At 68.0% G+C, this 57,671-nt stretch carries 22 protein-coding genes (1 of these 22 running past the window's edge); 13 read left to right on the forward strand and 9 right to left on the reverse strand.

The genetic code is table 11. From position 1 onward, the window contains the following. Together RU01_RS15195 and RU01_RS15200 are read left to right on the forward strand one after the other, a co-directional pair. The coding region (locus RU01_RS15195; RefSeq protein WP_156148941.1) for a non-ribosomal peptide synthetase at positions 1-4,690 on the forward strand (4,690 nt) is incomplete at its 5' end. 187 nt (positions 4,691-4,877) lie between these two features. Further along, positions 4,878-31,367 carry a non-ribosomal peptide synthetase gene (locus RU01_RS15200; protein ID WP_052493303.1) on the forward strand — a complete coding sequence of 8,830 codons (26,490 nt, stop codon included), beginning with the start codon at positions 4,878-4,880 and terminating at the stop codon, positions 31,365-31,367. Positions 31,368-31,405: 38 nt separating this feature from the next. Here the strand turns inward: RU01_RS15200 and RU01_RS15205 are convergent, their stop codons facing one another. Next, positions 31,406-32,770 carry a wax ester/triacylglycerol synthase domain-containing protein gene (locus tag RU01_RS15205; protein WP_042575421.1) on the reverse strand — a complete coding sequence of 455 codons (1,365 nt, stop codon included), beginning with the start codon at positions 32,768-32,770 and terminating at the stop codon, positions 31,406-31,408. A 425-nt stretch (positions 32,771-33,195) separates the two neighbouring features. Between RU01_RS15205 and RU01_RS15210 the strand changes: the two genes are divergently transcribed. Then, a complete protein-coding gene (locus RU01_RS15210; protein WP_156148942.1) occupies positions 33,196-41,658 on the forward strand; it encodes a non-ribosomal peptide synthetase in 8,463 nt (2,820 codons plus the stop codon). A gap of 15 nt (positions 41,659-41,673) precedes the next feature. On the opposite strand, the gene RU01_RS15215 is transcribed toward RU01_RS15210, so the two are convergent. The 7 genes from RU01_RS15215 to RU01_RS15245 all read right to left on the reverse strand — a co-directional run bounded on the left by RU01_RS15215 (position 41,674) and on the right by RU01_RS15245 (position 50,440). Continuing rightward, positions 41,674-43,104 carry a WS/DGAT domain-containing protein gene (locus tag RU01_RS15215; RefSeq protein ID WP_042575422.1) on the reverse strand — a complete coding sequence of 477 codons (1,431 nt, stop codon included), beginning with the start codon at positions 43,102-43,104 and terminating at the stop codon, positions 41,674-41,676. A 187-nt stretch (positions 43,105-43,291) separates the two neighbouring features. Next, positions 43,292-44,143, reverse strand: a complete 852-nt coding sequence (locus RU01_RS15220; RefSeq protein WP_042575444.1) for an ABC transporter permease — start codon at positions 44,141-44,143, stop codon at positions 43,292-43,294. Beyond that, complete coding sequence (locus tag RU01_RS15225) at positions 44,140-44,922, reverse strand: ABC transporter permease (RefSeq protein WP_082043157.1); 783 nt, start codon at positions 44,920-44,922, stop codon at positions 44,140-44,142. The genes RU01_RS15220 and RU01_RS15225 overlap by 4 nt, the downstream gene beginning before the upstream one ends. A 14-nt stretch (positions 44,923-44,936) precedes the next feature. After that, complete coding sequence (locus RU01_RS15230) at positions 44,937-45,950, reverse strand: daunorubicin resistance protein DrrA family ABC transporter ATP-binding protein (protein WP_042575424.1); 1,014 nt, start codon at positions 45,948-45,950, stop codon at positions 44,937-44,939. 295 nt (positions 45,951-46,245) lie between these two features. Beyond that, the gene (locus RU01_RS15235; RefSeq protein ID WP_156148943.1) at positions 46,246-47,286 is read right to left on the reverse strand and encodes a hypothetical protein; all 1,041 of its coding nucleotides are present in this window, start codon (positions 47,284-47,286) and stop codon (positions 46,246-46,248) included. Between the two features lie 109 nt (positions 47,287-47,395). Continuing rightward, a complete protein-coding gene (locus RU01_RS15240; protein ID WP_042575426.1) occupies positions 47,396-48,868 on the reverse strand; it encodes a wax ester/triacylglycerol synthase domain-containing protein in 1,473 nt (490 codons plus the stop codon). A gap of 180 nt (positions 48,869-49,048) precedes the next feature. Next, a complete protein-coding gene (locus RU01_RS15245; RefSeq protein ID WP_042575427.1) occupies positions 49,049-50,440 on the reverse strand; it encodes a wax ester/triacylglycerol synthase domain-containing protein in 1,392 nt (463 codons plus the stop codon). A 307-nt stretch (positions 50,441-50,747) separates the two neighbouring features. Between RU01_RS15245 and RU01_RS15250 the strand changes: the two genes are divergently transcribed. Then, the gene (locus tag RU01_RS15250) at positions 50,748-51,818 is read left to right on the forward strand and encodes an alpha/beta hydrolase (RefSeq protein WP_042575428.1); all 1,071 of its coding nucleotides are present in this window, start codon (positions 50,748-50,750) and stop codon (positions 51,816-51,818) included. Positions 51,819-51,909: 91 nt separating this feature from the next. Beyond that, positions 51,910-52,800: a glycosyltransferase gene (locus RU01_RS15255; RefSeq protein WP_042575429.1), complete on the forward strand. Its 891-nt coding sequence runs from the start codon at positions 51,910-51,912 to the stop codon at positions 52,798-52,800. Between the two features lie 13 nt (positions 52,801-52,813). Here the strand turns inward: RU01_RS15255 and RU01_RS15260 are convergent, their stop codons facing one another. Continuing rightward, positions 52,814-53,302, reverse strand: coding sequence for a hotdog fold domain-containing protein (locus RU01_RS15260; RefSeq protein ID WP_042575430.1), 489 nt, complete (start codon positions 53,300-53,302; stop codon positions 52,814-52,816). Between the two features lie 501 nt (positions 53,303-53,803). On the opposite strand from RU01_RS15260, the gene rpsJ reads away from it, so the two are divergent. The 8 genes in view from rpsJ to rpsC are tightly spaced (at most 47 nt apart) and all read left to right on the forward strand, a layout consistent with a single transcriptional unit that may run on beyond the window. Then, entirely contained in the window at positions 53,804-54,109 is a 306-nt protein-coding gene (rpsJ, locus tag RU01_RS15265; RefSeq protein WP_003938093.1) for a 30S ribosomal protein S10, read from the forward strand. A 14-nt stretch (positions 54,110-54,123) separates the two neighbouring features. Beyond that, a complete protein-coding gene (gene rplC, locus RU01_RS15270) occupies positions 54,124-54,789 on the forward strand; it encodes a 50S ribosomal protein L3 (protein WP_042575445.1) in 666 nt (221 codons plus the stop codon). Then, positions 54,786-55,475, forward strand: coding sequence for a 50S ribosomal protein L4 (rplD, locus tag RU01_RS15275; protein ID WP_042575431.1), 690 nt, complete (start codon positions 54,786-54,788; stop codon positions 55,473-55,475). The genes rplC and rplD overlap by 4 nt, the downstream gene beginning before the upstream one ends. Continuing rightward, positions 55,472-55,777 (forward strand): 50S ribosomal protein L23, encoded by a 306-nt coding sequence (rplW, locus tag RU01_RS15280; RefSeq protein WP_027504648.1) that lies wholly within the window; start codon positions 55,472-55,474, stop codon positions 55,775-55,777. Before rplD ends, rplW begins: the two co-directional genes overlap by 4 nt. Positions 55,778-55,824: 47 nt before the next feature. Beyond that, complete coding sequence (rplB, locus tag RU01_RS15285) at positions 55,825-56,661, forward strand: 50S ribosomal protein L2 (protein ID WP_042575432.1); 837 nt, start codon at positions 55,825-55,827, stop codon at positions 56,659-56,661. 17 nt (positions 56,662-56,678) lie between these two features. Beyond that, a complete protein-coding gene (rpsS, locus tag RU01_RS15290; protein ID WP_042575433.1) occupies positions 56,679-56,960 on the forward strand; it encodes a 30S ribosomal protein S19 in 282 nt (93 codons plus the stop codon). Next, the gene (gene rplV / locus RU01_RS15295; RefSeq protein ID WP_027504651.1) at positions 56,957-57,361 is read left to right on the forward strand and encodes a 50S ribosomal protein L22; all 405 of its coding nucleotides are present in this window, start codon (positions 56,957-56,959) and stop codon (positions 57,359-57,361) included. Before rpsS ends, rplV begins: the two co-directional genes overlap by 4 nt. Then, on the forward strand, positions 57,361-57,671 hold the 5' end (the start) of the coding sequence (gene rpsC / locus RU01_RS15300) for a 30S ribosomal protein S3 (RefSeq protein ID WP_027504652.1). 493 nt of this gene lie beyond the right edge of the window; the window shows 311 of its 804 coding nt (coding positions 1-311); it begins with the start codon at positions 57,361-57,363; its stop codon lies beyond the right edge, outside the window. The genes rplV and rpsC overlap by 1 nt, the downstream gene beginning before the upstream one ends.

Below are 57,671 nucleotides of genomic sequence, written 5' to 3' on the forward strand. Positions count from 1 at the left end.
GATCAGCTCGACCGACGACATCGTCATCGGAACGCCCGTCGCCGGTCGTGGCGACGCCGCGATCGACGACCTGGTCGGCATGTTCGTCAACACGCTGGCGCTGCGGACGACGGTGCCCGGACGCCAACCGTTCGACGCGCTGCTCGAGCACGTCCGCGAACGGGATCTGCAGGCGTTCGCCAACAGCGACGTCCCGTTCGAGCGGCTCGTCGAGGTCCTGTCCCCGGCGCGCTCGGAGTCCCGCCACCCGATCTTCCAGGTCATGCTGGCCTTCGAGAACCTGGGCCGATCGACGGTGGAACTCACCGGCTTGCGGCTCTCCACAGTCGATCTCGACCTCCACGTGGTCAAGTTCGACCTGCAGCTGACGATGACCGACCGGATGGACGACGCCGGCCGCCCCGCGGGCATGCCGGCCACGTTCTCCTACGCCTCCACACTGTTCGACGCGTCCACCATCGAGGCGATCGCGCGTCGGTTCGAGCGCGTTCTGCGCACCATCGTCGCCGAACCGTCCACCCGCGTGGGCGACATCGACGTGCTGGACGACAGTGACCGCATCGTGGCCGAGCAGTCGGTGCAGCGTGTCGCGCAGGGTGTGTCCGTCGGCGACGACACCATCGTCTCGCGCGTGCTCGACCACGCCGCGTCGTCACCCGATGCGTGCGCGGTGCGCTTCGGCACGTCGTCGATCACGTACGGCGACATGGACATCCGCTCCGCTGCGGCTGCCGCTCGACTCCACGAGCTGGGTGTCGGCGTCGGTGATCGCGTGGCCGTCGTCGCGGATCGTTCCGTCGATCTGGTGGTCGTGCTGTTCTCGATCATGCGCGCCGGCGCCACCTACGTGCCCATCGATCCCGAGTACCCCGGTGACCGCGTCGACTACGTCGTCGCGGACTCGGGTGCGCGGTTCGCCGTGGTGTCCTCGCGCCTCGAGGAGCGGGTCCGCCGTGACGGTCTCACCGTCATCGTCGACACCGATCTCGCGGCGCCCCCGGCCGAGGGTGTCGTCCTCGATCCCGCTGCGCTGCTTCCGTTCTCGCAGCCCGGCGATGTCGCGTACATCATCTACACCTCGGGATCGACGGGTAATCCCAAGGGCGTCGCGGTGCCGCACACGAACGTCGTCACGCTGCTGAGCAACACGCAGCAGTACTTCGAGTTCGGTCCGGACGACGTGTGGACGATGTTCCACTCGTACGCCTTCGACTTCTCCGTGTGGGAACTCTGGGGCGCCCTCACCACGGGCGGCAGCGTGGTCGTCGTCGATCACTGGACGGCTCGCTCGCCCGGCGACTTCCTCGACATGCTCGCCGAGCGCGGCGTGACGGTGCTGAACCAGACTCCGTCCGCGTTCTACCAACTGGCCGAGGCGGAGCGCGACCGCGCCGGAACGGCCCTGTCGCTGCGTCACGTCGTGTTCGGCGGCGAGGCGCTCGACCTCTCGCAGCTGCAACGGTGGTACGCACGGCATTCCGACGACAGTCCGCGTCTGGTGAACATGTACGGCATCACCGAGACCACGGTGCACGTGACCTACCAGGCGCTGACCGCGGCCTTCGCCGCGTCCGCCCAGGGCAGTGTCATCGGTACCCCCGTGCCCGGTCTCGGCGGTGTCGTCCTGGACAGCTCGCTGCGGCCCGTCCCGGTCGGTGTTCCGGGTGAGCTGTACGTCATGGGTGACCAGTTGGCCCAGGGATACGTCGGACGTCCGGACCTGAACGCCACCCGCTTCGTGGCCAATCCGTACCTCGGTGGGCAGCGCATGTACCGCTCCGGCGACGTCGTGCGCTGGAACCGCGACGGCGCGTTGGAATACCTCGCACGCGCCGACGCGCAGGTGCAGATCCGCGGGTTCCGCGTGGAACTCGGCGAGATCGAGACCGTCGTCGCCTCGGCGCCGGGCATCGCCGGCGCGGCCGCATCCGTGGTCCGCCGTCCCGCCGGTGACGTCCTCGTGGCCTTCGTCGTCCCCGAGTCGGGGTCGACCGTCGACGCCGGTGAGATCACGTCCCACGTCGGAAACATGTTGCCGGCGTACATGGTCCCGGCTCGGATCGTCGAGCTCGACCGTCTGCCCCTGACCGTGAACGGCAAGCTCGACCGCAAGGCTCTGCCCGAGGTGTCCGACGACTCGGACCGTGAGTACCGCGCGCCGTCGACGAGAGTCGAGAAGGCCATCGCGGGAGTCTTCGAGGACATCCTCGACGTGACCCCGGTGGGGCTCGACGACGACTTCTTCGCCCTCGGCGGCAACTCGCTGATCGCCACCCAGGTGGCGTCTCGCATCGGCACCGAGCTGGGCGTCCACGTCCCGGTCCGTGCGGTCTTCGACGCCACCACCGTGCATCGCCTCGCCGCCGTGGTGGCCGACCTCGGCGCATCCGACCGCCCGGCGCTCGTGCCGATGCCGCGTCCCGACGAAATTCCTCTGGCGCTTGCGCAACAGCGGATGTGGCTGAGCAACCGGCTGGACCCCGCGTCGCCGATGTACAACCTGCCGTTGGGTATCCGGCTCGAGGGCGACCTCGACGTCGAGGCACTCCGGCAGGCCATCCGGGACCTGGTCACCCGCCACGAGATCCTCAGGACGATCTATCCGCACACCGACGGAGTTCCGCGGCAGGAGATCCTGACCGTCGAGCAGGCCGGGGTGGACCTCGCGGTCGAGTCGGTGCCGTCCGCACAGTGGATGGATCACTTCGTCGCGCTCGCGACGCGGGGATTCGACGTCACCACCTCGGTCCCGCTGCGCGTGGCGCTCCTGCGTGATCCGGCTGCGCCGTCGGAGGCGGTCCTCGCGATCGTCGTCCACCACATCGCCGCCGACGGTGTCTCACGCGTCGCGCTGACCCGTGATCTCGTCAGCGCCTACCTGGCGCGCGCGTCGGACACCGAACCGACCTGGGCGCCGATGCCCGTGCAGTACGCCGACTACGCCCTGTGGCAACGCGACGTCATCGGCTCGCCCCGGGACGCGGACTCGGTGGCCGCCGCGCAGATCGCCTTCTGGAAGCAGGCGCTCGAGGGAGTGCCGGCGGAACTCGATCTGCCCCGCGACCGTGAACGCCCCGCGGCGCCCACCCGTGAGGGAGCATCCGTCCACTTCGCGATCGACGGGTTCGCCGCCGACCGCGTCGAGGCGCTCGCCCGCGATCACAACGCGACTCGATTCATGGTGGTGCACGCAGCACTCGCGGTTCTGCTGTCTCGCCTGTCCGGAAGTACGGACATCCCGATCGGAACGGCTCTGGCCGGCCGCGGCGAGCCCGCGTTGGACAACCTGGTCGGCATGCTCGTCAACACCGTGGCCCTGCGCGTGCGGATCGACGAGGACCGGACGTTCGCCGACCTGGTCGACGCCGTCCGCCGTGTCGACGTCGACGGATTCGCGAACTCCGAGGTGCCGTTCGAGACCGTCGTCGACGCGGTGGCGCCGCAGCGCACCTCCTCGGTGCCGCCGATATTCCAGACGGCACTGGCGTTCCGCAACATCACGCCCGCCAGGGTCGAGCTCGACCGGATCACCGTCTCCGAACTCGAGAACCCGTTCGAACCGGCCAACTTCGACCTGCTGCTCACCGTCGACGACGACGGGTCCCGCAAGCCGGGCGGCGACATGACGATGATGTTCACCTACTCCACCGAGCTGTTCGACGCGTCCACCGTCGAGACGTTCGGCAAGCATCTGGTGTCGCTGTTGCGGGCCGGAGTCACCGAGCCCACGCGTCTCGTCGCGGACCTGCCGATGGCAGAGGTCACGGCCGTGGTCGTGCCCGAGACCGGCCCGTCCGAGACGGCGTCGTTCGACGGCCCGTCCTTCGTGTCGTCCTTCGAATCCGCCGTGGAGTCCGACCCCGATGCGCCCGCCGTGGTCGTAGGGGACACCGACGTCACGTACGCAGAACTCGACGCCCGGTCGAACCGCACCGCACGATGGTTGTCCGCGAACGGCGTCGGCGCCGGGTCCCGCGTCGTGGTCCGGTCGGCATCGGCGGACGGCAACCCCGACGTGCTCGCACTCTGGTGGGGCGTGTTCAAGGCGGGTGCCGCCCTCGACCTCAGCGGGCAGTCGGCCGACGTCGTGCTGCTGGCCGGCGCACCGCAGAACGGACAGGTCGCACCGCTGGTCCTGTCCGTCGACGACGCGTCCGCCGAGATCGCGGCGCAGAACGCGCGCCCGGTCACCTATGCCGACCGCGTCCGACCGCAGCGCGGAGACGACCCTGCGTTGGTCCTGGCATCGGTCGACGGATCGGCACGTGTCCTCGGCCTCGACGAACTGTCCCGCGTGGTGTCCACCGAGGCGGAGCGTCTCGCCGTGGACTACGAATCACGGTTGTTCGCGACGCCGACCGTGTCCTCGACCTCGCGCGCTCTGCGGGCACTGGTCGCGGGCATCGCCGGAGCCGCGGTGCTCGCTCCCGACGCGGCGGCACCGTCGCTGACCGACGTCCTCGTCGATCAGTGGGTGACGCATCTGTTCGCGACGCCGCCCGATCTCGAGACCGTGGACGTCGAGTCGTTGGAGGACCTGGCCGTGGTGGTCACCGACCCCGGTGCGGGATCACCGACAGCGGGAGTCGACGGCTCGGAGTTCGCCGACGGAACGGACATCGAGGTCGTCTCGATCTCGTCCACGGGAATGGGTATCCATGGTTCCGGACCTGCTGCGCGGAGCTCGTGACGACACCACCGGCCCGCACCCGGGTCCGCGATACGGCGCAGCGCGCTCTCGTTAAGGTTGATCGGATGGAGCGACGCTCCATGAAGCACGCGTGCACGCGCCCTCGGGGAGTGATGCGGGTACGCAGCGGGATCGTCGGCGGGCAACCGCGGACGAGGCTCGGTATTCACACACGAGGAGTACGACGATGACGGATAGCACTCCCACAGGTTCCGAGGATTCCGAAAACTCCAAGGGTTCCGAAGAGACCACCCCGAACGGTGGACGTGCGCGGAAGGCGCGCCCGACGCGGGAGCGCCCGCGTCGCCGTCAGCGCCCGCGCGCGGCGACACTCCCGCAGATCCTCGCTGCCGCCGTCGAGGTCGACCCCGATCGCGACGCCATCGTTCTCGTCGACGCCGCCGGCACGTCGCACGCATGGACCTACCGTGAACTCGATACCGCGTCGTCGAAGCTCGCCCGTGAACTGATGGACCGCGGTGTGGGTGCCGAGAACGTCGTCGCCCTCGCCGTGACCCGGTCCGCGCAGTCCATCCTGTCCATCTGGGCCGTCGCCAAGACCGGCGCCGCCTATGTTCCCGTCGATCCGAAGTACCCGGCCGATCGCATCGAGTACATGCTCACCGACTCGGGCGCGAGCATCGGAATCACGACGTCCGAGTACCGGGACGCCCTCCCGGCGTCCGTCGACGTGCGCTGGCTCGTTCTGGGAGACTCCGACCTCGACGCTGCCGTCGAGGCTCGCTCGGGTGATCCGGTCACCTATGCGGACCGCGTGCGCGTCCTCGGACCCGCGAACACCGCGTACATGATCTACACCTCGGGTTCGACGGGTCGACCCAAGGGCGTCGAGGTCACGCACGCCGGTCTGTCGGGACTGGTGGCCGAACAGCGCGAGCGCTACGGCATCGACTCCTCGTCGCGGACCCTCGCCGTCGCGTCCCCGAGTTTCGACGCCTCCGTCTTCGAGCTGCTCATGGCCGTGGGTTCCGGTGCCACCTTGGTCGTGTCCCCGCCGGAGGTCTTCGGCGGCGACGACCTGACCGCACTGATGCGCGCGCAGCGGGTGACGCATGCCGTCATCACGCCGTCGGTGCTCGCGTCGGTGACGCCGTCCGAGCTCCCCGACCTCCGCGTCGTGGTCACCGCGGGTGAGGCCTGCCCTCCCGAACTGGTGTCCCGCTTCGTGACCGACTCCCGCCGGATGTTCAACGGCTTCGGTCCCACCGAGGCCACCATCATGACCAACGGCGCGGAACTGTTCCCGGACGCACCCGTCTCCATCGGCGGCCCGATCCGCGACTTCCGCACCCCCGTCCTCGACGGGCGTCTCCGCGACGTCCCTGCCGGGGTGGCAGGCGAGCTGTACGCCGCCGGACCGGGTCTGGCACGTGGGTATCACGGACGCCCGTCGCTGACCTCCGAGCGTTTCGTCGCCGACCCCTTCGGCGAGCCCGGATCGCGCATGTACCGCACCGGCGACCTCGCGCGCGTACGGGCCGGTGGCGCAGTCGACTATCTGGGCCGTTCCGACTTCCAGGTCAAGGTCCGCGGTTTCCGCATCGAGCTCGGCGAGATCGACGCCGCGCTGAGCGCACACCCGGATGTCCGCTTCGCCGCGGCAGCCGGCCACCAGTTGGCCGACGGGTCCACCGTCCTGGTCGCCTACGTCCAGCCGGAGCCGGGCCACGAGGTCGACGTCGCCGACGTCACCGAGTTCGTCGGCCGCAGCCTCACCGCCTACATGGTGCCGTCCGAGATCATCGTCATCGACGCGGTCCCGTTGACGCCGGTGGGCAAACTCGACCGTGCTGCACTGCCGCAGCCGACGATCGGTACGTCCACCAAGGAGTACCGGGCGCCCCAGTCCGCGACCGAGCGGACCGTCGCGGACGTCCTGTCCGACCTCCTCGCGGCCGAACGAGTGGGCCTCGACGACACCTTCTTCGAGCTCGGCGGCAACTCGCTGCTGGCCACCCAGGTCGTCGCGCGCATCAATCAGGCGGCGCAGTCCCGCATCGCGGTCCGCGACGTCTTCGAAGCGACATCCATCGCGGATCTGGCTGCACGAGTGGATCTCTCACTCGGTGCCCCCGAGCGGCCCCCGCTGGTCCGTCGTTCACGCGACGCCGAACTGCCGCTGTCCTACGCGCAGCAGCGCATGTGGCTGACCAATCAGTACGACGTCAGCTCTCCCGCGTACAACCAGCCCGTCGTCCTGCGGATGACGGGAGCGCTGAACATCGAGGCGCTCGGCCGCGCGTTCGAGGATCTGATCACCCGGCACGAGACGCTCCGCACCGTCTACCCGCAGACCGAGAGCGGTCCGGTGCAGCGCATCGAACCCGCCTCGTCGGTGTCGGTGGTGCTCGAACCGGAGCGGATCGACGAGTCGACGGTGTACGAGCGACTCACCCCGGTGGTTCTGGACGGATTCGACGTGTCGTCCTCGGTCCCGTTCCGCGCGAAGCTGTTTCAGATCGCCGACCAGGACTACGTCCTCGCGGTGGTCATGCACCACATCGCCAGCGACGGTGGGTCGCTCGCCCCCCTCGTGCGCGACCTGACGACGGCCTACGTGGCGCGCAGCGCCGGCTCCGCGCCGGACCTGCCGGAGCTGGAGGTGCAGTACGCGGACTACGCCATGTGGCACCGCGAGCTCCTCGGCGACGAGAACGATCCGGAATCGCTGAGCGCCAAGCAGATCGCGTTCTGGACGCGCGCGCTGGCGGGCACGCCGGAGGTCATCGAACTGCCGACCGACCGCACCCGCCCGGCCCAGCCGTCCTCGCGCGGCGCGACCGTGAACTTCCGTGTGGAGTCCGATGTCGCGGAGGGTCTGAACGAACTGGCCCGTCGCACGAACTCGACGATGTTCATGGTGGTCCATGCCGCGCTCGCGGTGCTGCTGTCCCGCATGGCGGCGACGGACGACGTCTCGGTGGGTACGCAGATCGCCGGGCGCGGCGAGCAAGCTCTCGACCCGCTCGTCGGCATGTTCGGCAACACCCTCGTGCTGCGATCCTTCGTCACCCCGGACGAGTCGTTCGAGGACTTCCTCGTCCGCACGCGCACAGCGGATCTGGACGCGCTCGGCAACTCCGACCTGCCTCTGGACCGGTTGGTGGAGATCCTGCGCCCGCAGCGGTCGCTGGCGTACGCGCCGCTGTTCCAGGTGTTGCTCATGCTGCAGAACTTCGAGCGCACCGAGATCGAACTCCCGGATGTCACCATCGGTCTGCTCGACTCGGACGTCCCGGTCGCCAAGCTGGACCTGACCGTCACCCTCATGGAGCAGGTCGATCCCGACGGCTCGCCCGGAGCGATCGACGGATCTCTGCTGTACGCGACCGATCTGTTCGACGAGGGCACCGCCGCCGCGATCGCCGAGCGCTATGTCGGTATGCTCGCCGCCGTCGTGGCCGACGCGTCGACACCGGTCGGCGATCTGCCGTTGACCACGGCGGGGGAGCAGGACCGGCTCGACTCCCTGCGGGGCGTGGATGCACCGTTGCCGTCCGAGACCCTCGTCGACATGTTCCGTCGCGGTGCCGCGATCGACCCCTCGGCCACCGCGCTGGTGTACGAAGGCGAGTCGCTGACCTACGCCGAGTTCTCCGAGCGGGTCGACCGACTGGCGCGTCACCTTCTCTCCCTGGGCGTGGGCCCGGATACCCGTGTCGCGGTCGGCATGCGGCGGTCCCTCGAGATGATGATCGGGATCTACGCGGTCCTCGAAGCCGGGGGCGCGTACGTTCCTGTCGATCCGGATCACCCGGCCGAGCGCACGGAGTACGTCCTCGACAGTGCCGCTCCCGTCGTGCTGCTGACCACGTCGCGTGATCACCGGGATCTGCCCGAGCACAGCAACATCATCGACGTCGACACGGTCGACCTGTCGGGAGTGTCCGCCGACGCCCTGACCGACGACGAGCGCACCTCCGCTCTGCTGCCGTCGAACATCGCGTACATCATCTACACCTCGGGATCGACCGGACGACCCAAGGGCGTTGCGGTGTCGCATCACTCGGTGATCAACCAGATGCTGTGGATGCACGAGACCTACGATCTGACTGCCGGCGACACGATGCTGCAGAAGACGCCGGTCACCTTCGACGCGTCGGTGTGGGAGTTGTTCCTCCCGCTGCAACTCGGCGCGACGCTGGTCGTGGCCCGGCCCGACGGCCACCTCGACGTGCAGTACCTGCTCGACCAGGCGCGGACGCACCGCATCGCGATCCTCGAGTTCGTGCCGTCCATGCTCGAGCTGTTCATGTCGGACGCCGGTCTGGCGCTGCCGGATTCGCTGCGGTACCTCTCCGTCGGTGGTGAGGCGCTGTCCGCGGACCTGGTCCGACGCTTCGCCGCCTCCTCCGCGGCCGAGCTCGACAACACCTACGGCCCCACCGAGGCCACGGTCACCTCGACCCTGCACCGGACCACCGAGGCCGACGTCCGCACCGTCCCGATCGGTCGTCCGATCCGCAACACCGGTGCGCGCGTGCTCGATTCGCGTCTGCACGACGTCCCGGTCGGTGTCCCGGGAGAGCTCTATCTCACGGGCGCCCAGTTGGCGCGGGGCTACTTCGGACGTCCGGACCTCACGTCCGACCGGTTCGTCGCCGATCCCCGCACCACCGGTCTGCGGATGTACCGCACCGGTGACCTGGTGCTGCGCACGGCCGACGGCGAGCTGGAGTTCCTCGGCCGCACCGACTTCCAGGTCAAGCTCCGCGGTCTGCGCATCGAGCTGGGCGAGATCGAGTCCGCCCTGACGGCTCATCCGGACGTGGCACGCGCTGTCGCCATCGTTCATTCCGACGAGCGCACCGGCGAAGCCCTGGTGGCGTACATCGTGCCGGAAACCGGGCGCGCACCGGACCTGACGAGCGTTCTGGACCTGGTGGGCGAACGCGTTCCCGCCTACATGGTGCCCTCGCACCTGACCGTTCTCGACGAGATCCCGCTGAGCCCCAGCGGCAAGCTGGACCGCCGTGCGCTCCCCGAGCCCGTCGACGTGTCCGGTCCCCGCGAGTACCGGGCCCCCGAGACGGTGTCCGAGAAGGTCGTCGCCGACGTCTTCTCCGCGCTGCTCGACGCGCCGCGTGTGGGCATGGACGACTCGTTCTTCGAGCTCGGTGGCAACTCGTTGGTCGGCATGCGAGCGGTGGCTCGTGTCAACGAGGCGCTGGGCAGTTCCATCGGTGTCCGCGACCTGTTCGAGAAGCCCAGCGTCGCAGCGCTCGCCGCGCGGATCGATGCCGCGGCGCAGACCGGACGCACCCGCCCGGTGCTGGCACCGCGGGAGCGTCCCGAGCGGATCCCGCTGTCTCTCGCCCAGTCCCGCATGTGGTTCGTCAACCAGTTCGACCCCGAGTCCGCGGCGTACAACATCCCGCTGGTGATCACGCTCCGCGGCGCCCTGGACGTCGACGTGCTCCGGGCCGCCGTCGGCGACGTGCTGGAACGTCACGAATCCCTGCGCACGCTCTACCCGCAGGTGGACGGCACGCCGTACCAGGTCATCCTTCCGGCCGAGCAGGTCTCCTCGCAGTTCTCCGTCGTCGACGTGGCGTCCGACGCCGTGCAGAGCCGCGTGATCGACATGGTCACGTCCGGGTTCGACGTCACCGCCGAGGTACCGCTGCGCGGCGCCCTGCTGCGGATGTCGGACACCGATTCGGTGCTGGCCTTCGTCGTGCACCACGTCAGTGCCGACGGCTTCTCGATGGGGCCGCTGGCCCGCGACGTCATGACCGCGTACGCGGCACGTCAGGCGGGTTCGCCGGCGTGGAGCGAGAACGGCCCGCTGCGTCCGCTCGAGGTGCAGTACGCGGACTTCTCCCTGTGGCAGCGCGAGATGCTCGGGTCCGAGTCGGACCCGGAGTCGCTTGCCTCGCAGCAGGAGTCGTACTGGGTGACCCAGCTGGACGACCTGCCCGAGGTTCTCACCCTCCCGTCCGATCGACCGCGCCCGGCCGTGTCCACCGGCGGCGGCGCCGCGGTGAACCACGTCATCGGAGCCGATGTCCACGCCCGCGCCGCGGATGTCGCGCGGGCGCACGACGCGACCCTCTTCATGGTCGTGCACAGCGCGTTGGCCGTCGTGCTGGCGAAGCTGTCGAACACCACCGACATCGCCGTCGGTGCGCCCATCGCCGGCCGCGGTGAGGAAGCGCTCGACGACCTGGTCGGCATGTTCGTCAACACCTTGGTGCTTCGCAGCCATGTGTCGCCGCACGCGTCGTTCGCCGAGCTGCTCGCCGAGACGAAGTCCGTGGACCTGAACGCCTTCGGCAACGCCGACGTTCCCTTCGAACGACTCGTCGAGGTGCTCGCCCCGGAGCGCTCGACGTCGCACAATCCGCTGTTCCAGGTGGCTCTCGCCTTCCAGAACCTCGAGCGCACCACGTTCGAACTCGGCGGACTCGAGGTCGCGCGATACGACGCCGGGGTGCACTCGGCCAAGTTCGACCTCTCCATCGAGATCACCGAGACCGTCGACGACGCCGGCGCACCGGCCGGTCTCTCGATCGAGGTCACGTACGCCACCGACCTGTTCGACGCTCCGACCGTGTCGCTGTTCTGCGAGCGACTCGAGCGGGTCCTGGCGGCGGCGATCGATGCTCCGGATCGTGCGGTGGGCGACATCGCGTTGCTCGAACCTGCCGAGGCCGCCGCTCTCGCTCCCGTCACCGGCGACGACCCGGTCGACGAGCGGATCCTCGGCGACCTGCTCGTCGAGGCCGCGGAGATCAACCCGGACGGCCCGGCGCTGGTCTTCGACAGTGCCGTGCTGTTCGAGGGCACCTCGGCGACCTATCGCGAGGTCGCGGACTTCACCGCCCGTCTCGCGCGTATCCTCATCGCCCGCGGTATCGGTAGCGGATCCACTGTCGCACTGTCGGTCCCGCGGTCGGCGGAGTCCGTCGCCCTGATGTGGGCGGTCACCCGCACCGGCGCGGCCTTCGTGCCGATCGACCCCAACTACCCGGCCGACCGTATCGAGCACATGGTCACCGACTCGGGTGTCCGCGTCGGTCTCACCCTGGGTGCCCACCGTGGATCTCTGCCCGACGACATCGACTGGCTCGTCGTCGACTCCGACGACCTGCGCCGCCAGGTTTCCGAGGCGTCCTCGGCACCGATCACCGACGCCGAGCGTCTGCGTACCGTGACGCCGTCCGATCGTGCGTACATCATCTACACCTCCGGTTCCACCGGTCTGCCCAAGGGCGTCTCGGTCTCCCACCGTGGCCTGAACCAGCTCGGAGTCTCGCAGCGCGAGCAGTACCGCGTCGAGCGTGACTCGCGGGTCATGCATTTCGCGTCGCCGAGCTTCGATGCATCACTGCTGGAGCTGCTGCTCGCGGTTCCCGCCGCGGCCGCTCTGGTGATCGTGCCGACATCCGTGTACGGCGGCGAGGAGCTGGCGCAGTTCCTGCGTCGTCACGAGGTGACGCACGCCTTCATCACGCCGGCCGCGCTGGCGTCGGTGGATCACACCGGTCTTCCCGCGCTGCAGACCATTTCGGTGGGCGGCGAGGCGTACTCCCAGGATCTGGTGACCAGGTTCGCCCCGGGCCGGCGCATGCTCAACGTGTTCGGACCGACCGAGACCACCATCGTCTCGCACATCGGCAAGCCGATGGTTCCCGGTGGCCCGATGCCGTTCGGCGGCCCGATCCGCGGCGGCCGGGCGATGGTTCTCGATGCTCGCCTCAACCCCGTCCCCGTCGGTGTTCCCGGCGACCTCTACACCGCGGGACCCGGTGTGGCGCAGCACTATCACGAGCGTCGCGCACTGTCCTCCGAGCGGTTCGTCGCCGATCCGTACGGCGACCCCGGTACGCGCATGTACCGCACCGGCGACGTGGTGCGGTGGTGGAAGCGTCCCGAGACGGGCGACCTCGAACTCGAGTACGTCGGTCGCGGTGACTCGCAGATCAAGATTCGCGGCTTCCGCATCGAGCCGGGTGAGATCGACGCGGTGGTCTCCTCCCACCCGGAGGTCCAGTTCGCGCTGACCACTCCCTTCACCACCGCTGCCGGCTCCAAGGTGCTGGTCACCTACGTCACGCTGACCGCGGGATCGCTGCTGCGGGAATCCGACCTGACCGAGTGGGCGGCGGAATCGCTACCGACGCACATGGTTCCGTCGGCGATCGTGGTCATGGACGAGGTGCCGCTCGGTGCCACCGGCAAGGTGGACCGCCGGGCACTGCCCGCACCGGAGTTCGGTACCGACACCGACACGTATCGCGAACCCGCCACCGAGACCGAACGCGCCCTGGCATCGGTGTTCGCCGACGTCCTCGGTGTCGATCGAGTCGGCGCGGACGACGACTTCTTCGCTCTCGGTGGAGACAGCATCGTCTCCATCCAGCTGGTTTCCCGTGCCCGCGCGGCCGGGCTGTCGCTCAGCCCGCGTGACGTCTTCGAGCGGCGCACGGTGTCCGCACTGGCGGCCGTCGTGTCGACGGGGGAGAACGCCGTCCGCATGCTGCCCGAACTCGAGGGCGGCGGTGTCGGAACACGGCCGCTGACACCCGTCGAGCACTTCATGACCCAGCGCGGCGGCGCGTACGAACGCTTCTCGCAGAGCGTCGTGCTCGACCTGCCGGCCGGCATCGACGAGGCCCGCCTCGTGGCCACGCTCCAGGCCGTCCTCGACCGGCACGATATGTTCCGCGCGCGGCTGGTCGGCTCGGTCGACGACGGGTTCACCATCGAGACCGCCGCCCCGGGCGCCGTCGACGCGGCGTCCCTGCTCACCCGCGTTCCGTTCGACGCCGACCTGACCGGCGACGACCGCGAGAAGGCCGCTCGCGCAGCGCTCGACGCGGCCCTCGACCGCCTCTCGACCGCCGACGGCCGTCTCGTCCAGTTCGTCTGGCTGGACACAGTCCGGCTGAACACCGAGGGAACCTCCGACGCGAACGGCTACCTCGTCGTCGCCGGCCACCACCTCGCCGTCGACGGCGTCTCCTGGCGCATCATCGTCCCCGACCTGGTCACCGCATGGTTCGCCGTCTCGACGGGCACCGAGCCGCAGCTGCAACCGGTGGGCACCTCCATGCGGACCTGGGCGCACGCCCTGACCGATCAGGCTGCCTCGCGTCGCGACGAGCTGCCGTTCTGGACGTCCGTCGTCCGGTCCGAGGACATCCTTCTGGGTGACCGCGATCTGGACCCGTCGATCGACGTGCAGAACACGCTCGACAAGATCCGGGTCACCGTTCCGGCGGACGTCACCACGTCCGTGGTCACCACGCTGCCGCAGGTGTTCCGCGGCGGCGTCAACGACGGATTGCTGTCCGCTCTGGCACTTGCCGTGGCGAAGTGGCGTCGCGAGCGCGGCACCGAGTCCGACTCGCTGTTGCTGCGACTCGAGGGTCACGGCCGCGAGGAAGACGTGCTCGGCGACGCCGGACTCGCGGATCTCTCGCGCACCGTCGGCTGGTTCACGGCCATCTTCCCCGTCCTGCTGAACCTTGCCGACGTCGATCTCGACGACGCGTTCGCCGGAGGTCCGGCGGCGGGTCGTGCGGTCAAGGCCGTCAAGGAGCAGTTGCTCCGAGTCCCCAGCCGCGGCATGGGCTACGGCATGCTGCGCTACCTGGACGACTCGGGCCGGTCCGTGCTGGGCACGTCCGTCGGACAGATCAGCTTCAACTACCTCGGTCGCCTGTCCGCCGGCGAACTCCCCGAGGGCGTAGAGGGACTCGGGTTCCTGCCGTCGTCGGACATCCGCACGCTCGCCGACGTGCCGCTCGACGCGGACATGCCCGCCATCGCCGTGTTGGACATCAACGCGGTGCTCGCGGACGATCAGCTCGGCGCGACGTTCGCGTTCCCCCGGGGGATCCTGTCCTCCGAGGACGTCGAGGTGCTCGGCCGGTACTGGGTCGACGCCTTGACCGCACTCGCGGGCCACGTCGACAGCGGTGAGGCCGGCGGCCTGACGCCGTCCGACATTCCGTTGGTCCCCGTGTCGCAGAAGGACATCGAGGTCTTCGAGAACGACGTCCCGGATCTCGGGGACGTCTGGTCGCTGGCACCTCTGCAGGCGGGTCTGCTCTTCCACTCGTCGATGCAGCCGGCCGACGCTGCGGACGTCTACGTCATGCAGGTCGTTCTCGATCTGACAGGTGAGGTGGATCGAGACCGCTTCGTCGCGGCTGCCGACGCTCTGCTCGCTCGCTACGACGGGCTGCGGACGTCGTTCCGCACCACCGCCGACGGTCGTGCTGTGCAGCTGGTTCCCGATCGTGTCGAGGTGCCGTGGGTCGATGTCGACCTGCGCGGCACCGAGGACCTCGAGAGTGCACTGCGCACCGAGCTCGAGACCGAACGCGATCGACGCTTCGCGATGGACGACGCACCGCTGGTGCGGTTCCGGATGATCCGGACCGCCGACGACACGGTCACGCTGTCGTTCATGGCGCACCACATCGTCATCGACGGCTGGTCGATGCCGCTGGTGCTCAAGGACTTGTTGACGCTGTACGCGTTGCGCGGTGACTCGTCGCTGCTTCCCGAAGTGCGTTCCTACCGGTCGTTCCTCGAGTGGCTGTCCGTCCGTGACCGCGCCGTCTCCGTCAAGGCGTGGACCACCGCGTTCGCCGGTGCGGAAGAGCCGACGCTGTTGTCGGGCATCACCGATACGTCCGGTGTCTCCACCGACACGGGCCGTGTCGAGGTCGTCATGGACGAGAAGGTCACGTCCGAGCTCACCGACCTCGGCTCGCGCCTCGGTGTCACGTTGAGCACGATCGTCCAAGCCGTGTGGGGTCTGGTCCTGGCTCGTCAGCTGGGCCGCGACGACGTCGCGTTCGGTGGCACCGTCTCCGGGCGTCCCGCGGACCTCGACGGCGTCGAGACGATGGTCGGACTGTTCATCAACACTCTCCCGGTCCGCGTGCGTATCGACGAGTCCGAGCACATCGAATCGTTCCTGCTGCGACTGCAGGAGGAACAGACCGCGCTCCTCGATCACCACTACCTGGGCCTGGCGGACATCACGACCGCCGTCGGACCCGGTGCGGTGTTCGACTCGATCACCGTCCTCGAGTCCTACCCCGTCGACGAGGAGGGCCTGAAAGCCGCCGCGTCGATCGACGGCATGGCTGTCACGGGCGCACAGGTGCTCGACGCGACGCACTACCCGATCAACGTGGTCACGTTCGCGGACACGCAGATCCGGATGACGCTGCGCTACCTGCGAGACCTGTTCTCCGACGACGACATGGCCGACCTCGGCAGCCGTCTGCAGGCCGTCTTCAGCACCTTCGCCGGTGCCCCCGGGACACCTGTCGGACGCGTCGAGACGCTGCTGCCGTCCGAGCGGGAAGACCTGCTCAGCCGTCGCGGATCGGCCGACGTCGATCAGCGCACCCTCGTCGACATTTTCGAATCGGCTGCCGATCGTGCGCCGAACGGCGTTGCTGTACAGCAGGGTTCGCTCCGATGGACCTACACCGATCTGGACGCGCGGGCCTCGCGATTGGCCCGCGTCCTCGTCGACCGCGGCGTCGGACCCGACGTCGTGGTGGCCGTGGCAGTTCCGCGATCGGCGGAGTTCGTCCTGTGCGTGTGGGCCGTCGCGAAGGCGGGCGGCTACGTCGTGCCCGTCGACCCCGCGCATCCGGCCGAGCGCATCGACTACATGGTCCACGACTCGAGTGCGGCGCTCGGCATCACCACCGTCGCCGACCGTCCCGCCGACGTCGAGGGACTGTCGTGGCTGGTCCTGGACGACGAGCAGGTCGCGTCCGAGGTCGACGCGCGCTCGTCCGAGCGGGTCACGGACGCCGAACGTCTCGGCTCGATCCGCCTCGACAACGCGTCGTACATGATCTACACGTCCGGCTCGACCGGACAGCCCAAGGGCGTCGTCGTCTCGCACACGGGCCTCGCGAACCTCGTTGCGGCGCAGACGGACAGCCTGAAGATCGACGAGCAGTCCGTCGTTCTCGCCGTCGCCTCGACCAGCTTCGACGCATCGATCTTCGAGATCCTGCTCGCTGCGGGCAATGCAGTTCCGCTGGCTCCGGCGCCGGCCGGGTTCTACGGCGGACCGGACCTGGCCCGGTTCGTGACCGACGAGGGCGTGACCCATATGGTCATCACCCCGTCGGCGCTCGCGACGGTCGAACCCGACGCGGTGCCGTCCGTCCGTGCCGTGATGCCCGTCGGCGAAGCACTCCCGCCCGAACTGATGGCGACGTGGGCCGAGTCGGGCCGCACCGTCGTCAACGGCTACGGACCCGCCGAGACGACCATCATGATCAACGCGTCGTTGCCGCTGGCCGCCGGTGATCGGATCACCGTCGGTCGCCCCAGCAAGGGCACCACCGAGTACGTCCTCGACGGCCGGCTCCGGCCGGTTCCGGTCGGCGTCCCGGGTGAGCTCTATGCCGGAGGTCCCGGAGTCGCGCGTGGGTACTTCGGTCGCTCGACGCTCACGTCGGAGCGCTTCGTCGCCGACCCGTACGGTTCCGCGGGAAGTCGCCTGTACCGCACCGGTGACGTCGTCCGCTGGACCGAGGCCGGAACGATCGAGTACATCGGCCGCAGCGACTTCCAGGTCAAGATCCGCGGCCAGCGCATCGAGCTCGGTGAGATCGATGCGGCTCTGTCCGCACACCCGGACGTCGACTTCGCCGTCACGGTGGGTCACCGGTCCGCCGGCGGTGTCACCGACCTCGTCTCGTACGTCCTGCCCCGCGAGGGTGTCGACCTCGACATCGCCGCCGTGCACGCGTCGGTCAAGGCGAGTCTGCCCGCGCACATGGTGCCCTCGGTGATCATGCCGCTGACGTCGGTGCCGCTGAACCCGGTCGGCAAGCTCGACCGCGCGGCGCTCCCGGAACCGACACTGGTCCGGTCCCGCGCCGAGTACCGCGCTCCCGAGACCCCCGAGGATCAGGCCGTCGCGGAAGTGTTCGCCGACCTCCTCGGCGTCGAGCGCGTCGGTGTCGACGACAGCTTCTTCGACCTCGGTGGCAACTCACTGGTCGCGACCCAGGCCGTCGCCCGCATCAACGCGGCGCTCGACGCGCACATCGGCGTCCGCGACATCTTCGATGCCTCCACGGTGGGCGAGCTTGCCGCACGGGCACTCTCGGCCGGCGTGGGCGACCGTCCCCGGTTGGTGGCGGGGGAGCGACCGGATCCGGTCCCTCTGTCGTTGGCGCAGCGCCGCATGTGGTTCCTGAACCAGTTCGACACCAGCTCACCGGCATACAACATCCCGCTGGCGGTCCGGCTCACCGGCTCGCTCGACGTCGAGGCGCTCGAGGAGGCCGTCCGCGACGTCCTCGCCCGCCACGAGACGCTGCGCACGGTCTACCCCGGATCGGAAGACGGTCCGTACCAGGTGATCCTGGGTGTCGACGCGGTCCCGCTCGAGCTCGCACCTCGGCCCGTCGAGACCGACGGCGTCCCCGGCGCCCTGTTCGAGTTCATCGCGGGCGGTTTCGACGTCACCGAGGCAGTGCCCGTCCGCGGTGTGCTTCTGGAGATCGTCGACCCGGCCGGAGACAAGGCCGAGTACGTCCTGTCGATCGTCGTCCACCACATCTCCGCCGACGGCTTCTCTCTCGGACCGCTGGCACGCGACGTCATGGTCGCCTACTCGGCGCGCATCACCGGTGCGGCGCCGGAGTGGGCCCCACTGCCGGTCCAGTACGCCGACTACGCGCTGTGGCAGCGCGCGGTGCTCGGATCCGAGAAGGATCCGGACTCGCTGACCGCCCAGCAGATCTCCTACTGGAAGCAGCAGCTGGTCGGTCTCGACGATCCTCTCGAGCTCCCCTCGGATCGTCCTCGCCCGGCCGTGCAGTCGATGCTGGGCCACTCGGTGCAGTTCTCGCTGACACCGGAGCAGACCGCCGGTCTGCGTGCCGTCGCCGCATCACGTCAGGGCACGCTGTTCATGGCCGTGCACGCTGCATGGTCCGTCCTGCTCGCGACGCTGTCGGGTTCGCGGGACATCGCCGTCGGAACCCCGATCGCCGGTCGTGGTGAACGCGAGCTGGACGACATGGTGGGCATGTTCGTCAACACGCTCGCCCTGCGCCTCGACGTCGATCCGGACGCGTCGTTCGCCGATCTGGTCGCGGCCGCACGGTCGGTCGACCTGTCCGCGTTCGGTCACGCGGACGTGCCGTTCGAGCAGTTGGTCGAGGCCGTCGATCCGCGCCGCTCGACGGCGTACCACCCGATCTTCCAGGTGGGCTTCTCCTTCCAGAACCTCGCACCCGTGACGTTCGAGCTGCCGGACCTCACCGTGGGCGACGTCGGCATCGAAGCGGCTGTCTCGCAGTTCGATCTGCACCTGATCGTCAGCGAGGGCGCCGAGGACGGATCGTTGCAGTCCGTCCTGACGTTTGCCGAGGCACTGTTCGACAAGGCCACCGCCGAGTCGTTCACGCAGCGGTTCTCGCGCGTCGTCGACGCCGTGATCGCGCGTCCCGAGGCCCCCGTGCGGTCGGTCGACGTGCTGAGCGAGGACGAGCGTCGCGCGATCCTCGTCGACGTCAACGACACCGCGGTGTCCGGTGCTCCCACATCGGTCGCGCGGATGTTCGCCGACCGTGTCGCCGAGCGCCCGGACGTTCTCGCCCTCACCGAGGGCGAGATGTCGATCACGTACGCCGAGTTCGGCTCTCGCGTGGCACGTCTGGCACGCGCGCTGCTGGCGGACGGCGTCCGCACCGGCGACCTGGTCGCGGTCGCGATGCCGCGGTCGATCGACTCCATGGTCGCGATGTACGCGGTGGTCCAGGCGGGCGCCGCCTACCTGCCCATCGATCTCGATCATCCGGCCGAGCGCACCGAGTACGTGCTGGGCAATGCTCGACCGTCGCTGATCCTGCTGGGCGGCCGGGAGCTGTCCGCGCCGACCGACGTGCCGACGATGGACGTGCTCGCGGCGGAGCTCTCGGAATTCTCCGACGGCCCCGTCACCGACGAGGAGCGCACGCGTCCGCTTCTCGCGGAGGACCCCGTCTACGTCATCTACACCTCCGGCTCGACGGGGCGCCCCAAGGGCGTCGCGCTGCCGCATCGCGCTGTGGCGAACCAACTCTGGTGGATCCAGAACGAGTTCGCCCTCACGGCCGACGATGCGATGGTGCAGAAGACACCGTCCACGTTCGACCTGTCGGTGTGGGAACTGTGGTGGCCGCTCACCGCCGGCGCCCGTCTCGTCATCGGTTCCCCGGAGGCGAATCGGGATCCCGCCGAACTGGCGCGTCTCATGCGCGAGCAGAACGTCACCGTCGCCGACTTCGTGCCGTCGCTCCTCGGGGCATTCGCCTCGGTGGCGACGTCCGAGGACGTCGCGTCGCTGAGGGCCGTCCTGTGCATCGGCGAGGCGCTTCCGCGTGACGTCGTCACGTCGTTCGCCCGGCTGTCCGATGCCCCCGTGGTCAACCTGTACGGCCCGACGGAAGCTGCCGTCTCGGTCACCGTGCACCACATCGCGCCCGACGAGAGCGGCCCGGTGTCCATCGGTGGACCCGAGTCGAACGTCCAGGTGTACGTCCTCGACAGTCGCCTTCGACCGGTCCCGGTCGGTGTCGCAGGTGAGCTCTATCTCGCGGGCAACCAGCTGGCGCTCGGATACTTCGGCAACACCGCTCTCACCGCGGAACGCTTCGTGGCCGACCCCTTCGGAGCCGGACGTCTCTACCGCACCGGTGACGCCGTCCGCTGGGTCACCCGTGGAGACGCCACGGTTCTCGAGTTCGTCGCACGCACCGACGACCAGGTCAAGGTTCGCGGCTTCCGTATCGAGCTCGGCGAGGTCGAGGCCGCGCTGACATCGGCTGCCGGAGTTGCTGCAGCCGCGGCCGCCGTCGCTCGGACCGCCGGCGGAGAGCTCCTCGTCGGGTACGTCGTCGCGGAACCCGACACGACCGTCGATGTCGACGCCGTGCGCGCCGCGGCAGGGGAGTCGGTGCCGGGCTACATGGTGCCGTCCCGCATCGTCGTCATCGACGAGCTGCCCCTCAGCGTCAACGGCAAGCTCGACCGCCGTCGTCTGCCGTCGGTCGATCTGGACGTGGCGCGCGAGTACCGCGCACCCTCCACCCCGGTCGAGGAGATCGTGGCCGCTGCCTTCGCCGCGGTGCTCGGTGTCGACCGAGTCGGTATGGACGACAACTTCTTCGAGCTCGGCGGCAACTCGTTGTCGGCGACGCAGGTGGTCGCCCGCGTCAACGCGCGGTTGAACACCCGCATCGGTATCCGCGAGATGTTCGAGTCCGCGGACGTCGCGACCTTCGCCGCGCGCGCCGAGTCGGCGTCGACCGCCGAGACGCGTGCTCCGCTGGTGCCGATGGAGCGGCCGGCGCACGTGCCGCTGTCGCTGGCGCAGTCGCGCATGTGGTTCCTGAACCAGTTCGACACGTCCTCGCCCGCGTACAACGTTCCGCTCGCTATCCGGCTCCAGGGCCGGCTCGACCTGGACGCGCTGACCCTGGCGGTCCGCGACGTCCTCGAACGCCACGAGTCTCTGCGAACGGTCTACCCGCAGACCGACGACGGGCCCGCGCAGGTCGTCCTGCCGGCGCGTGACGTTCCGCTGGACCTGCACGCGGAGGACGTCACCGAGGAGAACGTCGCCGCGCGGTTGTTCACGTTCGTCTCCGGCGGATTCGACGTCACGGCCGAGGTTCCGGTCCGCGGACTGCTGCTGCAGATCACCGACGCCCCGGACGACGATCCGGCCTACGTCCTCGGCATCGTCATCCACCACGTCTCGTCCGACGGCTTCTCGCAGGGTCCTCTCGCGCGGGACGTCATGGTGGCCTACACCGCTCGGGTACGCGGTGAGGCACCGTCGTGGACGCCGCTGCCGGTGCAGTACGCCGACTTCGCGCTGTGGCAGCGCATGGTTCTCGGCTCGCTCGACGACGACACCTCCGTCGTCAGCAGGCAGGTCGCGTACTGGAAGACCCGCCTCGCCGGGCTGGGAGACGCGTTGGCGCTGCCGACCGATCGACCGCGCCCCGCGGTGCAGTCGTTGCAGGGCAAGTCGATCCGCTTCGAGATCTCCGCCGAGACGACGGCCGCGCTGACGTCGATCGCGCAGGAACGGCGCGCCACGCTGTTCATGGCGATGCACGCCGGCTGGTCCGTCCTGCTGTCGGCGCTGAGCAGCAGTCGGGACATCGCTGTCGGTACCCCGATCGCCGGCCGCGGCGAGCAGGAGCTCGACGACATGGTCGGCATGTTCGTCAACACGCTCGCTCTGCGCGTCGACGTGAACCCGGACCTGACGTTCGCCGATCTGGTCGAGTCGGTCCGCGAGAGCGACCTGGCGGCCTTCGGCAACGCCGACGTGCCGTTCGAGCAGTTGGTCGAGGCGCTGAATCCGGTGCGCTCCACCGCGTACCACCCGCTGTTCCAGGTCGGCTTCTCCTTCCAGAACCTGTCACCGGTGAGCTTCGAGCTTCCCGATCTGACGGTGTCGGACGCCGGCTTCGACTTCGATGTGTCCCAGTTCGACCTGCACCTCATCGTCAGCGAGAGCGGCACCGATGCCGGGCAGATCGCGATGCTCACCTATGCCACGTCCTTGTTCGACGAGTCCACGGCACAGGTGTTCGTCGAACGGTTCCTGCGCGTTCTCGACGCCGTCGCGGCGCGACCGGACCAGCGCATCGCTGCCGTCGACGTCCTGTCGGCCGACGAGCGTGAGCAGATCCTGGTGCAGCGCAACGACACCGACGTCGCCGGTGTGCCCGAGCTGCTGACGGACATGTTCGCGGCCCGCGTCGCCGCGGCACCTGACTCCACGGCGCTGACGTACGGCGACGAGTCGATCACCTACGGGGAGTTCTCCGAACGTGTGTCGCGCCTGGCCCGCTACCTCGTCGGCGAGGGTGTCCGGACAGGCGATCTGGTCGCCGTCGCGGTACCGCGCTCGTTCGACTCCATGGTCGCGATGTACGGCGTCGTCGCTGCCGGTGCCGGATACCTCCCGATCGACCTCGATCACCCGGCGGAGCGCACGGAGTACGTGCTCTCCAGTGCCGCTCCGTCGATGGCGATCATCTCCGGCACGCCGCTTCCCGTGGAGACGACGATCCCCACCGTCGACCTTTCGACGGTCGACATGTCGTTGTTCGACGGCTCTCCGATGACCGACATCGACCGCAGTCGACCCCTGCTCCCCCAGGACCGCGCCTACGTCATCTACACCTCCGGCTCGACCGGACGGCCGAAGGGCGTGGCGCTGCCGCACCGTGCCGTCGCCAACCAGATGGCGTGGATCCAGAACGAGTACCACCTCACGTCCGAGGACGCGATGGTGCAGAAGACGCCGTCCACGTTCGACCTGTCGGTATGGGAACTGTGGTGGCCGCTGACCGCGGGCGCCCGGTTGGTCCTGGCCTCCCCGGAGGGCAACCGCGACCCGTCCTACCTCGCACGCCTCATGCGGGACGAGCGGATCACCGTGGCCGACTTCGTGCCGTCGCTCCTCGGCGCCTTCTGCGCCCTGGCATCGCGGGAGGACGTGGCCACGCTCCGCGCGGTGCTGTGCATCGGTGAAGCCCTGCCGCGCGACGTCGTGACGGCGTTCGAATCCCTCTCGGACGCAACGCTCGACAACCTCTACGGCCCCACCGAGGCCGCGGTCTCCGTGACCTCGCACCGCACCGTGCGCGGCGCCAAGGGGTCGGTGCCCATCGGCTCACCCGAGGCCAACGTCCGGGTCTACGTACTCGACGATCGACTCCGGCCGGTACCGACGGGCGTCGGCGGCGAGCTGTACCTCGGCGGCACCCAGCTCGCGCTGGGATACGTCGGCCGAGCCGACCTCACGTCGGAACGGTTCGTCGCGAACCCGTTCGACGCCGACGGCTCACGCCTGTACCGCACCGGCGACGCCGTCCGCTGGAACGCCGGCGGCGAGCTGGTCTTCCTCGACCGCACCGACACCCAGGTCAAGGTCCGCGGCTTCCGCATCGAGCTCGGTGAGATCGAAAGCGTTCTCGTGGGCGACGATTCAATCGCCGCAGCAGCGGTGGCGGTGTCCACCACCGGCGGCGGCGACATGCTCGTCGGCTACGTCGTTCCTGCTCCAGAGAGGTCCGTCGACGTCGACGCCGTGCGCGCTCACGCGTCGGAAAGCCTTCCGGCGTACATGGTTCCGCAGCGGATCGTCGTACTCGACAGTCTGCCGCTGTCGATCAACGGCAAGCTGGACCGTCGGCAGTTGCCGTCGGTCGGCGTCGATGCCGGCTCGACCTACCGCGCACCGTCCACCCCGGTGGAGGAAGTGGTGGCCGGTGCCATCGCGTCGGTGCTCGGCGTCGAGCGCGTCGGCGTGGACGACAACTTCTTCGAGCTCGGTGGCAACTCGCTGTCGGCGACACAGGTCATCTCCCGGGTCAACGCGGCACTCAACGCCCGCGTCGGCATCCGCGAGATCTTCGAGGCACCCACGGCCGCGGGGCTCGCAGTGCGTGCGGAACGTGCGGTCGAGTTCGGTACACGCGTCGCCCTGGAACCGCGGGAACGTCCCGAGGAGATCCCGCTGTCCCTCGCGCAGCAGCGCATGTGGTTCCTGAACCGCTTCGACACCTCCTCCGCGGCGTACAACATCCCGCTGGCGATCAAGTTGACGGGCGATCTGGACACCGTCGCTCTTGAGCAGGCGATCACCGATGTGATCGGTCGGCACGAGGTGCTGCGCACGGTGTACCCGGAAGGCGAGAACGGTCCGCACCAGGTGGTGCTCCCGGTCGATCGCACCAACCTGTCGTTGACCGTCGAGGACGTCGATCCGGCGCGCATGCGTGCCCGACTCTTCGCCTTCGTCACCGACGGCTTCGACGTGACCCGTGAGGTTCCTGTCCGAGCAGCCATTCTCAGGACGGGTCCGTCCGAGCAGGTGCTCGCCTTCGTGATCCACCACGTGTCGGCGGACGGGTTCTCGCTCGGCCCGCTGGCCCGCGACGTCATGGTGGCGTACTCGTCCCGCATCGCCGGCAATGCCCCGATCTGGGCGCCGCTCCCGGTGCAGTACGCGGACTACACGCTGTGGCAGCTCGAGGTCCTCGGCGACGAGTCGGATCCCACGTCGATCCTGGCCCGACAGCTCGACTTCTGGCGCACCGCTCTCGGCGGAATCGACGGCCCGATCGAGCTGCCGTTCGACCGTCCGCGGCCGGAGATCCAGGCCATGGAGGGTGAATCGGTCCGCTTCCGTATCACCGCGGATCAGGTGCAGGCGCTGAACCGGGTGGCCACCGCGTCCGGTTCCACGCTGTTCATGGCGATGCACGCTGCCTTCGCTCTCACGCTGGCCAAGTTGTCGGGCTCGCGCGACATCGTCGTCGGCACGCCGATCGCCGGTCGTGGAGAGCAGGAACTCGACAACCTCGTCGGTCAGTTCGCCAACACTCTCGGCCTGCGCCTCGACCTGGACCCGGACATGTCGTTCGGTGAGCTGGTCGAACAGGCACGGGCACGGGACCTCGCCGCCTTCGGCAACGCCGACATCCCGTTCGAGCGGCTCGTCGAGGCCATCAACCCGGAACGGTCGACGGCTCATCACCCGTTGTTCCAGGTGGGCTTCACGTTCCAGAACCTCGAGCAGGTGTCCCTGACGCTGCCCGGGCTCGAGATCTCGGACCTGGGTGTGGAAACCGGAGCCGCGCAGTTCGACCTGCAGCTCCTCGTCGGCGCCGAGGAAGGTGGCGACGGTGTCACCAGTGCGCTCGAGTGCGCCCTGACGTTCTCCACCGCCCTGTTCGACCGCAGTACCGCCGACGCGATCGTCGAGCGTCTGCACCGCGTCATCGACACCGTCAACGCCGACCCGACGGTTCCGCTCCGCGCCGTCGACGTCCTGTCCGAGGACGAGCAGCGTGAGCTGCTGGACTCCGTGAACGCCACGGACCGGTCCGGCGCGCCGCTGCTGCTGACCGAGATGTTCACGGGCCGTGTCGCGGCGTCGCCCGACGCGGTGGCGATCACGTTCGAGGGCGAGTCGTCGACCTACGCCGAGCTGGGAGCTCGTGTAGCCCGCGTCGCCCGCCATCTGATCGCCTCCGGCGTCGGTACGGGAGACCTCGTGGCAGTCGCGGTCCCGAGGTCCGTCGACTCGATCGTCGCTCTGTACGCGGTGGTCCAGGCGGGTGCGACCTACTTGCCGATCGATCCGGATCATCCTGCCGATCGCACCGAGTACGTCCTCGGTGACGCCCGCCCGACCCTCGTGATCACCGGCCCCGACGGGTTGGCGGTGCACACCGACGTGCCGCAGGTGGACATCACGACGGTCGACCTGTCCGGGTACTCGGACTCTCCGGTCACCGATGCCGAGCGGTCGCGCACACTGCTGCCCGACGACGCGATCTACGTCATCTACACCTCCGGATCGACCGGTCGACCCAAGGGTGTGGCCCTGCCGCACCGCGCCGTGGCGAACCAGATCTGGTGGATGCAACAGGAGTTCGAGCTCACCGAGGCCGATGCGATGGTGCACAAGACGCCGTCGACCTTCGACCTGTCGGTGTGGGAACTGTGGTGGCCGCTCACGACGGGCGCCCGCCTGGTCGTGGCGAACGCGGAAGGTAACCGCGACCCGGTCTACCTGGCGCGACTGATGCGCGACGAAGCCGTCACCGTGGCGGACTTCGTGCCGTCCCTGCTGGGCGCCTTCACCGCCGTCGCCACGCGGGAGGACATCGCGACGCTGCGCGCGGTCGTCTGCATCGGTGAGGCGTTGCCGCGCGACGTGGTCACGGCGTTCGCACGCCTGTCCGACGCTCCCGTGGTCAACCTGTACGGACCGACCGAGGCTGCCGTCTCGGCCACCGTGCACCGCATCACGGCGGACGAGACGGGTGTCGTGCCCATCGGCGCCCCCGAGGCCAACGTCCGCGTCTACGTGTTGGACGACCGTCTGCGGCCCGTTCCGCAGGGCGTCACGGGAGAGCTGTATCTCTCGGGAGTTCAGCTCGCCCGCGGGTACTACGGTCGCTCCGGCCTGACGGCCGAGCGGTTCGTCGCGAATCCGTACGGCGCGGGGCGCCTCTACCGGACCGGCGACGCCGTGCGGTGGAACACCCGTACGGCCGGGACGGGACCGGAACTCGAGTTCGTGGCGCGAACGGACGATCAGGTCAAGGTCCGCGGCTTCCGCATCGAGCTCGGTGAGGTCGAGTCCGCTCTCGCGACGCACGAGAGCGTGTCCGCCGCCGCCGCCGCGGTCAAGAAGGTTGCCGGTGGCGATCTGCTGATCGGCTACGCCGTTCCGCACGAGGACCGCACCGTCGACGTCGACGCGGTCCGCGAGACCATGCGGACACTGGTGCCGGCGTACATGGTGCCGGCACGGATCGTCGTGATCGACGCACTGCCGCTGAGCGTCAACGGCAAGCTCGATCGCCGACAGCTGCCGTCGGTCGACGCCACCGCCGGGCGTGAGTTCCGGGCACCGTCGACGCCGGTCGAGGAAGCCGTCGCGGACGCGTTCGCCTCGGTACTCGGCGTGGATCGGGTCGGAGTGGACGACAACTTCTTCGAGCTGGGCGGAAACTCGCTGTCGGCGACACGGGTGATCGCCCGCATCAATGCGCGTCTCGGCACCACCGTCGGCATCCGCGAGATGTTCGAGACTGCGGATGTCGCAGGATTCGCCGCACGCGTGGAATCCGCCACGTCGGGTGCTCGGATCCCGCTGACGCCGATGGTGCGGCCGGACCGTATCCCGCTGTCGCTGGCTCAGCAGCGGATGTGGTTCCTGAACCAGTTCGACACGGTCTCTCCCGCGTACAACGTCCCCCTGGCCGTGCGGCTCACCGGGGATCTCGACGTCGACGCCCTCGTCCGCGCAGTGCAGGACGTGGTCGCGCGGCACGAGGCGCTCCGCACGCTGTACCCGCAGGACGAGTCGGGGCCGTTCCAGAAGATCGTGCCGCCGTCGGATCACGTACTGGACTTCGAGCGGGACTCGGTGTCGGAGGACGCCGTCCGATCCCGTCTGGTGTCCTTCGTCGCCCGCGGATTCGACGTCACCGCGGCAGTTCCCATCCGGGGTCTGCTGCTCGGCACCGGCCCGGATTCGCACGTGCTGATGATCGTGATGCACCACATCTCGGCGGACGGCTTCTCCATCGGGCCGCTGGCACGGGACGTCATGGTCGCCTACGCGTCGCGCTCCGAGGGGAACGAGCCCGTCTGGCGTCCCCTCGAGGTGCAGTACGCGGACTACACGTTGTGGCAGCGTGAGGCACTCGGTTCGGTCGAGGACCCGACATCGGTTCTCGGCGAACAGATCTCGTACTGGAAGTCGACCATGGCCGGTCTCGACGGCCCGCTCGAGCTGCCGTTCGACAGGCCGAGGCCCGAGGTCCAGTCGATGTCCGGCAAGGAGATCGGCTTCTTCCTGCCCGCCCGCGTCATGGACGCCCTCCAGGAGGTCTGCCAGGGGTCGCGCGCCACGCTGTTCATGGGCGTCCACTCGGCGTTCTCGGTGCTGCTGTCGAAGTTGGCGAACAGCCGGGACATCGTGGTCGGCACACCGATCGCGGGTCGCGGCGACGAAGCGCTCGACGACCTGGTGGGAATGTTCGTCAACACGCTCGCCCTGCGTCTCGACGTCGATCCCCACCAGTCGTTCCGCGATCTCGTCCTGGCCGCCTCGGCGGTCGACCTCGGCGCGTTCGCGAATGCCGACGTGCCGTTCGAGACAGTGGTCGAAGCGGTGGACCCGGAGCGGTCCACGGCCTTCAACCCGCTGTTCCAGGTGGGCTTCTCGTTCCAGAACCTCGCACCGGTGCAGGCGAGCCTGGCGGGTCTCGAGGTCGCGGCACTCGATCCGGGGGCCGAGATCTCGCAGTACGACCTGCATCTCGTGGTCGCCGAGGGCGGCGAGAACTCCGAGCGTGGGCGCGGGCTCGAACTCGCCTTCACCTACGCGACGTCGCTGTTCGACGAGGCCACGGTGCAGTCGTTCGCCGACAGGTTCCTGCGCGTGCTCGAGACCGCGGCGTTCGCACCGGACACGATGGTGCGCGACATCGAGATCATGAGCAGCGACGAGAAGCGTCTCGTCGTCGAGGACCGCAACCGGACGGCCATGCCGGGGGTCCCGTCGACGGTCACCGAGATGCTCGATCACCGATTCGCTGCGTCGCCCGACGAGGTCGCGGTCGTGGCCGGTGACGTCTCGCTCACGTACCGCCAGTTCGACGAGCGAGTCGACCGGTTGGCGCGGTACCTCATCGCGCACGCCGTCGGACCCGGTGACCTGGTCGCCGTCGCGATCCCGCGATCGTTCGACATGATGATCGCTCTGCACGCCGTGGTGAGGTCGGGGGCCGCGTACCTGCCGATCGATCTCGAGCACCCGGCGGAGCGGACGAAGTACGTGCTCCAGAACGCGCGGCCTCGCGGAGTGCTGACGGTGTCGCCGATCGTCCTCGATCTCGAGGACACGGGGTGCACGCGGGTCGACGTGGACACGCTCGACCTGTCCGATTACTCGGGCGGGCACATCGAGGACCACGAGCGGACGCGTCCTATCACGGGCGACGACCTGATGTACATCATCTACACCTCGGGGTCGACGGGCCGCCCCAAGGGCGTTGCCGTCGGTCACTCCGCGGTGGCGAACCAGCTCGCGTGGATGACCCGGGAGTACGGGTTGTCCACGGCCGACGCCGTCGTGCAGAAGACGCCGGTGACGTTCGACGTCTCGGTGTGGGAACTGTGGTGGCCGATCACCGCCGGTGCGACGGTCGTGCTGGCCAAGCCCGGCGGACAGAGCGATTCGCTGTACATCGCGGATCTGATCCGGACGCAGAACGTCACGATCGCCGTGTTCGTGCCGTCCCCGTTCGTGGCGTTCCTGACGGTCGCGGAGGCGGCGGACGTGGCATCGGTCCGTGCGGTGCTGTGCGCCGGCGAGGCACTGCCTCGGGACAGCGTCGATGCGTTCGGTCGCATCAGCGACGCACAGGTCGACAACCTGTACGGACCCACCGAGGCGGCCGTCACGGTCACACGCTTCTCGGGTGCCTACACGGGTACGTCCGCGTCCATCCCGATCGGCAAGCCGGCGGCCAACACCAGCGTCTACGTCCTCGACGGTGCGCTGAAGCCCGTTCCCGACGGGGTCGCCGGTGAGCTGTACCTGGCCGGTGATCAGCTGGCCTGGGGATACTTCGGTCGGTCGGATCTGACGTCGGACCGTTTCGTCGCGAACCCGTTCGCGCCGGGACGGATGTACCGGACCGGTGACGCTGTGCGCTGGTCGAGCACCGGTGACATCGACTACCTCGGTCGAACCGACGACCAGGTCAAGGTGCGCGGTTTCCGCATCGAGCTCGGCGAGGTGGAGAAGGTTCTCGCGTCGTTCCCCGGCATCACCGTCGCCGCTGCGGCGGTGAAGAAGTTCGGTGGCAGCGCAGCCCTGATCGGCTACGTCGTGCCCGAGGAGGGGACGACGGTGGACCTGATCGACCTCGAGGAGTTCGCCGGGACCAGGTTGCCGTCCTACATGGTGCCGAGTCGGACCGTCGTCATCGACTCGATCCCCCTCGGCGCCAGCGGGAAGATGGATCGCAAGTCGCTTCCGAGTCCGGACGCGGGTGTGCAGCGCGACTACCGTGCGCCGTCGACACCGCTGGAAACGGCATTCGTCGACGTCTTCGCGAGTGTGCTGGGCGTCGATCGTGTGGGAGTCGACGACAACTTCTTCGAGCTGGGCGGCAACTCGCTCAGTGCGACCAAGCTGTTGTCGGCGGTCCGTGCGTCCGACGTCATCGACCTCGACGTCCCGTTGCAGTGGATCTTCACCTCGCCCACCCCGGCCACCCTCGCGGCGCGGGTGGAGGCCGGTGCGATCGACGACGACAAGGATGCGCTGGGCGTGCTGCTGCCGATCCGGACGACCGGGAGTCAGCCGGCGCTGTTCTGTTTCCACCCGATCGTCGGACTGGCGTGGAGCTTCACGGGCCTGGCCTCGAGGTTGGATCCGGAGATCCCGATCTACGGCATCCAGACGCCGGCGCTCTCGGGCGACGACACGCTCGAGGAGTCGGTGTTCGCGGTCGCGCAGCGCTACCTCGACGAGATCCGGACCGTGCAGCCCGAGGGCCCGTACCGATTGCTCGGGTGGTCGTTCGGCGGCACCGTCGCGCAGACCGTCGCCACGATCCTGCGTGAGGCGGGGGAGAGCGTCGAACTGCTCGCCGTCCTGGACTCGCGAGGTGGTCCCGCATCCACCGAGTCGGAGACGGAGGAGAAGGCGCTGTCACTGTCGGAGCTGCTCGGAGCGGTGGGTGTGAGCACCGAGGGTGTCCCCGACGTTCCGTTGGCGAGCTTCGAGGATGCCGCGCGCATGATCGCGTCGGCACCCGCCGTGGCGGCCGTCCTCGACGAACGCACGGTCGAGTTGATGCTCCGAGGTGCGGCGCACAACGGTGTGCTGATGGAACGGCATCACCCGAACCGTTTCGACGGTCGGATGCTGTTCTTCGCCGCGGCCGCCGACGATCCGACCGGACGTGTCTACGCGGACTCGTGGCTGCCCTACGCCGACGTCGTGGACGCGTACTCGGTCCCGGTGACGCACTGGTCGATGACGACCGACGCAGCGTGGGACGTCATCGTTCCGGCACTGCGCAGGGCATTGGGGAACTGACGACGCCGGTCACCACAGCAACACGCTGCGGTGACCTGTCAGGCCTCGCGCTCGAGGCGGTCGACGGCCTCGCGGATCAGGGACATGTAGTGCTCGATGTCGGGCATCGCGCGAGCGTTCGAGGCGACGGACATCGAGATGGACGATCCGACCGACCGCACGGAGTGGGTGAGGTGGACGCCCCGCACCGCGGGGAGGACGCCGTAGCAGCCGACGACGGGTGCGCCCAGCAGTTCGAGCGGACCCCGCCCGTAGCTGACGTTGCTCAGCATGGTCGTGGTCGGTGAGGTCGTCGGCTTCTCGGGAGGGGTCGGGCTGAGGGCACCGACGATCGGGACGACGACCGACGGCATGGCGGTCAACGGATGCGGTGGGCCGGTCCGTGAGGCGGAGCGGACCACGGCCTCCTTCGCGTCGATCAACGACGCGTGGATCGCATGGAGTCGCTGTCCCGCGTCGGGGATGTCGGTGTGCAGATCCACCGTCATCGGGGTCAGCTGGTTCGCGGTGGAGGCATCGGTGAGGGAGCGGGTGCTCATCGGCATCGAGATCGACAGACTCGCCTCGGGCAGTTCGCCGTGCTCGTCCAGATACGAGGACAGGGCCAGCGAGATGATGGCGGTCATGAGGTCGTTGACGGTCGTCTCGGCGTAGCCGGCCTTGATGCGGCGGATGCGGTCGAGATCGAACCAGGTCAGGTCCCAAGCCATGTCGGGTTCGATGTCGCCGTTGAAGCGTGTGGCCGGCACCGCCCCGGGTGCGGCCGGCCGTGGTACGGGGGCGGTCGGGCGTTTCCTGGTGGCCCAGCGGAGTGCGGTCGCGCCCAGGAGTACCAGATCCTTCGGGACGGCGGCCAGCGCGCGCGGCGTCGACGGGGCGGGAACCTCCGGGGCGGACGGCCTCGGCTCGGCGGGGGTCGGCGACAGCATCCGGGAGATGAGGTCGGACGCGCTCACGCCGTCGATCGCGCTGTGGTGGAACTTCGCGATCATGACCGTTCCCCCGTCGGGAACGCCGTCGACACCGTGCAGGTCGACGAGGAAGTGGAGCTGCCAGGCGGGGCCGGTGCGGAAGTCGAAGAACTCGCGGGACAGCTCCACGGTCCGGCGGCGGACGATGTCGGTCTCACCCGGTTGCTGGGTGGTGACGAACACGTGGGAGCCGACGTCCGTCGTCGGGTCGTCCACCCAGAACGGATAGTGCACGTCCCTCGGATACCGGTGAAGTTTCTGCCGGAAGATCGGATCGAGGTGGACGATCGACCGGGCGTAGTCGACGGCGTCCTGATGGTTACGAATGCCCGGACCGGTCCCGGCCGCGACATCGACGACGAAGGCGTGGATGAGGATGGCCGAGGTGTGGGTGGTCTCGAGGTACAGGTTCAGTGCGTCTCGCGAGGTCATGGGACGGCCTCGCGGAGCGGGCCGTCTGGTCGAACGCCGGAATGTGTTCACGCAGTCTCCTGGGACGGGTCGCATCGATTCTGGTGCTGCAGCAACGAGATTTGTGGAATATGGGTGAGAGCTGGTCCGTATTCGGTGCTGTATCCCGGAACGACCGGTTTGTAACTGTGTAAAGTCTCGGTCGGCGTCGAAACGGTGACACCATCGACAATCGCCGTGTCGTAGGGTCCGGTCCACCGTATCGGGCGCCGTGAACGGGTCGGGTGTGCAGACTGTTCACCTTGTCGAGGTTTTACGGTCTGTGAAAGACTGAGTAACCGGAACGAGGACCGATCACGAGGGATCACACGGCGACAGGTCGCGGGCCCTCGCGGGAAACGTGCGGCGCGAACAGCGTGCCGCCAGTGGAGTCGGAGGTCCAGTCCGTGCAGTCGTCCGACATCGAGGTTGTCGCACCCGACTCGAACGTCGGTACACCGGACGCGACCGATCCGACGGCTCTCCAGCCCATCCCGTTGACCGCCGCGCAGCGCGGCATCTGGTTCGCCCAGCAGCTCTCCGGCACAGTTCCGGTCTCCATCGCTCACTACGTCGATCTGAACGGCCCGGTCGACGGTGACGCCCTCGAAGCGGCGATGATCGCCGTCGGCACCAGGTTCGGCTCGGGCTTCGTCCGGATCGTCGAGACCGACGGTGTGCCGGAACAGGTGGTGGACCTCACGATCACCGACACGATGCGCCACCTCGACCTGCGTGACGACGCCACCCCGGTGGAGACCGCGATCGAGTGGATGCGCAACGAGTGCGCCTCCCCGATCGACCTGGTGAAGGACCGGTTGGTGGTCACCTACCTCATCCGCGTCGCCGACGAACGGTACTTCTGGTACTGCCGCATCCACCACATCGTGCTGGACGGCTTCGGCGCCATGACGCTGCTGCGGGACGTCGCAGCCCACTACTCGGCCCTGGTCCGCGGTGAGGTCCCGACGCCGACGCGTGCGGAGGATCTGCGCACCATCCAGCAGGACGACGTCGCGTACCGCGAGTCCACCCGATTCGAGAACGACCGGCGTCACTGGGCGGAGAAATTCGAGTCCCTTCCCGACGCGGTCTCGTTCGTCGACACCGCAGCGCCGGTGTCCGTTCCGTGCCGGTCCGCGTCCGGCCGTACCCCGGTGGACGTCGCCGAAGCCCTCGCCAAGGGTGTCGACTCGTTGGGAACCACGACGGCGACCCTGGCCATCGCAGCCTTCTCCGCGTACGTCTCCCGCATGACCGGCGCCACGGATGTCGTTCTCTCCCTCCCGGTTTCGGGTCGGTCGAGTGCCATCCTGCGTCGTTCCGGCGGCATGGTCTCCAACGTCGTGCCGCTGGTCGTGCGTGTCGACGACACCGCCACCGTGGCCGGAACGGTCGACGCGGTGCAGCGCGAACTCACCGGTGCGCTGCGACGGCAGCGGTATCGCCACGAGGACATCCGGCGCGACGCGGGGGAGCTGACCAACACCCGTGGGTTGTTCGGTCCGACGGTCAACCTGATGATGTTCGACAACGAGATGGTGCTGGGCGAGGTACGCGGGTCGTACCACGTGCTCACGACCGGGCCGGTCGAAGACCTCGCGATGAACCTGTACCCGGCGCCCGGCGGGGACAACGAGCTCCAGATCGACCTCGAGTGCAACCCGAACCTGTACTCGCAGCGCGCGGTGGACGACATCCGGTCGCGGTTCCTGACGTTCCTGCGCCGCTTCTCCGAGGCCGGCGCCGACCGCGCCGTTCTGGACATCGAGCTGCTCGCGCCCGAGGAGCGGTCGAACCTGGTCCCCGCCCGCGGCACGCCGTCCGTCTTCCCCCGCCGACTCGTCGACGTCATGGACGACGCCGTCGCGACCGACCCCGAGGCCGTCGCCATCGACACGGCGCAGGGCGTCATCACGTACGCACAGCTCGACGCGTCCGCCAACCGGATGGCGCGGATGTTGATCTCGCGGGGCGTGGGTCCCGAGAGCATCGTCGCCGTGGCGTTGCCCCGGTCGTTGCACACGATCCTGTGCATCTGGGCGGTGGCCCGCACGGGCGCAGCGTTCCTGCCGATCGATCCCGCGCTTCCCACCGCGCGCATCCAGCACCTGGTGTCCGACTCGGGTGCCCTGATCGGTCTGTCCGATACGCGTCGAGCGGCGCTGCTCCCCGACTCGGTCGAGTGGATCGCCGTCGACGCGGCCGAGACCGACCGGGCCGCGGCCGAGTTCTCGCCCGACAGAGTCACCGACGCCCACCGTCTCGGACCTATCCACCTGCACACTCCCGCCTGGGTCATCTACACCTCGGGCTCCACCGGCCTGCCCAAGGGCGTCGTGGTCGGCAACGGCGGCGTGGCGAACCTGACGCGCCACATCGAGTTCGCCCTGCAGGTCCGGCCGACCTCGCGCATCCTGGCGCTCGCGTCGCCGAGCTTCGACTCTTCCCTGTTCGAGATGCTGTCGGCGCTCTCCCGGTCCGCCACCCTGGTCGTGTCACCGGCGGACGTCTTCGGCGGCGAGGACCTCGCGGACTACGTGACCGACAAGCGGGTCACGCACATGACCATCACGCCGGCCGCCCTCGCGTCGCTCGACTCCATCGGTCTCGATCACGTTCGGCACATCGTCACCGCCGGTGAAGCGTGCCCCGCCGATCTGGTCGCGAAGTGGGCTCCCGGTCGTCGCATGTACAACGCGTACGGGCCGACCGAGATCACGATGATCAGTCACATGTCGACGGCCATGACCGCGGGGGATCCGATCACGGTCGGCACGCTCGTCCGCGGTGCGTCGTGCCTGGTGCTGGACAAGTGGCTGCGGCCCGTTCCTACCGGCGTCGTCGGTGAGCTCTACCTCGCCGGACCGTCGCAGGCTCGTGGATACGTTCGGGCGCCCGGCGTGACGTCGGGTCGCTTCGTCGCGTCCCCGTACGACGCCGGCAGCCGCATGTACCGGACCGGCGACCTGGTCCGCTGGACGGCCTACGGCGAGATCGCCTACGTCGGTCGCGCGGACTTCCAGATCAAGATCCGCGGCATCCGCGTCGAGCTCGGCGAGGTCGACGCAGTCCTGTCCATGCACGAGAGCGTGCGGTCGTCGGTCACCGTCGCGCACCGTCAGACGGCAGGCGTGGTCACGCTCGCGTCCTATGTCGTCCTCGAGGACGGACGGACCGTCGACAGCGACGAGATCCACCGCTTCGCCGTCCAGAGTCTGCCCTCGCACATGGTGCCCTCGTCGGTGATGGTTCTCGACGCGTTGCCGATGACGGTGCAGGGCAAGATCGACCGAGCGTCGCTGCCCCAGCCCGTCATCGAGGTGCACGAATTCCGGGCACCGAGCATGCCCGTCGAGGAAATCGTCGCGTCGGTGTTCGCGGAGCTGCTCGGCGTCGACCGTGTCGGTCGGGACGACGACTTCTTCGCGCTCGGCGGCAATTCGCTCGTCGCCACGCGGGCCGTCGCCCGCCTCGGTGCCGCGCTGGACACGACCGTGACCGTACGGACCTTGTTCGAGGCTCCCTCGGTGTCGGCCCTCGCGGCGAAGTTGCAGTTCGGCGACGCTGTCGCGGCGCGGCCGCCACTGGTCCGTCGTGCCACGGCATCCGCCGACCCGGAGTCCCTCGTCGATGCGCCGCCTCTGTCCTACGCCCAGCGGCGCATGTGGTTCCTCAACCGCTTCGATCCGTCGTCCGCCGCGTACAACATCCCCTTCGCCGTCCGGCTCGTCGGAGATCTCGACGTCCCCGCCCTGCAGGTGGCGATGCTCGACGTCGTCGACCGGCACGAGTCGCTGCGCTCGCTGTACCCGGACAGCGCGTCGGGACCCGTGCAGATCGCGCGCATGGCGGAGTCCGTCGTCCCCGACCTCACCCCCGTCGACATCCGCGAGTCCGACCTGCCCGCCGCGGTGGCCAAGCTCGCATCCCGCGCCTTCGACGTGACCGTCGAGGTGCCCGTCGCCGCGACGCTGTTCCGCACCTCGCACGACACCCACGTGCTCGCGGTCGTCGTCAATCACATCTCGGCGGACGGCGCTTCGATGGCTCCCTTGGCCCGCGATCTGATGGCCGCGTACAGCGCGCGGATCGCGTGGTTCGCCCCCGCCTGGGCACCGCTTCCGGTGCAGTACTCGGACTACGCGGTGTGGCAGCGCGACGCCCTCGGCGACGAGAACGATCCTGAGTCGATCATCGCCCGGCAGGAGCAGTACTGGCTCAGCGCGCTGGCCGATCTTCCGGACGAGCTGCCGTTTCCACGGGACCGTTCGCGCCCGACCGAGCCCACCTATGCGGGCGCCACGGAACAGTTCGTCATCGACCCGGAACTCCATGCGCGTCTCGTCGACGTCGCACGGGCCAACTCGTCCACCCTCTTCATGGTGGTGCACTCGATCCTCGCCGTGGTGTTGGCGCGGCATTCCGGCACCGACGACATCACCGTCGGCACGCCGATCGCGGGCCGCGGAGACGCGGCCATCGACGACATGATCGGCATGTTCGTCAACACGCTCGCGTTGCGCACACGCGTCGACACGACCCAGAGCTTCGACCGACTCCTCGCTCACACGAGGGAGCAGGATCTGGCCGCGTTCGCCCATGCCGACGTGCCGTTCGAGCGGCTCGTCGAGGTGGTCGATCCGCCGAGATCTCGTGCGCGGCACCCCATCTTCCAGGTCATGCTGGCGTTCCAGAATCTCGGGCAAGCGCACTTCGAGCTCACCGATCTACGCCTCGAGACGCTGGAGTTCGACCTCGGTGTGGTGAAGTTCGACCTGCAGTTCACGCTGGTGGACTCGGTGACTCCCCTCGGCGCCCCCGACGGACTCGCGGCCACGATCGGCTACGCGACAGACCTGTTCGACAAGGAAACGGCCGTCGCTCTCGGTGAGCGCTTCCTGGCCGTCGCGCACGCGGTGGCCGAGAACTCGACCGTCGCGCTGGCCGACATCGACCTCGTCGGCGACGTCGAGCGCGGCCGCATGGTCCGGCGGTTCGAGTCGGAGCCGACTACCGGCGCGGTCACCGTGCTGTCCCGGTTCCGCGATCGAGTGCTCGAGACGCCGGACGCCAGGGCCGTCGCCGACGACGAGAACGACTACACCTACGGCGAGTTCGCGGCACGTGTCGACCGTGTCGCGCGAGCGCTGGTCCGTCGCGGCGTCGGACCGGAGTCCGCCGTCGTCGTGGCGCTCCCACGATCCGTCGACGCCCTCGTCGCGGTGTACGCCGTGCTCGAGGCCGGCGGCGCATACGTACCCGTCGATCCCGACCAGCCCACCGCCCGCATCGAGACCATCATCGAGGCCACGGCGCCCGTCTGCGTCGTGACTGCGGGAGACGTGGGCGGGCCACTCGCCGTGCTCCTGTCGGAGCTCGAGGACGAGTCGCTGCCGTCGGGACCCCTCACCGACGAGGAACGGCTCGGGACCGTCCACGCGGGCACCACCGCGTACATCGTGTTCACCTCCGGCTCCACCGGTGTCCCGAAGGGCGTCTCCGTTCCCCACGGCGCCGTCGCGCACCACACCGACTGGTTCGCGGACGCTTTCTCCATCACGTCCGACGACGTGGTGCTGGCCAAGACGCCGATGACCTTCGACGTCTCCGTCTGGGAGATGTTCGTGGCACTTGCGGTGGGCGGAACCGTCGTCGTCGCGGAGCACGACGGGCACCGCGACCCGGAGTATCTGTTGCGCAGCATCGCTCGCCACAAGATCACGGCCATCTCGTTCGTCGCGTCGATGTTCGCCGTCTTCACCGAAGCTGCCGACAGCTACGCCTGCAAGTCGCTGAGGGTCGTGTTCCTCGCCGGCGAGGCGCTCGGCCGCGCCGTCGTCGACGAGTTCCGCGAGACCTGCGACATCGACGTCCACAACCTCTACGGTCCGACGGAGTTCACCGTGCACGCCACGGCTCATCCCGTGGGACGCGGCGAACCGCCCTCGGTCCCCATCGGTGTTCCGGTGGACGGGACCTCGGCGTTGGTGCTCGACGCCGCTCTGGCCCCCGTTCCCGACGGTGTGGTGGGTGAGCTGTACCTCGCCGGAATCCAGAGTGCGCGCGGTTATCACGGTCGACCGGACCTCACGGCGGACAGATTCGTCGCGGTTCCCGGACACGACGGCGCGCGGATGTATCGCACCGGTGACCTGGCGCGGTGGAACCACCACGGTGCACTCGAGTTCGCCGGTCGCGTCGATCATCAGGTCAAGCTGCGGGGATTGCGGATCGAACTCGGCGAGGTCGAGGCGGCGGTTTCCACATCCTCCCGGGTTGCGCGAGCCGTGGCCATCGTCCGCGACGACACCCTCGTCGCCTACGTCGTTCCGGCGCCCGGGGTCACGGTGGACACCGACATGGTGCGTGCCGATGCCGCTCGCGTGCTCCCCGCGTACATGGTTCCCGTCGTCGTCGTGCTCGACGCGCTGCCGCTCGGTGTCAGCGGAAAGCTCGACCGAGCAGCACTTCCCGATCCTGTGGTCGATCCGCGCCGCTTCCGCGAACCGCGGACGCTGGAGCAGCGTGTCGTCGCGGAGGTGCTCTCCGAACTGCTCGGGGTCGAGCGCGTGGGGCTGAACGACAACTTCTTCGCCCTCGGTGGCAACTCGCTGGTCGCCACCCGCGTGGCCGCGAGAATCGGTGCTGCTCTGGGTGTCCGGGTTCCGCTGCGCACCATCTTCGACGCCACCACGGTGGCCGATCTGGCCAACAACCTGGACGTCGACGGTGCTTCGCGGCGCCGGCCGACGGCGATATCGCGTCCGGAGGTGCTGCCGCTGGCACCCGCGCAGCAACGGCTGTGGATCGCCAACCGAGTCGATCCGGACTCGGCGAACTACAACCTCCCCATCGGGCTCCGCCTGCGTGGACCTCTGGATGTGGACGCTCTGCGGACCGCCGTGCAGGACGTCATCGCCCGGCACGAGACTCTGCGGACGGTCTACCCGGACGTCGACGGCCACGGGCGACAGGTCGTGCGCGAGATCGACGAGGTCGACCTCGAACCGATATCGGTCTCCGACGAGGACCTGCCGCACCGCATCCTGGCGGTCGCCACGACCGGTTTCGATGTCACCACCGAGGTCCCGCTGCGCGTGCGACTGTTCAGGTTGGCCGAGGATCATCACGTCCTTCTCGTCGTCGTCCACCACATCGCCGCGGACGGATTCTCGCTCGCGCCGCTGACCGTCGACGTCGTGACGGCGTTCGCCTCCCGGTCGGCGGGTGTCCTGCCCGCCTGGTCGCCGTTGGACGTCCAGTACGCGGATTACGCTCTGTGGCACCGTGATCTGCTCGGTGACCCGTCCGACGACGACTCCCTCGCGGCACGTCAGCTCGCCTACTGGCGGGACACGCTGGCGGGCATGCCCGCCGAGCTGTCCCTGCCGCAGGATCGTCCGCGTCCGCCCGCGGCGTCGGGTATCGGTGCGTCCGTCCGATTCGAGATCCCGGCGGAGACGTACGAGCGAGTGCGCGTCCTGGCTCGCGAACGTCGCGCGACACCGTTCATGGTCGTGCACGCGGCGCTGTCGGTCGCCTTGTCGCGCATCAGTGGTACGTCGGACATCACCGTCGGAACCGCGGTGGCCGGACGAGGAAGCGCGGAACTCGATCCCATGGTCGGCATGCTGGTGAACACACTGGCGCTGCGCCTGCGGATCGACGAGAACGCCACGATCACCGATCTCGTCGACGACGCCCGAGGCGTCGCGCTGTCGGCCTTCGCCCATGCGGACGTCCCGTTCGATGCCGTGGTCGACGTGGTCGAGTCGTCGCGTTCGGCGGACCTGTTCCGCGTCGCGTTGGCCTACCAGAACACCGACTTGTCCGAGATCGACCTGTCCGGGTTGCACGTCCAGCAACTCGAGACGCCGTTCGACCCGGCGCAGTTCGATCTGACTCTGACGGTGGAGGATCGACCGCACCGTCAGGTCGGGGACGACGTCTCGGCCTTCTTCACCTACGCGACCGACCTGTTCGACGCCGCCACCGTGTCGACGTTCGCCGATGTGTTCTCCGCCGTGCTCGACGCCGTCACCGACGATCCCGGCCGCGTCATCGGCTCGGTCGACATCGGCTCTGCTGCAGCAGTATCCGTACCGAACCCGCGTCCGGACGTGATGCGCCCGAGCGTTCCGACGCGCTCGATCGCGGCGTCCATCGCGTCGTCCGTCGAGGCGGACCCGGGTGCACCCGCGTTCGCGGCGGGCGACCTCGAGGTCAGCTACGCAGAGATGGACGCGCGATCCAATCGCCTCGCTCGAGCGCTGCTCGCGGACGGCGCGGGCCCCGGAACCGTGGTGTCGACGACGGCAAGTGATCCCGCGTCGCTCGTCGCGGCCACGTGGGCGGCGGCGAAGGTGGGTGCTGCGCTCACCGGACGCGCATCCGATCGGTCTGTCGCGCTCCGCGGCGATGCGGGGTCGACGGGCCATGGCGGGCCCCTGTCACCGTCCGACGGCGTTCGGTCTCCGGATCAGGACACTCCGGCAGTGGTCACGGACGACCGCACGATCACGTTCGGAACTGTCGGCGCAGCTGTCGCCACCGATTCCTTCGGCGTGACGTACGAATCGCGAATCGCCGTGGGCGAGAACGCTGCTCTCGACTGGTCGGTGTTCGCGATCGTCTCCGCGGCGGCGGCGGGTGCGACAGTCGTCGGGCTGGACGAATCCGTCGACCTGACGGACGCACTGGCCGACGAGTGGGTGACGCACGCCGTAGTGAGTCGGGCGCAGATCACGAACCTGGACGTGGAGTCGCTCGACGATCTGCAGACTGTCGTCGTCCACGACGGTGCCGACGCGCTGCCGACGGTCGCAGACCACGTCACCGTCCTGGGAGCTGATGTCCTGACGCGGTAGGACTCTCCGCGCGCATCAGACCGTGTCGGTGACAGCCGGGACAGGCGTCGACGCAGGCTCGGCGGCGAGTGCTGCTGCGCCCTCCATGACGACGAGGGCGTCGTCGAGGTACCGCATGTAGCGGTCGGGGTCGGCCATGATCGTCGAGTCCACGGTCACGGTCAGGCTCACGCGTCGGCCGAGCGAGGTGACGTGGTGTATCAACCCCATCCCGTCCACGGTGGGCATCGGCATGAACGCCGACACCGCCGGTGCTCCGAGGAACCACAATGCGTCGTTGCCGTGGGGCATGTTCGACACGACGGTGTTCGACGGCACCGTCGGCCGGTCGTGCGGTGCCATCGTGGAGAGCGCCCCGATCACCCGTAGGACCGACGCCGGTGCGACGTCGAACGGTCCGACCGTGTGCGTGTCGAGCATCGCCTTGACGCGGTTCTTCGCCTCCGATGCGGATGCGTGGACCCCGCGGAGTCGCTGCATCGGCTCGGGTTCGGTGGTGTGGAGGTCGACGTCGACGAACGTCGTCCGGTTCGCGGCGGGGGAGTCGACGGCACCGTCGATGTCCAACGGCATCGTGGTACTCAGCGTGGCCACGGGTTCCTCGCCCTTGTCGTGCAGATACCTGCTCATCGCGAGGGACACCGCGGTCAGCAGGATGTCGTTGACCGTCACCTCGGGAACGGCGCGCTTGATCGCTCGGATGCGGGGCAGGTCCAGGAAGAGCACCCTGATCCGATGATCGAGCGTGATGCGGGAGTTGAACCGCGTCGCGGGGCGCGGTGGGTGGGCGCGTGGCGCCATCGCACGCCGTGATGCGGACATGGCGCGGACGAAGGCGATCGCCCGCGGCACGCTCGACGCCGCCTCCCTCCAGAGCGGGCGCATCATCGTGGGTGCCGAGCCGCCTCGCGGGGTAGAGGTGGCACCGCCGTGCGCCATTCCGGGATCCGCGAACAGCGCGCGCATGACGGACACCAACCCGAGCCCGTCCATCGACGAGTGATGAACCTTGACGACGACGACGGTTGCTCCGTCCGGTACGCCCGCGACGTCGCGGATGCCGGTCAGGAAATGGATCTCCCACGTCGAACGCTCGAGCACCATCGGTGTGGCCATGACGTGCGCGATGTGTCGCTCGACGCCCGACCATCCGGGCTCGGTGATCCGCTCGACGACGACGTGGTCGGCGACGACGACCTCTCGGTCGGTGATCCAGAACGGGTCGCCCAGATCGGCGAAGCGACGTCGCATGCGGCGCCGGAACACGGGGTCCACATCGAGTCGAGCCCGCATCCATGCGCAGGCGACGTCGTGCGTGAGGTCGGCAGCGTCCGTCCCGGCTGCGTCCACGACGAGGACGTCGACGAGGTTGGCGATGACGTGGTCGCTCTCGGCCAGGACATTGATCGCGTCGCGGGGTGGTACCCGGACTCCGATGCGTGGCATCCTTCGGACCCCGATGCGTGGCGTTCCGGCAGTCGACATATCAGGGTCCTCACGACATGCGCAGGCTTCCCGTGGACCGCGCTCTTGCGGTGGTTATAGCCCCGACTCGCCATTGTGTTACGCCGTTCCGACAAGTGTTACGCCGTTCCGACAACGGCTGCCGAGCCGTTGTCGGAACGCACGGATGTCAGAAGGACTCGGCGGCCCGTCGATATCCGCGGATCGCCGGAACGACGAAGACGGCGAAGAGTCCGACAGACCAGGCGAGCGACTGGAGGAGGGGAGAGGTGACCGGTCCGCCGAGCGTGAGGCCCTTCATCGCATCGACCGCACACGAGATGGGATTGTGCTCGACGAACGGCTGCAGCCACGTGGGGTACGCGCGAGTGGGAACGAAACCCGAGTTGAAGAACATGAGGATCGTGAACACCATGCCCACGCTCTCGACCAACGGGAACGTCGTGGTCACGATGGCCGTCGAGGTGACGAACACGGCGAATCCGATACCGAATGCCAAGGGCACCAACATCGCTGCGACTCCGGCGATCGGCCCCTGGTCGAAGCGGAACCCGAGCAGGAACCCGACCACGATGATGAGCACGGTGGTGGTCACGATGCGGGCGGTCTCAGCCAGCAGGCGTCCCATCAGGCCGGCCGCACGGTGGACCGGAAGGGTCTGGAACCGGGACACCAGACCCGCTGCGCGCTCTCGTCGCAAGCCGACCGCACTGGCGAGAGAGCCCGACATGGCCGCGACCATCGAGATCAACGGGACGGTTCCGAAGATGCTGTTCTCACCCGTGGCGGACGAGATCGAATTACCCAGTACGGTCCGCAGCATCAACAGGAAAAGAATGGGATAGATGACGGCTTGAATGATCGTGAGAGGGTCCCGAGCCCACCGTCGCAGCAATCTCCCGCAATGAAGAGCGCTCTGCGAGGACAGGGCGACCGGGCTCAGCTCACTGAGCATCCGATCGGGTTCCGGCAGCGCGCGGAGATCCAGTACGGTCTCGCCGGCGCGGTCTCGTGTACTCATGCTCGCCTCGTGCTCGCCCACACGGCAAGCGGAACGAGGACGACGATCAGGCCGACCGCCCACGCTATGGCCGGCCACAGGCTGGTTGCGTTGACACCGCCGTCCGCCATGTCCCGCATGGCCTTGGAGAACAGTGAGATGGGTTGGTTCCGGACGAAGGGGCGGATCCATTCGGGAAAGCCGGTCTCGGGGACGAACCCGGAGGACAGCATTCCCAGGATCAGCTGAGGGAGCGTCAAGGCCTGGCTGGTGGCCTCGGGTGACCGCGACAGCGACCCGATGGCGTCACCGCCCGTCGTCAGCGCGGCGCCGACGAGGAGGGCGAACAGCACGAAGATGGCGGCGTCGTCGAATCCGGCCTGGAATCGGAACCCGATGAGAGACCCGTACACCAGGGCCGCCGCCAGCGACAGCGACGCATGGACGAGGTTGGCCGTGGCTCTCGACAGCAGCGGCACCCACGGTGTGACCGGCATGGTCTGCAACCGGGTGGTCATTCCGGACTGGCCCTCGATCGCGGCGCGCTGTGCGGCCGAGATCGCGGTGAAGGCCATCGCCTGCAGGCAGATGATCGGCATCAGGAACTGGGCGTAGTTCAAGCCCTGGAACTGCATGACGAGTCGCAGAGGGAGGTAGAAGCCCACCGTGTAGACCGCGGGCGCGATGATCGCCACGACGAGACCGCCCGAGCGTGCCATCGAGCCCAGCGAGCGTCCCGACAAGCTGGCCCACTGCTTGAAGGCAGTGGGTTCGGGAGCGCGGTGCGAGGCTCGACGCATCTCGGTCGACGAGGTCACGCGGGCCGCCCGGACTGCAGCGGTGCGTCGGCGGTCGCGGACCCGTCGTCGGCGGGATCGACATCGCTTCGTCCCGTGAGGGAGAGGAAGACGTCGTCCAACGAGGGGCGGCGCAAGCCGATGTCGGACAGAGCGATACCCGCGGCGTCGAGACGTTTGAGAGCCTCGGCGAGCGTTGCCGGGCCGTCCGGCGCCGGGATGGTCAACGTGTCGGCGTCGAGGTCCGCGGCACTGAAACTGGACGGAAGCATGCCGACGAGGGCATCGGCAGCGCGGCGCATCTGGGTCGGATCCACCGGAACGATGTGGCAGTAGTTGCCGCCGGTGGTGGCCTTCAACTCGTCCGCGGTGCCCTGCGCGATGACCCGGCCGCTGTCGATCACGATGATGCTGTCACTGAGGACATCGGCTTCTTCGAGGTACTGAGTCGTCAGAAGCGTGGTGATGCCCTGTTCGCGCAAGGACGACACCAGCGACCACACAGCCTTGCGGCTTCGTGGGTCGAGTCCGGTGGTCGGCTCGTCGAGGAACACGACCTTCGGCCTGACGACCAGTCCGCACGCGATGTCGATACGACGACGCATACCGCCCGAATATCCGCGGACCTGACGGTCGCCGGCCTCGAGCAGGTCGAAGTCGTGCAGAAGGTCCTCGGCGCGCACTCGCGCCGACTTCTTGGTCAACCCCATGAGCCGACCGAACAATATGAGATTTTCGCGGCCCGAGAGAGCGTCGTCGAGCGCCGCGTACTGACCGGTCATCAGGATGGAGCGGCGGACGGCGGCAGGATCGCGGGCGACGTCGTGTCCCGACACCACCGCACGGCCTCGGTCCGGCTTGATCAGCGTGGCCAGCACCTTGACGGTGGTCGTCTTACCGGCGCCGTTGGGCCCGAGGATTCCGAGGATGGAACCCGCCGGGACACTGAAATCGATGCCCTTCAGAGCCTCAACCGTTCCGAAGGACTTGTGAACGTCCTCGACGAGTACGGCTGTGTCATCTGATGGCATGAGTCTCCACTGTCGTCGGCATGTGCAACATCGTTCTGACGGACGGCTCTGGTGACACGCATTCCTCGCGTGCATTCGGTGCACGAAACGAGCGCGTATCAGCCCTCCGAAAGGCGGCACTGTAGAAGAACATCCCACGAGCCGCCGTCGATGTTACGCATCGACCCGCTTCGATCGGGCCCGGGCGCGCCTCCACAGCGACTGTTTCACGCCGGAAGAATGTCAGCGCGTCGGAGTCGCTGCAGGTCGAGTGATGTGCGGGGACCGCTGCCGACAGCAGGGATGGGGCGTGCCGTCAGGCGACATGTCCGACTGCGGCGAGACCGCGATCGTCCAAGCGGGTGAATCCCTGCCCGGCCGTCGCCTGGAGCTCGGCGAGAGAGTTCTGCATTTCCGCGGCGAACTCCGGCGCGGTGATTCCGGCACTCGGGTGTACCTCGATGTAGACCACCAGAACTGCACTGCGATCCTGCACTGCGGGCGTCGTCGACAACGTCAGACTGACCGCGGCGCTCCGCACCCGCTCGTGCGGACCGAACGTTCCCAGCACACGCGACGACCCGACACGGACGAATTCCCGCTCCGCGACGTGCACGACTTCGATGTCCTCGATCGCGACATCGCTCAGGGGACGCGGGGCAGTGTCCGGGACGAGCGCCGGACGAGCGCTGCGACGCCACGCGGCCGAAGCGATGCCGGCCACGACGTCACCCACACCGACCTGGCCGAACGACTGAGCCAGGCTGTCCAGATCCGCCATACGTACGCCGATCGCGATCGAATCGCCGGGCGTGGCCGTGCGCATCCGCGGCGCACCGGGTCCGTCGCCGAACTCGTCGACGGCGCGCAGTGTCCGCGCCAGGAGATCGGTGCCCGCAGCAGTGACGGCGAGTGTGGACCGGACGTCGTCGTCGACGAGGACGTCGTCGATCAGATCGACCAGCTCGGCAAGCGCCACGGCATCGGGGCCGTTGTAGACCACGACGGCGGATCCGGTCGGCACGGAGGGAGTGGACTCGACACCGAAGACGATATCCATGCTCGTGATGCCGGAAACGGCGTCCCGCTCCAGTAGATCCAGAATCACCGCGTTCGAGTCGGCGGAGTCGGTGTGAAACGACACCGACCACGTCACGCCGTCGAACGGTGACCCGGGACGGCGGCTGTACCGCTCCAGCGCTGACGTGAAGCTTTCGACGCTGACGAGAGAGGCGGACCTCGCCACGTCTGCCGGAGCGACGGACAGTGCGTGCGCCCGGACTACCGCAGCGGCCCGGTGCCAGCGCGCGCGCGGTCGCGAAGTCTGAGCAAGGGACGTGCGGTGCCGTGGTGCCATCGGACTGACCTCGTCGGTTTCGTTAGGTAATGAAATCCGATCGAACACTTACGATCGTCGAATTCTGACCGGAACCGATTCTATTCGCTCAAACAGACTTTGGGTAGGTTTATTCGCTACGTTCGCGTTGCAACTTCGTTGCGTCCCGTTCATGTCGACCGCCATCGGCGAGGAGATCGTTCGCGAGCCGGTCGACGGCCGATTCGATGTGCAGAACGTACGCCGCCGGGTCCGGAAGCGCAGCGCGAACGGATGCGACCGACACGAACATCGACGTGCCGAAGGTCGAGATCGAATGTGCGAGGTAGACGCCCTGCACGGTGGGAAGTGGACCGAAAACGCCCACCATGGGAGCACCGAACAGAGTGAGCGGTCCGCGGCCGTACGGGACGTTCGTGATCATCGTGTTCGTCGCCACGGCCGTGGGTCGGCGCGACGGAGCACGCATCGCCACGCTGATCGCTTTGAGGAACGGGGCGGGGGTCACCGTCAGCGGCATGGCAGGGAGGTGCGTCACCGCGTCGGTGGTCTTCTTCTTCGCCGCGGATGCCGATGCGTGCACCGCGAGGAGTCTGGCCGTGGGGCTCTCGATGTCCGTGTGCAGGGGAAGGGTGGCGATCGCGATGCGGTTGGCGTTCGTGCTGTCCGCCATCGCTCTCGTGCTCACCGGGATCGTCGTGCCGAGCGACCGGTCGGGTATCTCACCGATCGCGTCCAGATAGGACGACAGGGCGAGCGAGACGACGGTCAGCATGACGTCGTTGACCGTCACGCCCGGATAGGCGTTCTTCATCGCCCTGACCCGTGCGAAGTCGACGCTCAGGAAGGCGTACGTCATCTCGTCCGGGCCGTCCTGATGGACGCGGGCGTCGTAGTTGAATCGTGTTGCAGGATAGGGAGTTCGGTGAGGCGCACTGCTCGGGGTGCTCCCGCGTTTCGACGCGGCCTTCGTGGCCGATCGGCGGCGTGCCACCGCGCTCACGAGGGCTCCCACGTCGCGAGGCAGCGCCCGCAGTGCACTCCACACGCCCGGCACGGCAACCGCCCGGTCCGACTCGCCACGCGCGACGGGCTCGTCGGAGAGGATCCGATTCAGCATCTCGACGACGCCCATCCCGTCGATCGCGCTGTGGTGACTACGGAAGATCGCGACGGTGCCGCCGTGCGGAACTCCCTCGACGCCGACCACGTCGAGAATGAAGTGGAACTGCCACGGCGGAAGATCCCAGTCCAGCGGCACCGTCGAGAACTCGACGATCTTCGACACCAGGAACTCACGAGATCGATCGGGCGCGGGCGTGTGGACGAAGACGTGGCGAGCCACGTCCACGTCCACGGTCACCCAGTGCGGGAAGGCGAGGTGCCCCGGGACCTTCTGCAGACGGCGTCGGAAAACGGGGTCCAGCCCCAGGATCTTCTCGCCGAACTCGAGGGCATCGGCATGTGTCCGCAGCGGAGAGGTGACGCCGGCGACGTCGAAGGCGTAGCAGTGGACCACGGAGGCGGACGTCCGTGAACTCTCGAAGTAGTAGTTCAGCGCGTCCCGCGCATGCATGGGAACCCCGACTGTCTTCGGATGCATCGCGCGTCACTGCCTTCGGATGTGTGCGTGCGCGGACCGGGGAGTTCGCGCGCTGAGGAAACCGACGGACGTCGGGAAATATGCCGGGATTGATGCAAAGTACGGTCGGACCGGGGCTGTGACAAGGCATCGGTCCGTTTTTAGACCGATCGAATGACGACCGTTCGCGTCCGGTGCGAACTACCCGGCGACCCGACTCGAGGAGAGGACCGCGTCGTCGAGACGGTCGAGCGCCGACGTGAGGCAGGCGATGTACCGGCCGATGTCGGGCATCAGGTTCCGGTCCGACACGGCCGTCAGGCACATGCGGCGGCCTGTCGTCATCACCACGTGGGCGAGTTGCACGCCTTCCACGACGGGAAGAGGGGCGAACACACCGACCACGGGCGCGCCCAGTACCTCCATCGGGGCGTTGCCGTACGCGATGTTCGAGATCATCGTGTTCGTCGATGTCGTCGTCGGTGTCGCGGGCCGCCGCGGCATGGCGGCAGCGAGCGCCGCCAGGACGGGCGCCGGCGCCGAGCTCAGAGGGTGCGGCGGAAGCGTCTGCACCCGACGCGTCAGTTCTGCTTTACGGGCACGCGCAGCGGAACTGACATCGGCGAGGCGTTGCAGGGGATCGGACACGTCCGTCGCGAGGTCGACGACGGCGATAGCGAGCTGGTTGGCGGTGTCGTCCGTGTGCGACACCGGCCGCACGTTGACCGGGAACGATGCGCCCAATGTGTCGGTGGGCATTTCGTCGGCCAGATACTCCGAGATCCCCAGGGACACGACCGTCATGATGACGTCGTTGACGGTCGCGCCGTCCACCGCGGACTTGATCCGGCGCACGCGGTCGAGGTCGAACCACATCAGGTCGAACGTCATGTCCGGGGACGTGTTGTTGTTGAATCGCGTCGCCGGGTACCTGTGGGGCTGCGGGCGGTCGGCCGGTGCCAGACGGCGCACGGCGGATGCACGCGCGACCGATGCGCGGCCGAATCGCAGAAGATCTCGGGGGAGCGCGCGGAGCGAGGACCAGGTCGTCGGTACCGGTGCGGTCGACCGCCGGAAGTCGTCCGCGCGGAAGGCTTCCACATCCATGTTCGCGGGGGCGAGCATCCGGTGCACGAGGTCTGCGGTGCCCATTCCGTCGATCGCACTGTGGTGAACCTTGAACAACAGCACCGTGCCGCCGTTCGGAACTCCGGGAACGCCGTGGAGATCGGTCACGAAGTGCAGTTGCCACGCGGGCGCGTCGAAATCGACCGGAGTCCTGGACGCATCGACGACTCGGCGACGGAGGAACTCGTGATCGTCGGTGCCTGTCGCCCGATGAACGAACACGTGGTCGGCGACGGCCACCTCGCACTCCACCCACAGCGGGAACGCCAGATTCGCCGTGACCGTCTGCAATCGGCGACGGAAGAGGGGATGGAGGTCGAGGACGGCGTTCGCGAACGTGACGGCGTCGTCGTGCGTGCGGACGGACCGCATGGACCGGGAGGTGTCGACGACGAGGCCGTGGACGATGGTCCCGGGCGTCCTGTCCGACTCGAAGTAATAGTTCAGCGCGTCGCGCGCTGCCATGGGTTCTCCCGAGAGGGGACGTCCGTGTCGTGTCGACATGGCTACCACCATTCTGTTCCGAAGCCCGACCTCGTCGAACCATACCCAAAGATTGGTTTACGCACGGGAGAAGACCGATAAATGCGCTTCGGACGCGCTATCCGATGAATCGACGCGTCAGGGCCGCGATATCCGATCCATCGATCGGTGAGCGCGCCGCGTTACGAGTTCTCGGCTCGGACGGCGTGCAGTCGACGCGACTCGCCGCGCCGCGCGGTCCTTTACAGTGAGCACGAGTTGTGACTGGTGGGACGAGGGAGATACTTCAATGACGTCGACACGACATCGACCGGTAGGTCGGTTCGCAGCACAGGGTCGCGCCGTCGCCGCCGGCATCGCCGTGGTCGCTGCGACGACCCTGCTGCCGTTCGCTCCCGCCGTCGCCACGGCCGCGCCGGTCGAGCCCGTCACCGACGTCACCACGGCATCCGGTGCCAGGGTGGAGAGCGTCGAGCACGTGGGCGGTCTCGAGTACCTCGTCACCGTGTACTCCCCGTCGATGGACCGCTCCGTCCCCCTGCAGGTCTTCAGGCCCGCGGACACCTCGGTGCCCCGTCCGACCTACTACCTGCTCAACGGCGCCAGCGGCGGCGAGGACCCGTCGAGCAACTGGCCGGATCAGGCCGACGTCGCCACGTTCTTCGCCGACAAGAACGTCAATGTCGTCATCCCCCGCGCAGGTGCCTTCAGTTACTACACCGACTGGGTCGCCGACGATCCCGAGCTGGGTCGCAACAAGTGGGAGACGTTCCTGACGCAGGAACTCCCGCCGCTCGTCGACGAGTCCCTGGGAACCACCGGAACTCAGGCTGTCGGTGGCATCTCGATGGCAGCCAGCGCCGTACTCATGCTGGCCGCCGACAACCCGGGGTTCTACTCGTCGGTCGCGTCCTTCAGCGGGTGTGCGGGCACCTCGGACGATCTGGGGCGTGCCTTCGTCAAGCTGGTCGTCGAAGCGCGCGGGGGCGGCGACACGGAGAACATGTGGGGGCCCGACGACGGCCCCGAGTGGGCAGCCAACGACGCGTTGCTCAACGCCGACAAGCTCAGAGGTACGCCGATGTACATCACCACCGGCAACGGTCTTCCGGGGTTCGACGAGACGCTGCAGTCCGCGCGCATCGCGGGTGATGTGCCGGCGCTGGTCAATCGTGTGCTCGTCGGTGGGGGTATCGAATCGATCACCGCGACGTGCACCCGGACATTCGCGGAGCGTCTCGCGCAGCTGCAGATCCCGGCGAAGGTGAAGTTCCGGGACAACGGAACGCATTCCTGGGCGTACTGGCAGGAAGACCTGCACGAATCGTGGCCGACGGTCGCTGCATCACTGGGGATATGAATTCCAGGTGACGTTCCGACGGGTGGCGTGGCCCATTCGTGAGGAGTCGACTCTCGCGTTATCGTGAATGCGTGAAGAGACGTGATCGCGCATGAACGGCATCGGCAACGACACCACGATCGTCATTCCCGTCCTCGACGAGGAGGACTACATCGGAGCATGTCTCGACCATGTTCTCCCGCAGATCGAGCAGTTGTCCGAGGTCATCGTCGTCGACAACGGGTCGACGGATCGCACGGTGGAGATAGTCGAGAAGTATGCCGCGTCGGAACCGAAGATCCGCCTGGTGCACGAACCGCGAAAAGGATTGTTCTTCTCGCGGAATACCGGTTTCAGGGAGGCGAAGTCCGACATTGTCGGACGTATCGACGCCGACACCAGGATAGGTGCGGGATGGGTCGATGCGGTGAAGTCGACATTCGCCGAAGCGGATCCGTCTCTCAATCTCGGGGGTATCACGGGATTGAGTGCGCCGTACGATTCGCCGTTCAGTCGGTCCAAGAAGATGCTCGTCGACGTGCTGGTCCGGGCCAAGATGCTGGGCAACAGCATGAAGATCGACAACATGCACGGCGCCAACATGGCCGTGCGCCTCGACGCGTGGAACGCGGTGCAGGACAAACTGACCTCACGCGCCGACGTCCACGAGGACATCGACTTCGCGCTGTGCCTGATCGAGGCCGGGTACTCCATCGTGCAGCCGACCGAGATGTGGGCGGACATCTCGCCGCGCCGGGCGCTCACGCCTCCGTTGAAGTACACGTCGTTCGTCAAGGCGGGTATCACGAGCTTCGAGATCCACGGTCGATCGAACTGGTCGCTGAGGTGGCTCGTCGCGCCGGTGACGTGGCTGTCGCACGCGGTGTTCTGGTTCCCCTACCGGGCCTACGATCCGGTCACGGGTTCGTTCTCCCCGAAGCGGCTGGTCACCGAGCAGGACTTCCGGCCGGCGGCGCTGTCGGAAGCGCCGTCGGACCGCTGAACGTCCGCGACGACTACTTCGCGCTGATCCAGATGGTGATGTCGGCGCGCACGACCTCTGCACCGGAGGTATCCCGCAGGCTGACCGGAACCACGAGTTCGCGGCCGGCGGCCACCTCGTTCCACTCGGGGACTTCGGCGAGCTGGGCCGTCGCCGTCAGTGATGTCCGCCCGGGAGCGAGGTACTGCACGGTCATCGCCTTCGGAATCCATCGGTGGGTCGTGGGGACGGTGGCCTCCGCCAGCATTCCCATGGCGACCTCCGCCAGGTTGCACGCCGCGATGGCGTGGAACGTCCCCAGGTGGTTGTGTACGCCGAACCACTTCGGTCCCGACACCACGCAGCGTCCCGGTTCGAGTTCGCGGACCCGGGGGAACACGGCCGCGAAGAACGGGACTCGCGCGCACATGCCCGCGGAGAACGCGACGGATCTGACGGGTGCGGGCAGTCGCTTCCAGAGCGCGTAGGTAGCGGTGGTCGAGGCCGACGAGATTTCGCTCATGGGCGCACCTTACTCGTCGGTAAGATGAAGGGGCGGACGTCGGCGGCGGCCTCGATTTGAACTCCGGCGGCCCGGTGGGTCATACTGTTCGGGTTGCCTTGACCGAGGTGATCGCTGTCGTGCGTCTCGCGCGCTTCGGCATCGTCCCGGTTGTGGCTAGCGACAAGAACGACAAGCAGTGATCGCGCCGGCACGATGGGCGCATCCGGTCCGCTGTTTCACCACCCGGTCGAGTTCGGCCGAGCGGGAGAATCATGTGCGGGAATGCGACACGCCCGACCGCGTGGACCGGAGAACCATGACAGATGAACAGCGGCAACGGATTCCTCCTGGCCACGCGTATGCGTGGATGCGAGAGTTCGCCACGTTCGTCCTCATGGATGCGCCTCGCGCCCGGCACCACGCCGGCGTCGGGTCAGCACACTGCCGGGTTCTCGGATCGACATCCGGGAACGAGAGACCTGACCAACGGTTAACCAGGGCAAGGAAGAGGACATAAGCGTGGCGGGACAAAAGATCCGCATCAGGCTCAAGGCCTACGACCACGAGGCGATCGACGCGTCCGCGCGCAAGATCGTCGAGACCGTGACCCGCACCGGGGCACGCGTGGTCGGACCTGTGCCGTTGCCCACCGAGAAGAACGTGTACTGCGTCATCCGTTCGCCGCACAAGTACAAGGACTCTCGCGAGCACTTCGAGATGCGCACGCACAAGCGACTCATCGACATTCTCGACCCGACACCGAAGACGGTCGACGCGCTCATGCGCATCGACCTGCCGGCAAGCGTCGACGTCAACATTCAGTGAGCGCGGAGACAACCATGACTGACAACATCAAGCGTCCGGCCAAGGGAATTCTGGGCACCAAGCTCGGCATGACCCAGGTCTTCGACGAGAACAATCGCGTCGTCCCGGTCACCGTCATCAAGGCGGACCCGAACGTCGTCACCGCGATCCGTACCGAGGAGCGCGACGGCTACAGCGCCGTCCAGGTCGCCTTCGGTGCCATCGATCCCCGCAAGGTGAACAAGCCGGTCTCCGGCCAGTTCACCAAGGCCGGCGTCACTCCCCGTCGCCACCTCGCAGAGCTGCGCGTCGCCGACGCCGCAGGCTACGAGATCGGCCAGGAGCTCACCGCTGCCGAGTTCGAGGACGGCGCATTCGTCGACGTCACCGGAGTCAGCAAGGGCAAGGGCTTCGCGGGAACGATGAAGCGCCACGGCTTCAAGGGCCAGGGCGCGAGCCACGGTGCGCAGGCTGTCCACCGCCGCCCCGGTTCCATCGGTGGCTGCGCGACCCCCGGCCGTGTCTTCAAGGGCATGCGCATGTCGGGTCGTATGGGTAGCGATCGCATCACCACGCAGAACCTCTCGGTCCACAAGGTGGACGCCGAGAACGGTCTGCTGCTGATCAAGGGCGCGATCCCGGGCCGCAAGGGCGGCGTCGTGATCGTCAAGAGCGCAGTGAAGGGTGGTGCGCGAGCATGACCAGTCTCGAAAAGAACTCCACGACCAAGTTGACGCTGGACGTCAAGGAGGCCGGTGGCAAGACCAACGGCACCGTCGATCTCCCCGCCGAGATCTTCGACCGCACCGCGAACATCGCGTTGATGCACCAGGTCGTCGTCGCGCAGCTCGCTGCGGCACGTCAGGGCACGCACTCGACGAAGACTCGTGGAGAGGTCCGCGGCGGCGGCAAGAAGCCGTACCGCCAGAAGGGCACCGGCCGCGCACGTCAGGGCTCGACCCGCGCACCGCAGTTCGTCGGCGGTGGCACGGTCCACGGCCCGCAGCCGCGTGACTACAGCCAGCGCACCCCCAAGAAGATGATCGCCGCAGCACTGCGCGGTGCACTCTCCGACCGGGCGCGCAGCGAGCGCATCCACGTGATCACCGAGCTCGTCGCAGGACAGGTGCCCTCCACCAAGGGTGCCCGCACGTTCCTGTCCGAGCTCACCGATCGCAAGAAGGTTCTGCTGGTCATCGGCCGCGCAGACCTGGCCGCATGGAAGTCCGTCCAGAACCTCGACGGCATCCACCCCATCGCGCCGGACCAGCTCAACACGTACGACGTGCTCGAGGCCGACGACGTGATCTTCAGCGTCGAGGCACTGAACACGTTCGTCGCCGGACCGGCCAAGGCAGCAACGGATTCACAGGAGGAGGACAAGTGAGCACCATTGCCGATCCCCGCGACATCCTGCTGGCCCCGGTCATCTCGGAGAAGTCGTACGGGCTCATCGAGCAGGGGACCTACACGTTCATCGTGCACCCCGATTCGAACAAGACGCAGATCAAGATCGCTGTCGAAAAAGTCTTCGGCGTGACTGTGACCAGCGTGAACACCGCCAACCGGCAGGGCAAGCGCAAGCGGACCCGTTTCGGCTACGGCACGCGTAAGAGCACCAAGCGCGCGCTCGTGACCCTCTCGGCCGACAGCAAGCCCATCGAGATCTTCGGAGGCCCGGTCGCGTAAGCGACCGGAGCTCAGAGGGTCCTCGAGGATCAAGGGACGAGACAAACATGGCAATTCGTAAGTACAAGCCGACCACTCCCGGTCGTCGTGGCGCGAGTGTCTCCGATTTCGCGGAGATCACGCGCTCGACACCGGAGAAGTCGCTCATCCGCCCGCTGCACGGCCGCGGTGGCCGCAACGCACACGGCCGTATCACCACCCGTCACAAGGGTGGCGGTCACAAGCGCGCCTACCGGCTGATCGACTTCCGCCGCAACGACAAGGACGGCGTGCCGGCCAAGGTCGCTCACATCGAGTACGACCCCAACCGCACCGCCAACATCGCACTGCTGCACTTCGCCGACGGTGAGAAGCGCTACATCATCGCGCCGAAGGGCATCGCTCAGGGTTCGCCCATCGAGCAGGGCGCTACCGCGGACATCAAGCCCGGTAACAACCTCCCGCTGCGCAACATCCCGACGGGTACCACCATCCACGCGGTGGAACTGCGTCCCGGTGGTGGAGCCAAGATGGTCCGCTCCGCCGGAGCCGGTGCACAGCTGCTCGGTAAGGAAGGCGCCTACGCCACGCTGCGTATGCCGTCCGGTGAGATCCGTCGAGTCGACGTGCGCTGCCGCGCAACCGTCGGCGAGGTGGGCAACGCCGAGCAGTCGAACATCAACTGGGGCAAGGCCGGCCGTATGCGCTGGAAGGGCAAGCGCCCCACCGTCCGTGGTGTCGTCATGAACCCGGTCGACCACCCGCACGGTGGTGGTGAGGGTAAGACCTCCGGTGGACGCCACCCGGTCAGCCCGTGGGGACAGCCCGAGGGCCGTACCCGCAAGAGCAAGCCCAGCGATCAACTGATCGTCCGCCGCCGCCGCACCGGCAAGAACAAGCGATAAGCAGGAGGGAGTAGCAGATGCCACGCAGTCTGAAGAAAGGCCCGTTCGTCGACGACCACCTCCTGAAAAAGGTGGACGTTCAGAACGAGAAGGGCACGAAGCAGGTCATCAAGACCTGGTCACGCCGTTCGACCATCACCCCCGATTTCATCGGCCACACCTTCGCCGTCCACGACGGACGCAAGCACGTGCCGGTGTTCGTCTCGGACGCCATGGTGGGACACAAGCTCGGAGAATTCGCGCCGACGAGGACCTTCAAGGGTCACATCAAGGACGACCGGAAGGCGAAGCGGCGATGACCAACTTCACCCCCACCGACAACCCGATCGCACGGGCCACGGCCAAGCACGTTCGCGTGACGCCGATGAAGGCACGTCGCGTCGTGGACCTGGTCCGCGGAAAGAGCGTCGAGGATGCCCTGAACATCCTCAAGTTTGCACCGCAGGCCGCCAGCGAGCCCGTCGCCAAGGTCGTTGCTTCGGCAGCGGCCAACGCGGAGAACAACCTGGACCTCGATCCGAGCACGTTGATCGTCTCGGCTGCATTCGTCGACGAGGGCGCAACCCTCAAGCGTTTCCAGCCTCGTGCCCAGGGTCGTGCGTTCCGCATTCGTAAGCGCACATCTCACATCACGGTCATCGTGGAGAGCCTGCCCAAGACCGGCGGCTCGACACGTGGTCGCCGGAAGGGAGCTCAGTAGTGGGCCAGAAGATCAACCCGCACGGCTTCCGCCTCGGCATCACGACCGACTGGAAGTCCCGCTGGTACGCAGACAAGCAGTACGCGGAGTACGTCAAGGAAGACGTGCAGATCCGCAAGCTCCTCGCCACGGGCATGGAGCGCGCCGGCATCGCCAAGGTGGAGATCGAGCGCACCCGTGATCGGGTTCGCGTCGACATCCACACCGCGCGTCCGGGCATCGTCATCGGTCGCCGCGGCGCCGAGGCCGATCGCATCCGTTCCGAGCTCGAGAAGCTGACCGGCAAGCAGGTCCAGCTGAACATCCTCGA

It is taken from the genome of Rhodococcus sp. MEB064, from assembly GCF_000834565.1.
Classification (GTDB): Bacteria; Actinomycetota; Actinomycetes; order Mycobacteriales; family Mycobacteriaceae; genus Rhodococcoides.

Bases quoted from the DNA above. Each gene is read 5' to 3' on its own strand.
- RU01_RS15245 (WP_042575427.1), bottom strand. From the start codon at position 50,440: ATGGCAGCGCGCGACGCGCTGAACTATTACTTCGAGTCGGACAGGACG.
- rplD (WP_042575431.1), top strand. From the start codon at position 54,786: ATGACCAGTCTCGAAAAGAACTCCACGACCAAGTTGACGCTGGACGTC.
- RU01_RS15205 (WP_042575421.1), bottom strand. From the start codon at position 32,770: ATGACCTCGCGAGACGCACTGAACCTGTACCTCGAGACCACCCACACC.
- RU01_RS15260 (WP_042575430.1), bottom strand. From the start codon at position 53,302: ATGAGCGAAATCTCGTCGGCCTCGACCACCGCTACCTACGCGCTCTGG.
- RU01_RS15235 (WP_156148943.1), bottom strand. From the start codon at position 47,286: ATGGCACCACGGCACCGCACGTCCCTTGCTCAGACTTCGCGACCGCGC.
- RU01_RS15215 (WP_042575422.1), bottom strand. From the start codon at position 43,104: ATGCCACGCATCGGAGTCCGGGTACCACCCCGCGACGCGATCAATGTC.
- rplB (WP_042575432.1), top strand. From the start codon at position 55,825: ATGGCAATTCGTAAGTACAAGCCGACCACTCCCGGTCGTCGTGGCGCG.
- rpsS (WP_042575433.1), top strand. From the start codon at position 56,679: ATGCCACGCAGTCTGAAGAAAGGCCCGTTCGTCGACGACCACCTCCTG.
- RU01_RS15225 (WP_082043157.1), bottom strand. From the start codon at position 44,922: ATGCGTCGAGCCTCGCACCGCGCTCCCGAACCCACTGCCTTCAAGCAG.
- RU01_RS15255 (WP_042575429.1), top strand. From the start codon at position 51,910: ATGAACGGCATCGGCAACGACACCACGATCGTCATTCCCGTCCTCGAC.
- RU01_RS15250 (WP_042575428.1), top strand. From the start codon at position 50,748: ATGACGTCGACACGACATCGACCGGTAGGTCGGTTCGCAGCACAGGGT.
- RU01_RS15220 (WP_042575444.1), bottom strand. From the start codon at position 44,143: ATGAGTACACGAGACCGCGCCGGCGAGACCGTACTGGATCTCCGCGCG.
- rplV (WP_027504651.1), top strand. From the start codon at position 56,957: ATGACCAACTTCACCCCCACCGACAACCCGATCGCACGGGCCACGGCC.
- rplC (WP_042575445.1), top strand. From the start codon at position 54,124: ATGACTGACAACATCAAGCGTCCGGCCAAGGGAATTCTGGGCACCAAG.
- RU01_RS15230 (WP_042575424.1), bottom strand. From the start codon at position 45,950: ATGCCATCAGATGACACAGCCGTACTCGTCGAGGACGTTCACAAGTCC.
- RU01_RS15200 (WP_052493303.1), top strand. From the start codon at position 4,878: ATGACGGATAGCACTCCCACAGGTTCCGAGGATTCCGAAAACTCCAAG.
- RU01_RS15240 (WP_042575426.1), bottom strand. From the start codon at position 48,868: ATGCATCCGAAGACAGTCGGGGTTCCCATGCATGCGCGGGACGCGCTG.